Annotated in this window: 37 protein-coding genes, 1 tRNA gene and 2 pseudogenes (1 of these 40 cut by a window edge); 14 read left to right on the forward strand and 26 right to left on the reverse strand. The window is 71.1% G+C overall.

Translation table 11 applies throughout. The annotated features are described in order from the left end of the window. Window positions 1–99: 99 nt before the first annotated feature. Complete coding sequence (locus tag ACFRIC_RS00890; RefSeq protein ID WP_382778330.1) at window positions 100–864, forward strand: SAM-dependent methyltransferase; 765 nt, start codon at window positions 100–102, stop codon at window positions 862–864. Between the two features lie 89 nt (window positions 865–953). Here ACFRIC_RS00890 and ACFRIC_RS00895 read toward each other — a convergent pair whose 3' ends face one another. The 3 genes from ACFRIC_RS00895 to ACFRIC_RS00905 all read right to left on the reverse strand — a co-directional run bounded on the left by ACFRIC_RS00895 (window position 954) and on the right by ACFRIC_RS00905 (window position 3,796). Continuing rightward, window positions 954–2,150 carry an NAD(P)/FAD-dependent oxidoreductase gene (locus tag ACFRIC_RS00895; protein ID WP_382778331.1) on the reverse strand — a complete coding sequence of 399 codons (1,197 nt, stop codon included), beginning with the start codon at window positions 2,148–2,150 and terminating at the stop codon, window positions 954–956. A 112-nt stretch (window positions 2,151–2,262) separates the two neighbouring features. Beyond that, window positions 2,263–3,207 carry an RNA polymerase sigma-70 factor gene (locus ACFRIC_RS00900; protein ID WP_382778332.1) on the reverse strand — a complete coding sequence of 315 codons (945 nt, stop codon included), beginning with the start codon at window positions 3,205–3,207 and terminating at the stop codon, window positions 2,263–2,265. Between the two features lie 10 nt (window positions 3,208–3,217). Beyond that, window positions 3,218–3,796 (reverse strand): putative immunity protein, encoded by a 579-nt coding sequence (locus ACFRIC_RS00905; RefSeq protein ID WP_382778333.1) that lies wholly within the window; start codon window positions 3,794–3,796, stop codon window positions 3,218–3,220. Between the two features lie 214 nt (window positions 3,797–4,010). Here ACFRIC_RS00905 and ACFRIC_RS00910 point away from each other — a divergent pair, with 214 nt between their 5' ends. Next, window positions 4,011–4,691 carry a hypothetical protein gene (locus tag ACFRIC_RS00910; RefSeq protein WP_382778334.1) on the forward strand — a complete coding sequence of 227 codons (681 nt, stop codon included), beginning with the start codon at window positions 4,011–4,013 and terminating at the stop codon, window positions 4,689–4,691. A 5-nt stretch (window positions 4,692–4,696) separates the two neighbouring features. Further along, entirely contained in the window at window positions 4,697–6,055 is a 1,359-nt protein-coding gene (locus ACFRIC_RS00915; RefSeq protein WP_382778335.1) for a tetratricopeptide repeat protein, read from the forward strand. Window positions 6,056–6,114: 59 nt separating this feature from the next. On the opposite strand, the gene ACFRIC_RS00920 is transcribed toward ACFRIC_RS00915, so the two are convergent. From ACFRIC_RS00920 to ACFRIC_RS00945, 6 genes are all read right to left on the reverse strand, one after another. Further along, complete coding sequence (locus ACFRIC_RS00920; protein WP_382778336.1) at window positions 6,115–6,711, reverse strand: VOC family protein; 597 nt, start codon at window positions 6,709–6,711, stop codon at window positions 6,115–6,117. Between the two features lie 216 nt (window positions 6,712–6,927). After that, window positions 6,928–8,088 carry a VWA-like domain-containing protein gene (locus ACFRIC_RS00925; protein ID WP_382778337.1) on the reverse strand — a complete coding sequence of 387 codons (1,161 nt, stop codon included), beginning with the start codon at window positions 8,086–8,088 and terminating at the stop codon, window positions 6,928–6,930. Window positions 8,089–8,129: 41 nt separating this feature from the next. Then, window positions 8,130–9,341 carry a sigma 54-interacting transcriptional regulator gene (locus ACFRIC_RS00930; RefSeq protein ID WP_382778338.1) on the reverse strand — a complete coding sequence of 404 codons (1,212 nt, stop codon included), beginning with the start codon at window positions 9,339–9,341 and terminating at the stop codon, window positions 8,130–8,132. Next, window positions 9,338–11,266, reverse strand: coding sequence for an ankyrin repeat domain-containing protein (locus ACFRIC_RS00935; protein WP_382778339.1), 1,929 nt, complete (start codon window positions 11,264–11,266; stop codon window positions 9,338–9,340). The genes ACFRIC_RS00930 and ACFRIC_RS00935 overlap by 4 nt, the downstream gene beginning before the upstream one ends. Then, window positions 11,263–12,396 carry a gala protein gene (locus ACFRIC_RS00940; protein WP_382778340.1) on the reverse strand — a complete coding sequence of 378 codons (1,134 nt, stop codon included), beginning with the start codon at window positions 12,394–12,396 and terminating at the stop codon, window positions 11,263–11,265. The genes ACFRIC_RS00935 and ACFRIC_RS00940 overlap by 4 nt, the downstream gene beginning before the upstream one ends. A 106-nt stretch (window positions 12,397–12,502) precedes the next feature. Beyond that, window positions 12,503–12,578, reverse strand: a tRNA-Arg gene (locus ACFRIC_RS00945). Between the two features lie 187 nt (window positions 12,579–12,765). Here ACFRIC_RS00945 and ACFRIC_RS00950 point away from each other — a divergent pair. Further along, on the forward strand, window positions 12,766–13,155 hold the full coding sequence (locus ACFRIC_RS00950) for a hypothetical protein (RefSeq protein ID WP_382778341.1): 390 nt from the start codon (window positions 12,766–12,768) through the stop codon (window positions 13,153–13,155). A 55-nt stretch (window positions 13,156–13,210) separates the two neighbouring features. Here ACFRIC_RS00950 and ACFRIC_RS00955 read toward each other — a convergent pair whose 3' ends face one another. From ACFRIC_RS00955 to ACFRIC_RS00975, 5 genes are all read right to left on the reverse strand, one after another. After that, the gene (locus ACFRIC_RS00955) at window positions 13,211–13,990 is read right to left on the reverse strand and encodes an alpha/beta fold hydrolase (protein WP_382778342.1); all 780 of its coding nucleotides are present in this window, start codon (window positions 13,988–13,990) and stop codon (window positions 13,211–13,213) included. A 61-nt stretch (window positions 13,991–14,051) separates the two neighbouring features. Then, window positions 14,052–15,188, reverse strand: coding sequence for an alpha/beta hydrolase (locus ACFRIC_RS00960; protein ID WP_382778343.1), 1,137 nt, complete (start codon window positions 15,186–15,188; stop codon window positions 14,052–14,054). Beyond that, window positions 15,185–17,746 (reverse strand): thioester reductase domain-containing protein, encoded by a 2,562-nt coding sequence (locus tag ACFRIC_RS00965; RefSeq protein WP_382778344.1) that lies wholly within the window; start codon window positions 17,744–17,746, stop codon window positions 15,185–15,187. The genes ACFRIC_RS00960 and ACFRIC_RS00965 overlap by 4 nt, the downstream gene beginning before the upstream one ends. Window positions 17,747–17,812: 66 nt before the next feature. Then, window positions 17,813–32,041, reverse strand: a complete 14,229-nt coding sequence (locus ACFRIC_RS00970) for an SDR family NAD(P)-dependent oxidoreductase (protein WP_382778345.1) — start codon at window positions 32,039–32,041, stop codon at window positions 17,813–17,815. A 245-nt stretch (window positions 32,042–32,286) separates the two neighbouring features. After that, entirely contained in the window at window positions 32,287–34,035 is a 1,749-nt protein-coding gene (locus ACFRIC_RS00975; protein ID WP_382778346.1) for a fatty acyl-AMP ligase, read from the reverse strand. Window positions 34,036–34,641: 606 nt separating this feature from the next. Here ACFRIC_RS00975 and ACFRIC_RS00980 point away from each other — a divergent pair. After that, window positions 34,642–35,049 carry a hypothetical protein gene (locus ACFRIC_RS00980; protein WP_382778347.1) on the forward strand — a complete coding sequence of 136 codons (408 nt, stop codon included), beginning with the start codon at window positions 34,642–34,644 and terminating at the stop codon, window positions 35,047–35,049. 146 nt (window positions 35,050–35,195) lie between these two features. Here ACFRIC_RS00980 and ACFRIC_RS00985 read toward each other — a convergent pair whose 3' ends face one another. The 3 genes from ACFRIC_RS00985 to ACFRIC_RS00995 all read right to left on the reverse strand — a co-directional run bounded on the left by ACFRIC_RS00985 (window position 35,196) and on the right by ACFRIC_RS00995 (window position 38,639). Then, a complete protein-coding gene (locus tag ACFRIC_RS00985) occupies window positions 35,196–36,083 on the reverse strand; it encodes a hypothetical protein (protein ID WP_382778348.1) in 888 nt (295 codons plus the stop codon). A gap of 487 nt (window positions 36,084–36,570) precedes the next feature. Continuing rightward, window positions 36,571–37,719 carry a sialidase family protein gene (locus tag ACFRIC_RS00990; protein WP_382778349.1) on the reverse strand — a complete coding sequence of 383 codons (1,149 nt, stop codon included), beginning with the start codon at window positions 37,717–37,719 and terminating at the stop codon, window positions 36,571–36,573. Next, window positions 37,713–38,639 (reverse strand): RICIN domain-containing protein, encoded by a 927-nt coding sequence (locus ACFRIC_RS00995; protein ID WP_382778350.1) that lies wholly within the window; start codon window positions 38,637–38,639, stop codon window positions 37,713–37,715. The genes ACFRIC_RS00990 and ACFRIC_RS00995 overlap by 7 nt, the downstream gene beginning before the upstream one ends. A 547-nt stretch (window positions 38,640–39,186) precedes the next feature. On the opposite strand from ACFRIC_RS00995, the gene ACFRIC_RS01000 reads away from it, so the two are divergent. Next, window positions 39,187–39,564, forward strand: coding sequence for a hypothetical protein (locus ACFRIC_RS01000; RefSeq protein WP_382778351.1), 378 nt, complete (start codon window positions 39,187–39,189; stop codon window positions 39,562–39,564). A gap of 204 nt (window positions 39,565–39,768) precedes the next feature. After that, window positions 39,769–40,107, forward strand: a complete 339-nt coding sequence (locus tag ACFRIC_RS01005) for a cyclic-phosphate processing receiver domain-containing protein (RefSeq protein ID WP_382778352.1) — start codon at window positions 39,769–39,771, stop codon at window positions 40,105–40,107. Between the two features lie 188 nt (window positions 40,108–40,295). On the opposite strand, the gene ACFRIC_RS01010 is transcribed toward ACFRIC_RS01005, so the two are convergent. After that, window positions 40,296–42,188, reverse strand: a complete 1,893-nt coding sequence (locus ACFRIC_RS01010) for a trypsin-like serine protease (RefSeq protein ID WP_382778353.1) — start codon at window positions 42,186–42,188, stop codon at window positions 40,296–40,298. Between the two features lie 285 nt (window positions 42,189–42,473). Between ACFRIC_RS01010 and ACFRIC_RS01015 the strand changes: the two genes are divergently transcribed. Next, window positions 42,474–43,226 carry a hypothetical protein gene (locus ACFRIC_RS01015; RefSeq protein WP_382778354.1) on the forward strand — a complete coding sequence of 251 codons (753 nt, stop codon included), beginning with the start codon at window positions 42,474–42,476 and terminating at the stop codon, window positions 43,224–43,226. On the opposite strand, the gene ACFRIC_RS01020 is transcribed toward ACFRIC_RS01015, so the two are convergent. After that, complete coding sequence (locus tag ACFRIC_RS01020) at window positions 43,190–44,452, reverse strand: LuxR C-terminal-related transcriptional regulator (protein ID WP_382778355.1); 1,263 nt, start codon at window positions 44,450–44,452, stop codon at window positions 43,190–43,192. The genes ACFRIC_RS01015 and ACFRIC_RS01020 overlap by 37 nt on opposite strands. Window positions 44,453–45,060: 608 nt before the next feature. Here ACFRIC_RS01020 and ACFRIC_RS01025 point away from each other — a divergent pair. Next, complete coding sequence (locus tag ACFRIC_RS01025; protein ID WP_382778356.1) at window positions 45,061–45,726, forward strand: cutinase family protein; 666 nt, start codon at window positions 45,061–45,063, stop codon at window positions 45,724–45,726. 8 nt (window positions 45,727–45,734) lie between these two features. On the opposite strand, the gene ACFRIC_RS01030 is transcribed toward ACFRIC_RS01025, so the two are convergent. The 4 genes from ACFRIC_RS01030 to ACFRIC_RS01045 form a co-directional block, all read right to left on the reverse strand. Further along, window positions 45,735–48,926 (reverse strand): NACHT domain-containing protein, encoded by a 3,192-nt coding sequence (locus tag ACFRIC_RS01030; RefSeq protein ID WP_382778357.1) that lies wholly within the window; start codon window positions 48,924–48,926, stop codon window positions 45,735–45,737. Continuing rightward, a complete protein-coding gene (locus ACFRIC_RS01035) occupies window positions 48,923–49,273 on the reverse strand; it encodes a trypco2 family protein (protein WP_382778358.1) in 351 nt (116 codons plus the stop codon). Before ACFRIC_RS01035 ends, ACFRIC_RS01030 begins: the two co-directional genes overlap by 4 nt. Before the next feature lie 675 nt (window positions 49,274–49,948). Next, on the reverse strand, window positions 49,949–50,293 hold the full coding sequence (locus tag ACFRIC_RS01040; protein WP_382778359.1) for a DUF2750 domain-containing protein: 345 nt from the start codon (window positions 50,291–50,293) through the stop codon (window positions 49,949–49,951). A 124-nt stretch (window positions 50,294–50,417) separates the two neighbouring features. Then, window positions 50,418–52,190: an MOSC domain-containing protein gene (locus tag ACFRIC_RS01045; protein ID WP_382778360.1), complete on the reverse strand. Its 1,773-nt coding sequence runs from the start codon at window positions 52,188–52,190 to the stop codon at window positions 50,418–50,420. 316 nt (window positions 52,191–52,506) lie between these two features. Here ACFRIC_RS01045 and ACFRIC_RS01050 point away from each other — a divergent pair, with 316 nt between their 5' ends. The 3 genes from ACFRIC_RS01050 to ACFRIC_RS01060 all read left to right on the forward strand — a co-directional run bounded on the left by ACFRIC_RS01050 (window position 52,507) and on the right by ACFRIC_RS01060 (window position 54,440). Then, window positions 52,507–52,923, forward strand: coding sequence for an Imm1 family immunity protein (locus tag ACFRIC_RS01050; RefSeq protein ID WP_382778361.1), 417 nt, complete (start codon window positions 52,507–52,509; stop codon window positions 52,921–52,923). A gap of 134 nt (window positions 52,924–53,057) precedes the next feature. Continuing rightward, window positions 53,058–53,504: a hypothetical protein gene (locus ACFRIC_RS01055; RefSeq protein ID WP_382778362.1), complete on the forward strand. Its 447-nt coding sequence runs from the start codon at window positions 53,058–53,060 to the stop codon at window positions 53,502–53,504. Between the two features lie 333 nt (window positions 53,505–53,837). Then, window positions 53,838–54,440, forward strand: coding sequence for a DUF6000 family protein (locus tag ACFRIC_RS01060; RefSeq protein WP_382778363.1), 603 nt, complete (start codon window positions 53,838–53,840; stop codon window positions 54,438–54,440). A 21-nt stretch (window positions 54,441–54,461) separates the two neighbouring features. Here the strand turns inward: ACFRIC_RS01060 and ACFRIC_RS01065 are convergent. Together ACFRIC_RS01065 and ACFRIC_RS01070 are read right to left on the reverse strand one after the other, a co-directional pair. Then, window positions 54,462–54,752, reverse strand: a pseudogene (locus tag ACFRIC_RS01065) (IS5/IS1182 family transposase); the annotation flags it as partial. A 197-nt stretch (window positions 54,753–54,949) separates the two neighbouring features. Further along, window positions 54,950–55,153 carry a hypothetical protein gene (locus tag ACFRIC_RS01070; protein WP_382778364.1) on the reverse strand — a complete coding sequence of 68 codons (204 nt, stop codon included), beginning with the start codon at window positions 55,151–55,153 and terminating at the stop codon, window positions 54,950–54,952. Window positions 55,154–55,397: 244 nt separating this feature from the next. Here ACFRIC_RS01070 and ACFRIC_RS01075 point away from each other — a divergent pair. Beyond that, a pseudogene (locus ACFRIC_RS01075) lies at window positions 55,398–56,182 on the forward strand (IS5 family transposase). A gap of 11 nt (window positions 56,183–56,193) precedes the next feature. Beyond that, window positions 56,194–56,931, forward strand: coding sequence for an SMI1/KNR4 family protein (locus ACFRIC_RS01080; protein ID WP_382778365.1), 738 nt, complete (start codon window positions 56,194–56,196; stop codon window positions 56,929–56,931). Window positions 56,932–56,985: 54 nt separating this feature from the next. On the opposite strand, the gene ACFRIC_RS01085 is transcribed toward ACFRIC_RS01080, so the two are convergent. Beyond that, window positions 56,986–57,671, reverse strand: the 3' portion of a protein-coding gene (locus ACFRIC_RS01085; protein WP_382778858.1) for a hypothetical protein. 421 nt of this gene lie beyond the right edge of the window; only the last 686 of its 1,107 coding nucleotides appear in the window; its start codon lies beyond the right edge, outside the window — the gene reads right to left on this strand; it ends in the stop codon at window positions 56,986–56,988.

Consider the following 57,671-nt stretch of genomic DNA (forward strand, 5'->3'; position numbering starts at 1 on the left):
CTCTTGTTGTTGCAACTCTCTCGCAATAAAGGCGGAGGGTGTCCGGCCCCTGAAAACCCGGTTGCGTCGCGGCGCGCCGATCGGCTTGGGTTCGTGCCCGTGACCGCCCTCAGTGCTCTCTTACGCCCCGACCGCTATCCGCGCTCCTCCCGCTACGACCCCGGCTGGGTGCTCGACCTCGACATGGGGCCCCATCCCTTGTGGCTGCTGGAGGACCTGGCGGAAAACCTTGATCTGCGCCCCGGGATCCGGGTTCTCGACCTCGGCTCCGGGAAGGGCGCCACGTCGGTGTTCCTGGCCCGCGAGTACGGGGTCCAGGTCGTCGCGGCCGACTGGTGGATCGCTCCCGAGGACGCGGCGGCCGTCTTCACGGAAGCGGGTGTCGGCGACCGGGTGACGGCCGTACGGGCCGAGGCGCACGCCCTGCCGTTCGAGGAGGCGAGCTTCGACGCCGTCGTGAGCGTGGACGCGTTCGAGTACTTCGGCACCGCGGACAGCTATCTGCCCTACCTGGTGCGATTCCTGCGGCCCGGCGGTCAACTGGCCATGGCGACGCCCGCCTTGACACGGGAGGTCCGTGAACTCGGCGCGATCCCGCCCCACATCAAGGAAGTGGTCGGCTGGGAGGCGATCGCCTGGCACACCGCGGACTGGTGGCGCTTCCAGTGGGAGATCACCGAACTGGTGGAGGTCACGTCCGCGAAGCTGCAGCAAGACGCCTGGCGGGACTGGCTGTTGTGGGCGCGGGCGGGGGCCGAGCACCATCAGGACGGCCGGAGCGCGAACCAACCCGTCATCGACATGCTGATCGCGGACGGCGGGGAGTTGCTTTCGTTCGCCCTCGTGACCGCCCGAAAGTACTGAGCGGGCTCCACACCCTTGCGGAGGGGCCCGGACCGTCCGGGCCCCAGGTCCGTGGCCTGGGGCTTCGGTCGGTTCGGCCCCGGGTGCGGTCAGGCGGTCGCCTCCGCGCGGGCCGGGTCCTGGGTCTCCTGTCGTACGACGCGCCGGCGCCGGGACGGCAGGCCCACCGTCGGGTTGGCGACGCCCCAGGCCGCGCCCTTGCAGATCAGTTCCTTGTAGCGGGCGGCCGTGCGGCCGGTCAGGGCGCGGTCGACCGCCTGGTCGTCCGCGGTGACGAACTGGATGAGGCCTTCCTTGCGGCCGAGGGAGATGCACTGCTGGAAGTAGCGGATCGAGACATGGGGGATCTTGGTGCCGGCGAGCCGGGCGGCGATAGCGTCGGCGGCCTGCCAGGCCATGGGGACGCCCGAGGCGCAGGACATGCGGAGGGGCTTGTCCTGGGGACCGATGGCGATCGCGGCGTCGCCGACGGCGTAGACGTCCGGGTGGGAGACCGAGCGCATGGTGCTGTCGACCACGATCCGGCCGCGCTCGGTGACCTCCAGGGTGGTGGCCCGGGCGATCGGGTGGACGGCGAAGCCGGTGGTCCAGACGGTGATCGCGGCGGGGACGGTCCGGCCGTCGGCGGTCGTCACGTCATCCGCGCTCACGGACGTGACCGCCGCATGTTCGTGGACCTCGATGCCGAGCCGTTCGGTCACCTTGCGCAGGTGGGCTCGGCCCTTCGTGGAGAGCCAGTCGCCGAGAGCGCCACTGGCGACCAGGGAGACGCTGAGGTCCGGGCGGGCCTCGGCGATCTCGGTCGCGGCCTCGATGCCGGTGAGGCCGCCGCCGACGACGACCACGGGCTCGCCCGCGTCGAGGGCGGCGAGGCGTTCGCGGAGACGGTGGGCGCCCGGTCGGCTCGCCACCTGGTCGGCGTGTTCGGCGACACCGGGGACGCCGCCGTCGTTCCAGCCGCTGCCGAGCGCGTAGACGAGGGTGTCGTACGAGAGCTCGGCCGGGCCGTCGGCGCCGGTGAGGGAGACCGTCCTGCGGTCCACGTCCACGGCGGTCACGCTCGCGAGCCTCAGCTCCACACCCGTACCGGCGAACATCGCGCCGAACGGGCGGGGCTTGAGGTCCTGGCCCGTGGCGAGCTGGTGCATCCGGACGCGCTCGACGAAGTCGGGCTCGGGGTTGACGAGGGTGATGGTGACGTCCTCGCGGTGCAGCCTCTTGGCGAGGCGGCCGGCGGCGATGGCTCCGGTGTATCCGGCTCCGAGGACGACGATGCGGTGCAGCATGTCCGTGCTCCTGTCTGGGCGGGTGCGCCGTTGTCCGGCGTGGTCTCGCCCCTTGAACCGGGTAGCCCGGCGTTTCCTGACAGGATCCGAATGTGACCTGCGCCACATCGCCTCAGAGGGTGTGGAGCGGCCCCTCCGTGTGGTCCATGGCCGCCCACTGGAGGGTCGCGCGGACGAGTTTGTCGGGGTTGACCTGGCTCCGGACGGCCACGATGCCGTCCGCGGTGACCTCCAGGCAGCTGATCCCGACGACCCTGCCGTCCACGACGGCGACGACCGCGGGCCCGCCGTTGGCGGTCGCGGCGTACATGTCCGGTGCACCGCCGATGTACTTCCGCTTGGCGTCGCTGGGCTTGAACAGGCCGCGCAGGAAGGTGGCAACGGCTTGCGCGCCCTCGAACGCCTTCGCGCGGGCCGGGATCTTGCCGCCGCCGTCGCCGACCGACACGGCGTCCTGGGTGAGCAGGCGGACGAGGGGTTCGGTGCGGCCGCTGGTCGCCGCGGCCAGGAATTCCTCCACGATCCGCCGGGCGGCGGCCTCGTCGACCTCGGTGCGCGACCTGCCCTCGGCGACGTGCTTCTTGGCCCGGTGGTAGATCTGCTGGCCGGCCGCCTCGGTGATGTCCAGGATCTCGGCGATCTCCCGGTGCGGGTAGTCGAAGGCCTCCCGCAGCACGTACACCGCCCGTTCCTTGGGCGACAGGCGCTCCAGCAGGACGAGGACGGCGTACGAGACGGACTCGCGCTGCTCGGCGGTGTCGGCCGGGCCGAGCATCGCGTCGCCGGCGAGCAGCGGCTCGGGGAGCCACCGCCCCACGTACGTCTCGCGGCGCGCGCGGGCCGAAGTCAGCTGGTTGAGGGAGTAGTTGGTGAGGACCTTGGTCAGCCAGGCCTCGGGCACCTCGATGCGGTCGATGTCGGCCGCCTGCCAGCGCAGGAACGTCTCCTGCACGGCGTCCTCCGCCTCGCCCGCCGAACCGAGCAACCGGTAGGCGATGGCCTCCAGCCGGGGCCTGGCTGCCTCGAACCGGTCCACGTCACTCATGCTCAGGGCCATGCACGCGATCTTAGGCGCCCTCACGCCGGATCGGCAGGCGGCCCTCGGTGCGGGTGAGGGAACGAAGGCCGGCGTCCAGCATGCGCGTCAGTTCACCGACCCGTCCACCGCGCTCCGGTGCCGCCGGGAAGCGTTCGAGCACCTCCACGACGACAGGTGTCGCACGGCGCAGCGCCTGCCTGACGCTTTCGGCACCCGTGCCCGGCTCGTCGCCGGCGGCGAGTTCGGCCGCCCTGGCGGCGTGCGCGGCCGCTCCGAGAATGTGCTTGACCTGGGTCGCCTCGGCCAGCGGATGCAGATAGGCGGCGCCCGCTGCGGCCATCGCCGCCCGCGCGGCCTCGCACGCGGCCGGGGTGCCCGCGCAGCCCGCGGCTTTGAGGGCCGCCCACGCAGTGTCGCGCAGCCGTTTCCCCCGCTCACCTCCCCGGGCGAAGTCCCACGCGGCACCGATGGCGTCTCGAGGCCGCGCGTCGTCCGGACGATCGGTCTCGAACACCTCCAGCACCACGTCCGCGCACGCGGCGGCGAAGGCGGTGACCTCACGCAGTTCCTGTTTGCTCAGTGCGATCTCGCTCGCGTCCCCTGCCACGCCTCCATCCTCGCCCATCGCTCCGGACCGGCACGGAGCAGGGTTTCCCGGGGCCCGCGAGGCGCCGAGCCATCCGTGTGAACCTGGACCGTGCGCCGGGAGCTGCGGCGTGCCGCGGAGCGCCCCGCAGCGGCTTCCCCCTTAGCTGGAAGCCGTCTCGCGGCCCGGCACCTGCCGACGGGCCGCCCGATCGACGCGACCGGAGGAGCAGACCTTGGGCACCCCACCATCCGCCGTGATCTCCCGTGCCGCGACCGTGCGCCGTATCGACGCACTGTTCCGCGCCATGGAGACCGACTTCCTCCTGCGAGAGCAGTTCATCACCGGTCCGTCCCAGATCCTCACGGACTACCTCGCGGGCCCCACCGTCCCGGAGGAGGAGGCGGCCCTCACCGACCGGCTCATCTACTCGGTGTTCGCCAGCCCGAAGCTGCTCCAGTGGTTCGAGGAGTACGTGCACCGCCACCGGGACGAGGTGCCCACCGGCGGGCAGTTCCTCGCCGACTTCTGCGAGGCGACCGTCAGCAGCGGTTCCCGGGACGTCGTGGCCACCCTGCTGCACGGCTGCTCGGCGGAGGCCGGGATCTACGGGCTCACCGAGGACCTGCTGCACTACTTCGTCAACCTCCATGTCGCGCAGACCATCGCCGAGGAACGGGACGGCCGGCAGGACGAGGAACCGGCGGCGGACCAGGAGAACGTCGGCATCCAGGCACGGGGCACCACCCCGTTCGTCACGAACATCACCTGGACCACGTACGTCCACGTCCAGCAGGAGGACAGCGCCCAGGCGTTCAGCGCGCGGTTCGTGCCCTCGTACGCCGCGGTGACCCTCAACGGTCTGGCGCGCTACGCGGTGGAGCTCCAGGCGCGCGACGTCTTCCGGCTCGGGTGAACCGCGTGGACGCTCCATGGGACGCGGCTTCGGTGGTCGCCCGTACGCGGGCGACCGTCGAAGCCGGCCGTACGGACGAGACGGCGCGCGTTCTCGGCGACGCTCTCCTGGGCGACCCGCAGAACCACCCGGCCCGACGCGAGTTGGCTCTGCTGCTGGTCGCCTCGGGACGCCGGGACGAGGCCCTGACGTTGCTGCGCGACGAACTGCGACAGGGTGACCGCGAGTTGGCGTGGGCGCCGGACGTGCTCAAGGCGGCTCTGGAACACGGCGACTTCCCGCTCGCCGAAGCGTGCGCGTCGCTGTTCGCCCATCTGCGCTGGGGCGCCGGCTCCGACCCGGCCGCGCGCTCGACCATTCCCCTGAGCGTCCCCAAGTTGCGGCACGACATCGACCAGATGCACCACCTCCGACGCCTCGGGCTGCTGGGCCCGGAGTACGGCCCGGTCATCGACAGCTACCAGGCGGTGCGCGACCGGCTGGCGGCCCAGGGCCCCGACGCCCGGGAGCCTCTGGACTCCGATGCCAACCGGTGCATCACCGACACCTACAACCGTCTGCTGCACGTGCGCGACTCGCCACGCGTGGAGCGCGCCCTGTCCCGGCGCTGGGATCCCGCGTGCGTGGAGGAGAGGTACCTCGCGAACGCGCCCGGCGTGGTGTACGTGGACGACTTCCTGACCGAGGAGGCGCTGGACGAGCTGTACCGGTTCTGTCTGGAGTCGACGGTGTGGTTCGGCAACCGCTACGCGCACGGCCGGCTGGGCGCGCTCATGCAGGACGGGTTCATGTCCCCCCTGCTGATGCAGATCGCCGAGGAACTGCGGGCGGCCCTGCCCCGGCTCATCGGTGACCGGTACCCGCTGCGCCAGATGTGGGGCTTCAAGTGCGGCCCCGAGGTGCCCGCCGATGTCACCACGCACGCGGACTTCGCCGCGGTCAACGTCAACTTCTGGGTCACCCCCGACGAGGCCAACGCCGACGACAGCTCCGGCGGCCTGGTCGTGCACGACGTCGACGCACCCATGTCCTGGGGCTTCGACACGTACAACGGCCGCCAGGACGTGATCGGGCCGTTCCTGCGCGGCCGACGGGCCCGCAGCATGATCATCCCCTACCGCCGGAACCGGGCCGTGATCTTCAACTCCGACCTGTTCCACGCCTCGGACGCGGTCCGTTTCCGCCCCGGCTACGAGAACCTCCGCATCAACGTGACCATGCTGTACGGCGATCGCGAGGCGGAAGTCGATCATCCCCGCCTGTCGGGAACCGGGACGTCCGGGCTCAGACCGGCGTGGCGGTCGGCGGCGTTCACACGGACAGGCGCGAGAAGGGCCCGTTCACGGGTCTCGCGCGGAGGGTAGTCAGGGCAGCGCCTGGTCAGGGCGGCGGGTAGTCAGGGCGGCGGGACGGGCGGTCGGAGTCAGTGCGTCACGTGGAACTCGTTCCCACCCGCGTCGAGGAACTCGCCCGATTCCCAGTCGTTCTGGGTGACTTCCAGGCGCAGCCTGTTCCGCCCGGACTTCGGCGCCGCCGGCGGTCCCATCACCAGCGAGACGGTGCTGGAGGGTCTCCGGCGCAGCCGGACGCCCCACTCGTGGTACTCGACGGAGTGCCAGCCCGCCTCGGACTGCCAGAAGGCCGACTGCGCGTAGCGGTCCTTCGCGGCGACGTCGAGGCAGATCCCGACGAGGCCGGAGTCGGCGAGGACACCGGGGTGCCCCGGACGCAGGACGCAGAACTCGTTGCCCTCCGGGTCGGCGAGCACGTCCCAGGGGACGTCTCCCTGGCCGATGTCGATCCGCCGCGCGCCGAGTGCGACCAGGCGTTCCACCTCGGCCTTCCAGTCGGGGCCTCCGGCCAGATCGAGGTGGAGCCGGTTCTTGTGCGACGGCGGCTTGGGCTTCGCGGTCGGCACGAAGCGCAGTTCCAGACCGCCCGTGCGGCCGTTTGTCGCGTCCCGCCAGAAGCGCTCCACGCGTGCGACGTCCAGTGCGTCGATCACGATCCCCGTCAGCATCCCGCTCTCCCCAACCCTCACACCAAGCTGTCGAAACCACGCAGCCGAACCCACGCCGTCGAACCCACATCGTCCAGGAAATGCCGTCGGGATCGCGAAGGAAATACTGTCGGTCCGATTTCCGTCGGACCGAGGACCGCGGAGCGAAGCCCACAGCCCAGAGCCTTCACACCCGTCGGCCGGCAACCGATCCCCGGCTTCGGCCGACCGAACTTGTCAGGTGGTGGGGATGCGTACCGTCTCCACCCAGCTCGGGGGCTCCTGTGTGGCGGAGCCGATCAGGGCCGCGATGATGCGGCAGGGCGGGTTCTCGCCGGGCCAGGGAGTGAGACCGTCGGTGAGGACCACGACGATGTTCGGGCGGTCCGGTGTCGCGAGCGCGGCCTCGATGCCGACGCGCATGTCCGTGCCGCCACCGCCGCCCAGGGTGATCTGTTCGGTGGCCACCACCCGGGACACGGCCTGCACATCGGCGTCGCATGCCAGGACGGTCACGCGATTGCCCCGCACCCCCACCTCACGCAGGACGCCCGTCACCTCCGCGAGGGCGGCGGCCAGTTCGGCGTCGCCCATCGAACCGGAGGTGTCGATGACCACGGCCACTCTCGGCAGGGGCCGGCGCAGGCTCGGCATGACGACACCGCGCAGCGCCGGGGTGCGGCGCGACGGGCGGCGATAGGTGTAGTCGACGGCTCCGCCCGCCCACGCCGCGGCTTCGCGGACGGCGCCCGACAGGGCCTGCCGCCAGTCCACCGTGGGTTCGAGGAGCTCTTCGGCCCAGCGTTGCCAGCCCCCGGGCAGACTGCCCCGGCCGCGCTGGTGGGCGCGCATCGCGTCGGCGGTCTGGCGGCGCAGTGCCTGCGCCTCGATCTCCCCGATCCCCGCGGTCCCGGCCCCTCCCGGCAGTTCCCAGGGCGCGGACCGGCCGTGGGCACCCGATCCGCAGTCCGGCGTACGGACGTGCGGCGGCAGTTGGTCCAGATACACCTCGAACAGTTGGCCCTCGGGCAGGCCGAACAGCCGGGGTTCCATGCGGCCTTCGGGCAGGCGCAGACCGTCCGAGAGCAGATCGTCGTTGATCTCGCAGTCCTGGGCGACGTTGACGCGGTGCCCGTCGCGCTGGGCCGCGGCGGGGAGCCGGTCCGCTCTGCCATGGTGGTCGCGCAGCAGATGGGCCACCTCGTGCACCCACACACCCGCGAGCTCGGGCACCGGGGTCGCGTCGACGAAGGCGGGGGACACATAGCAGCGCCAGTGCCGGTCCACTCCCATCGTGGGCACCTGTGTGCTCGGCACGACCGTCAGCGAGTACAACGCGGCCGCCAGGTACGGCCGGTCGCTCGCCGCCCGGTAGCGGGCGGCGAGCAGTTTGGTCATGTCCAGGGCGCCGCGGGCGTCCCCCGTGGTCCCGGCAGGCGTCACCGGCGGCCGCCGGGCAGCGCCCCCGACATCTGGAGCAGGTCGAGGAACCCGTCGATGCCGGGCGGTACGGGCCAGTCGAGATGGCGCATCATCGCGAGGTCGGTGGCGGCCCGGGCGGCCACGTCCGGGACACCCGCGTCCACGGCCTTCGCCAGGACCACCCAGCCCGCCTCCCAGCGGGGCCGGGTGAGGTCGCTCTGGATGGCGGCGACCACCGCGATGAGGAAGGCCAGTTGGCGGTCTCCGCGGTCGGGCAGGGCGAAGGCCTCGGGGTCGGCCAGGACCCGGTCGGGGTCGGGCAGGTCGAGGTGTTCGAGGTAGGACAGCAGCTCCAGGCCCGCGCCGTCCCCCACGGCACCGGTGAGCGCGGCGGCCAGCGCCTCGCGGCCGGCTCCGGCCGCGTATCCGGTGGCGAGCAGCTTGAGTGCCATCTCCCAGGTGCGGGGAGATGGCCACGACCGGCCGCGGCTCTCGGCGTCGCCGGGGATGTGGTGCACGAGACCGGGCCGGGCCGTGAGGAAGCCGGAGATCGCGCCGCGGGCCCGTGCGACCGCGCCGGGCACCTTGGTGGCGCCGACGACGGGCACGGTGACCTCGGGCCAGGTGCCGGCCATGCCGCGGGCGACGGTCCTGGGGTCGTGGGTCCATTCGAGGTGGACGAACCGGTTGGCGAGCGGGGGGCTGAGGTGCCAGCCGTCGGCCGCGCTGGACGGCGGGTTGGCTGCGGCGACGATCCGTACGGCCTCCGGCAGGACGAGGCTGCCCACCCGCCGTTCGAGCACGACGCGCAGCAGGGCCGCCTGTACGGCGGGCGGCGCGGAGGAGAGCTCGTCGAAGAAGAGCAGGCCCTGACCGGCCTTGGCGAGGCGGACCGCCCAGTCCGGCGGGGCCATGGGGACGCCGGTCGTGGCCGGGTCGTCACCGACGATGGGCAGGCCGGCGAAGTCGGAGGGTTCGTGCACGCTGGCGATGACCGTCTCCAGCGGCAGACCGAGCCCACCGGCGAGCTGTTCCAGGGCGGCCGACTTTCCGATTCCCGGCTCTCCCCACAGCAGCACGGGCTGATTGGCCGTCACGGCCAGTGCCAGGGCTTCCAGTTGGGGGTTCGTGGCGGGTTCGGTGCGGTGCGTGCGCAGACGGCGGTTGAGGTCGTCCGCGGCCGCCAGCGGGCCGGACGGCGTGGCGGGGGCGGTCACGTCGGTGCTCAAAGGGGCAGCCTCTCCTCGTCGTCGGGCTCGAACTCGTCCGTGGGCTCGAACGCGTCGGCGGGCTCGCCCTCGTGCGTGGGCTCGAACGCCTCCAGCGGCGCGTCGGCGGTGAACTCGTCGTCAGGGCCGTCGAGTTCGAACTCGTCCTCGGGCTCGTCGGGCTCGTCGGCGTAGTTCTCCGCCTCCTCCTCCATCCATTCGTCCCACCAGTCGGCGCCGATGCCGGGGTGCTCCGTCTGGACACGCTTCTGGAGGAAGGCCAGGTCGCGCCGCTTGTAACGGCGGACGATCTGGGCGAGCGAGAGCTCGGACTCGTCGACCACGTCGAGCCGTGCCCCGGCGGCGACGAGCGCCTTGACCAGCGCCTTGGAGCCGAGGTCGTTGGCGGCCACGTACAGCGGTGTGCGTTCCCGCTGGTCGCGTGCCTCGATGTCGAGTCCGGCCGCCAGCAGACGCGGCAGCAGCGGCTCGTGGTCGAGGAGGTTCAACAGGTGCAGCAGGGTACGGCCCTTGGGGTCCCGCACGCGCGGGTCGACACCGGCGTCGAGGAGTGCGAGCACACCGGGGGTGTCTCCGTGCTGCGCGCGCAGGAAGAGTTCGTTGCGCTGGATCCGCAGTGCCTTCGGCAGGCGGCCGTCTCCGGAGGTCCAGGTCTGTTCCAGGGCGAAGCATCCCGCGACGGTCCCACCGAAGGCGCGCAGGGCGCGTTCGCGCTGCTGTTCCTCGTCGGTGTGCGGCATGGCCAGCAGGCCCCCGGGGCGGAAGGCCACCTCGTGCCACTCCCCGCGGCATCGGACGCGCACCGGTTCGGGGAGTGTCGGCTCCGGTGGGCCGGCCGGCGTCGCGGGGACGGGGAGGGCGGGGAACAAGGCCTCGCGGACGAGCGGGTGAAGACGCTCCGCCGTGATGCCCCCGGCGCGCAGGAGGTCGAGGTCGGGAAGTCTGCGCCACAGGGCCTCGGCGAGCAGCGGAACGCCCTTGGCCTCCTCCCGGTCGACGGCTCGCATCAGCAGCCCGCCGCCGGCCGCGGGCTCCAGCAGGATGTACGTCCGCCAGTGCGCGGCGATGACGAATCGGTCGCCGACGCCCGCGGCGACCTGCCGGCGGATCTCCGGCTCCAGGCGGGTGTGGTCGAGCGCGATCCCGCCGAGGAGTTCCTCCAGGTCGACCCGGTACCAGCGCGAGTTCTCGACGGGCGTCAGGTCCGCCTCGATACCTGCGGCGGCGAGGGCGGCCCGCGTCTCGCCCTTCTCGTGCAGCAGCGTGGTCCACTCGGCCCGGGACGCCGGATCGCCCGTGCCGGGATCGGCGGTCGGCAGTTCGTGGGTGCCGAGCGGGGTGGCGTCGGCGTGGAAGAACGGTGGCCGGTCCGTGCCGCCGCCGCAGCGTTCGAGCAGTTCGGCGGTGTGCCGCGCGTCCCACAGGTGCCGCGCGTGGCGCCAGTCCTCGGTTCCCGGGCCGAAGACTCCGCCGTCCTTCTCGTCCTCGACCGTGCCGAACCGCAGGGCGATGCGCTGCGGTCCCTCGACCATCGCGGGCGTGGTGATGTGCAAGTACGGTGCGGTCAGCCGGTCCTCGTCGGCCGCCTTCGGACGGTAGCGGGCCAGGACGACCGTCTTGTCCGTGGCGAGGGTGGTCCGCCCGCCGAGGATGCGCGGCAGATGCCAGCGCAGCAGGTCGGGGGCGAGGTGACGGAGGTCGTCTTCCAGGGCCGTGGCGACGTCGTGTCCGCACTGGTCGGCCACTTCGGACAGGGTGAACGCGACGTCGACGTTCGCGGCCGCGCAGGCTGCCCGCCAGTCACCGGCCAGTCGGGCCGCGGCGGCGCGTTCGATCATCCAGCGGGGTACCGCGTATCGGCGGATGCGGCGCCGGCTCGACGCCTCGTCCGCGGGGAAGCAGCGGAGTTCGCCACGGGGGCTCAACGGTAGACGCTCCCTATCGCGCGCAGGTCGGGGTGCGCCCTGCCCACGGGCCGCAGGCGCAGGGTGAAGGACCGCTTCACCCTGCGGGGCAGTCCGGGGCCCAGGCCGACGTATTCGAGGGGCGATGCGTCGGGCACGGCGGCCAGCAGGGTCTTGGCTCCGCGTCCGGTCAGGCCGGTGTGGCACAGCTCGAGGCGGCGCAGCGGGCTTCCGGGCAGGGCGGCGGCCAGCGCGTGGGCGCCTTCGTCGCCGGTGGTGTTGGCGGGGGCGCCGAGGCTGCGCTCCGACAGGGGCCGGCCGAGGTCGAGTGCCTCGATGCCGCCGAGGGAGTCGGCGAGGGCGCGGGCACCGGCGGGGCCGATGCCGTTGCCGCCGAGGCCGAGGCGGACGGGGCGGCTGGAGTGGGCGGCGGCTGCCAGGATCGCGGCGCCCTCGTCTCCGAGGTGGTTGGCGGGGAGGTACAGCTCGCGCACGCCCGCCTCGCGGATCAACGCGGCCAGGAGCGGGGCGGCTTCGGCGGTCAGGCCGTTGCCGCCGAGGAAGAGGCGTTCGACGGGGCTGGGCCGGTCGGCGAGGGTCTCGTACAGGGCGCGCAGACCGTCGGTGGTCAGTCCGGTGTTGACCAGGTCGAGGGTGCGCAGCGTGGTGTTGCGGCGGAGCATGGCGGCGAGTGCGCGGGCGCCGTGGTCGCCCACCGGGTTGCGCTTGAGCCACAGGGCGTGGACGGTGGCGTCCGTCGTCAGCGCGTCGGCGAGTGCGTCGACGCCTTCGGGGCCGATGCGGTTGCAGCCGAGGTAGAGGGTGTGCAGGCCGTGGTCGCCCGCGAGCGCGTCGGCGACCGTGCGGGCTCCCTCGTCGCCGATGGCGTTGGTGCCGAGCAGGACGTGCGCGGCGTGCGGGGAGGCGGCCGCCACGGTCATCAGCCGGGCGGCTCCGGCCGCGCCGAGTCCCTGCTTGCACAGGTCGACCCGGCCGTCCGCGCGTACGGTGCCGAGCGGGAACGTCTCGTCGGCTTCGACCGGCCGGTCGGACCGCAGTCGGGCGAGCAGCGGTTCCAGGGCGGCGGGTTCGCTGATCGGGATGTCGGGGTGCTCGATCGCGGGGCAGCGTACGGGCGTCGGCTGCGTCATCACCACTCCACCGGTTCATCGCCGGTGCCCGGCGCGCGGAGGACGGCACGGCCCTCCGCCCTCCGGGGGTGAACCGACGCCAATCGACATTCCTCCACGAAAAGGGTGGCAAGACCGGCCGGATTCGAACCGACGTCCTCCAGCTCGATGCTTGGGCGCGACGACCTCTGCGCTACAGCCTTGCCACGGTGATCATAACCACTGCCGCACCGGTGTTCGCCACCCAGTTGGCCCAACTCGGCGATCTGACGGCCGGGTGACGGTCCGAGCCGACAAGGAGCTCGGAACACGGACCGGGCCAGCCGGTCTCACCTTGGCAGGGACACCACAGTATGGTGCGGAACTGTCGTCCACCCGGGGGAACATGCCATGCCCGCCATCACCCTTCCCAGAGCTCTTCTCGCCGCCGGCCTGCTGGCCTCGGTCACCGCCTGCGGGGCGTCGGCCGTGCCGGACGCATCGGGGAGCGGCGCGACCACCTCGGCGCCGGCCGCACGCCCGTCGGCACGCCCCCAGCCCGTCGGCGCTGTCATGCCCGACCTCATGGGCGGCAATGCCGGGCGCGCGTATGAGCAGATGAACTCCAAGCTCGACATGGTGTTCAAGGACGCCAGCGGGCAGGGGCGTCCGGTGGACGACCCGGCCGAGTGGAAGATCTGTGGCTCCCAGCCGGGTCCGAACCAGCAGATCACCGATTTCCCGGTGGTCTTCGAAGTGATGCAGGTGTCGGAGAGTTGCGAGAGCGCCACGCCGAAGTGACGCCCCCGCAAGCCCCGTCGGCCACGGTTCGCCGACGGGGTCCGAGGCCACCCGGCTACACCTTCTCCGCCACGAAGCTGTCCAGCGCCGCCGTGAGTTCGGCCGGCTTCTCCACCGGGAGCTCGTGGCCGGCGTCGACGATCCGTACCACCGCGTCCGGGTAGGCCTTGGCCATGCGGAGCATCTGGGAGACGGGCAGTTGGATGTCGTGGTAGCCGTGGATCAGGAGGGTGGGGGTGCGGATCTCGCCGAGCCGGTCGAGGACGTCGAAGGAGCGCATTGCGCCGTAACAGGTCATGACCACCTCGCGGGGCGTGCCCGCCGAGGCGTCGATGTACTCGCGAATCTTCTCGCGCGGGTAGCCGGGCGCGAAGGCCCGCTGGATGTTGGCGGCCACGAACAGCTTGAACGGCACCTTGGTGGAGACCGCCATGAGCAGCCCCCTCCCCCGGCTGTACGTCATCCTGCTGATCGAGTTCACCAGCACCAGCCGCTCGACCCGCTCGGGGTGGGCGAGCGTCAGGGTCTGCGCGATCATCCCGCCCATCGAGTGGCCGACGAGGACGAACCGGTCGAGCTCCAGGTGGTCGAGGACGGCGAGCACGTCGCCGGCCAGCTCCGCCACGGTCCGGCGCCCCGACCCCTCGCTCTCCCCGTGCCCGCGCAGATCCAGTCGTACGACCCGCCGCTTCTGCGCGAAGTGGTCCACCTGGTGGTCCCAGCGGTGCCGGTTGGCCGTCCAGCCGTGGATGAACACCAAGGGCACGCCGTCGCCGTCGCGGGGGCCCTCGTCGTCGTACGTCAGCGCGGCGCCGTCGACTTCGAGCTGCGGCATGGGGCCTCCTGGGTGCGGTCTGGTTACTGGTCGGTACGGTAACGGGCGGCGGGGCCCGCCGTCACCGTCGTTCGCCGAGGAATTCGAGGATGTGGCCGAAGACATCGAGGGCGGCTCCGCGGCCCAGGAACGTGTCGAGGTGGCCGTAGCCGGGGATCTCGGTGTACGACACGTCGAGCTGGGGCTGTCGGTGTGCCAGTACCTCCTGGCAGAGCCGCTGCGAGTCCAGCCACAGTCCGTTCTCGCTTCCCGCGAGCAGCAGGACGGGGGTGTCGATGCGTGCGGCCGCGTCCAGGGCGTTGGGCGGCAGTGCCCGGTAGCGGTGGTCGGTGTCGTGCCAGCGGACGACGCTGCGGGCCAGTTCGATCCGGCGCAGATGCGGCAGGATCCACAGCGGCGCGGGACCGAGGAGTTCGGCCAGCCGGTCGTGGGTCGCCTCGGACAGGTTCTCGTGCAGGAACAGCGAAGCGCCCGAACCCCAGGCCGAGTTGTGGAGGATCTGACAGGTCGGATCAGGGCAGGCCGCGCCGCGGGAGGCCAGCGCGAACAGCGGCGTGTACCGCGAACGGAGGCCCACCCGGCGGAAGTCGACCGGGATGTGGTCGATCCGGCTCTTCAGCAGCTCCCCCGCGAGCGTCATCCGCAGCGAGGTGCGTCCCGCGAGCTTGGGCGTCAGGAACACGCCCTGGGAGACGACCCCCGCGAGCCCCGGCACCAGCCCCGCCGTCATGCTCAGGGACAGGGCGAGGGAGGCGATGCAGTGGGCGACCACGAACAGCGGCCGGTCTCCGATGCGTTCGCGGATACGGGCGACGGCGTCCGGGATGTCGTGGAGGGCGACGTCGTCGTAGGTGTACCTCTGGCCGGTCTCGTTGTAGGGCAGCCGGCAACTGCCCCGCCAGTCCAGCAGCCAGGGCTCGTAGCCGTCGTCGAGCAGGACGTCGACCAGGTTGCGGGTCTCGGGGAGCAGGAACATGTCGGCGGACGCGGTGTGGCCGTGCAGGAGCAGCACGGCGGGCCGGTCCCGCTCCCCGCTGTCGACGCGGGTGAGACCGAGACGTACGCCGTCCCCGGCGCGGAAGGGGATCTCCTCGACGCGTGACGGATCGAGGCGGTGGCGCAGCGGACGCAGGGCCGTGCCGGTCCTGACCTTGCGCATCGCGGGCCTGGTGCGGGAGTTGGCGCTTCTGAGGATCATCGGTGGCGCTCCGAGGGGGTCGGGGTGCGGCGCAGGTCGAGGAGGTCGGCGGTGGCGCGGGCGAAGGGGCCGAGCAGGCCGCGGCCCATCTCCATGCCGAACCAGGCCAGCCAGGTCAGCTTGGCGGCACGCTTCTCCCGCCCGGTCAGCCGCGGGTCGACCTTGATGCCGTCGATCTGGTCACGCACATAGGTGTCCGCGGGTACGACGAGTTCGCCCGCGAGGCACGCCGGTTCGCCCTCGCGGCCGATCTCGACGCTCAGCGCGCGGGTCTGCCGCCAGACGTCACGGCGGGCGCGGGCGTGCTTGTGTCCCTCGAGCCACCAACGGCCTCCGTCGGCGTCGCTCAACCTCATTCGGTAGCGCAGGAGTTGGTGGCGCATCCCGTGTCGCTGCGGAATGCCCTCCTCGGGGCGGACCCAGACGTCGCCGCGTTCCACGAGCAGCGGCGCGGGATGGACCGCGGGGCACACCAGCTCGCCGCTCACGTCCACCCTGCGTTCCTTGACCAGTTGGTACATGCTCGCGATGGAGAGGGTGAGCGCCATCGAGCAGGGGGTGTCGGTGGCGGCGCCGACCGGGCCCACGGCACCCTCGGTCGTCTCGGAGAACCACAGGTAGGGCTGGTCGTCCTTGTGGGGAAGCCGGGCCAGACCGTCCTGGGCGAGCTGTTCGAACGTCCTGAGTTGAGCCTGGGCGTCGTAGCGGGCGGCGGGGCTCAGCCCCAGCGCCTCGACGAGCGCGTCGGTGCGTTCGCCCGTCGCCGCCGGTCCCTTCAGGGTCGCCTCGCACAGCTTGAGGGCGGTGGGGCTTCGCAACACGCGGGTGAGGAAGTCGAGTTCGGGAACCGGGTCGGCCTCCAGGCGGGCCAGCACGTCGGTGCGCCACTCGTCCCAGTCCTGTACGCGCACATGCATCCCGCCGAACGCCATGTCCCGTACGACGTCGTCGAGGGTGTTGGGCACGCCGGTGAGGTTGTAGTCGAACCCCCAGGCGTCGGGTTCGCAGACGACGGCGGCCGCGACCCGGCTCACCCAGTCCACCGGGGCCGCGTTCAGGCGGTGGAAGGCGGGCACGGTGCGGAAGCGTCCGAAGGCCGCGATGAGACCGCTGCTGAGGTCCTGCGGGTTGTGGGCGCCCGTCCGGGTGTGGCCTCCGATGCCTCCCGGGCGCATCGCGGTGACGATCAGGCCGTGGTCGCGGGCCCGGCGCAGCGCGACCTCGGCGGCCCACTTCGTCTGGTCGTAGCCCGCGACGAGGCGGTCGGCGTGGGCGAGCGGATCGTCCTCGCCCATGGAGGTGATGCCGACCTCGTTGAAGACCGCGATCGAGGAGATGTGGTGCAGCGGTTTGGGCGGGCCGGTCGCCGCCAGTTCCGCGAGGGTCAGCGCGCCGACGACGTTGCTCTGCCGCAGCGACTGGTAGCCGCGCAGGAAGTCCACGGCCGCCGCCACACCCACGACGCTGTCCAGTTCGTGGGCGAGCCAGTCCCAGACGTCGTCGGGCAGGCCGAGGCGCGGGCGCCTGATGTCGCCGGGAAGCACGGTCACCCGGCGGCGGATCTCCGCCGACCAGGGCAGCCGGTGGCTCTTCAGCGCCGCGGCGAGGCGGGCCGTGGCGCTCTCCTCGTCGGCCGCGCGCACGAGGCAGTGGACGTGGGCGTCACTGTGCCGGAGCAGGTCGAGCAGCAGATGACTGCCGAGGAAGCCGGTGGCACCGGTGAGCAGGATCCGGCGGGGCGGCGCGGGCTCGGGCGAGCCGGTCCAGGGGAGACGGTCGGCCAGGGAGAGGTCGGCCAGGATTTGGTCGAGGTCTTCGGGCCGGGCCTTGGCGTACGTGGTGTCGCCGCCGATGGTCCGAGTCGTGACCGTGGCCCTGGGCGCGATGCCGACCGCGCTGCCCGGCGGGGCCGGGGCCGGGGTTCGTATGCCTGCCAGGGTCACCGGAGCCGGAATTCGCGCGCTCGCCGAGGCCCGGTCCGGGAGCCGTGCGCCCGCCGAAGCCCGGTCCGCGAGCCGTGGGGTCGCCGAGGCCGGGATGCGTGCGACCGCCGGGGCCGCGGCTCGCGCGATCGCATCGGGTGCCGGAACCAGGGTTCGTGCGCCCGCCGGGGTCACCGGTGGCGCGGGCATGTTCGGGCCCACGTCGGCCGTCGTGGCACCTGAGGCGGCGAGCCAGCGCCGGGCGAGACTGTGCGGCCGGGCGTCGGTGAACACCTCGTCGAGGTCGATCACCATGCCCAGCTCTTCCTCCAGCGCCGCGGCGAGCTCCACGGCGCCCACGGAGGTGCCACCGGCGTCGAAGAAGTCGGTGTCGGGTGACAGCTCCCCGCCGGGGACGAACCGAGCGGCCGCCGCGGCCACGACGAGGGCCAGGCTGTCCGCGTCGGTCCCCGCCTCCGATTCCGTGTCTGGTCCCGTCGCCGTCGGCGCGGGGGCCGGCTGCGCGATCCTGGCCAGCAGGGCCTCCACGCTCAGCCCTCCGTCACCCCGCTCGATCGCCTCGGCGGTCGCCCGCTGTCCGGCGGACGACGACGCGTCCTCGTTCACTTCACGCATGAGTGGCCTTCCCCGTGTGCACTGTCCATGTCCGCACTGCCTCCGCTCGCCGGAGCGCCCGCCCGCTCACCGCCGGCGCCACGAGCGGAAGGCCCGCAGTTGTTCCGGCGTCACCACGGCCTCCAGGTGCCGGTCGTCCTGGTCGCCGCCGCCGAGCGCGGCCAGCAGGCGCCGGGCCGGTACGTTGCGGTCGGTTCGCTCGGCCGTGAGCCGAACCTTCACGCAGCCCAGCCGGTCGGCGTGGTCCGCCAGCCGGCACAACAGCCGTTCCTCTATGCCCCGGCCGAGTGCGCGGCAGCTCAGATTCCAGGCGAGGACGTCGAGTTGATCGCCGTCCGCGCGCACGGCGATCAGGCCGATCTGGCCGTAGTCGCCGAAGCGGTCCCGTGCCGCGGCCGTCCAGACCTCGCCCCGCTCCCGCCACCGCGCCAGATCGCCACCGTCGGCGGAGCGGGGACGGAGGGTGAACTGATTGGTGCGCCGGACGAGTTGTTCGGCCCGCTCGACGTCGGCGTCGGAAAGGTCCCGGATGTCGACCTCCAGCTCCAACCGGGCCAGGAACTCCTCGAATCCGGCCTGCTCGCGTATCGCGTCCCGCTCCCGTTCCTGTGCGTAGAACCCGGCCCGCAGCTCGTCCTCGGCCGTCGCCGCGGCCGGGACGAGCGGCCACAACCGGCGCAGGAAGTCGTCCAGTTCGGCCACCGGAGGGCAGGTCACCGACAGCACCTCGGGCAGCACCGACCGCACTCCCTCGATCTCGACCGGGTTGTCGTCGAGGAACAGGAAACTGTCGAGTCCCAGGTTGAGGGTGCGCGCGGCCTCCGTGAGCCGGTCGGGCTTGGGGCCCCACCCGGCGGACAGGACACTGAAGTGTTCCGCCTTGAGCGTGCTGTCCGGACGGTCCAGAACGGCTCGTACGGTGTCCTCGTCGTTGTTGCTGACGAGGGCCAGCAGCGCGCCCGCGGAACGCCATCGCAGCAGCGTCCGAGCCAACTGGGCGCGCGGGCCCGAGAGTTCCACCGCGTCGGGGCCGATCTCCCCGGCGACGCCGCCCCACAGGGTCTCGTCCCCGTCCACCGCGATGACCTTGGGCGCCGGACGCAGGACCGCTCGTAGCACCTGGGCCAGTCGCAGGGCCACCGCCGCCTGGAACTGCGGGGTGAAGGGGAGATGAGCCATCCGCTCGGTCCGCTCGTCGAAGGGCTGGGCGACGGTGTGGTGGCGTGTCCAGTCGTCCGGGCCGAGCACCGCGATGCCAGGCGCTTCGGCCAGCTCGGCGGCGAGGTCGTACTCCCAGCGCGCGAAGCGGTCGTCGTGCCGCGCCGAGGGCAGGATGCCGACGACCAGTGGCCGGCGGGTCCGCTCGGACAGAGCCCGCAGCGCGGCCGGGTAGGCGGTGAGAAGTTCGGTCAGGACAGCGTCGGTGACCGGGCCGAACCGTTCCAGGTCCACGGCCCGCAGCAGCACCACGCCCGCCGCCGTCGCCGGATCGGCGAAGACACTCGAAGGGTCACGCAGGGCGGCGAGCACCTGGTGGTACGGCGCTTCCGCCACCGTCGGGCCCTCGTTCCGGCCCCGCTCCCCCGCCCTCTCGCGGGCGTCCTCCTCCATCGCCGCCTGGCAGAGCCCCGGGAGATGGCCGAGCGCGAAGGTGGCGGCGAGGGCGAGCGAGCGGCGCGGGCGAGCCTTGGTGTCCGGCTCGGCCGCGGTTGCCGTCGCCCGGACCGCCGCCGTCGGATCGTCGGCCGTCGTCGCCAGCAGTCGCAGGAACTCCTGCGCCAACCCGGTGGTGGTCGCCGTGTCCAGGATGTCGAGGTTGTGGTCGAGGCGGACCCGGGCCGCGTCCGGAGTCATGGTGACCATGAGGTCGAGGTCGGAGTATCCCGTGCCGGCCGGCAGCACCTCCAGCCGGTCGAGACGGGCCGCCGAGGACCGTACGTAGTTGAAGTAGACCTCCACGAGCGGGGCGTTCGCGCGGTGCAGTCCCTGTCGGGCCAGGGTCGCCAGCACGTCCGTGAACATGGCGCCCTTCGCCAGAACCCGGTCCAGGCGCGCGTCCGTGCGCCGCAGCACGTCCTCGATCCGCTCCCCCGCGCCCGCCTGCGCCGGGAACGGCACCGGTACGCCGAAGAAGCCCACCGCGTCGTACGCGTCGGCGTGGATGCGCGTGTCGACGGGCACGGCGAGCACGAAACGCTCCCGTTCCCGCATCCGGGCCAGCAGGACGGTCAGGGTACCGAGGCAGAACGCGGCGGGTGTGACGGCGAGGGCGCTCGCGGCCGCGGACACCCGTGCCATCAGTGCGTCGGGGATCGCTACGGTCACGCTCCCGGCCCGGTACGAACGACTCGCGGGGCGGGGCCGGGCGAGCGTCAGGTCGAGACGCTCGCTGCCGTGGAAGGCCTCGCGCCACTCGGTGCCGGCGCCGCCGGAGCCCCCACCGCTCTGCTGGGCCTCGACGAGCAGGTCGATGTCACGGTTGGTGACCGTGTCCCCGAGAGACGTGCCGGAGAGTTCGGCGTCGATCTCTCCCGCCACGAGCAGCAACGACTGCAGATCGCTCACCGCGTGGTGCGCGCCGAACACCAGGGTCTGTCCTCGCGGGCCGGCGTCGAGCAGTTCGAACCGCCACAAGGACGCGCTCGCCAGGTCGAACGGTGTCTCCAGCAGCCGGGACAGCCGGGCGGCGGCGTCCGGATCGGCGTCGGCGGGCACGTCCGTCCAGCGCAGCAACGCCTCGGCCGGCTCCCGTTCCACGCGGAGCTGTCGGTTCCGTCCGTCACCCCCGTCGATCGCGGTGCGCAGGGCCGCGTGACGCCCGGCAAGCCGGGTGATGATGTCGGTGAGGGTCTCGCGGGTGGTGGGTGCGGTGAGCCGGACGGCCAGGCCGACGGCGTGTGCCGCGTCCGGCATGCCGGGCTGGGCGCTGCGCAGCAGCCGTACGACGTCGCGGGTCGCGGGCCGCAGCTCGCTCTCGGGCACCTCGGAGGCGACGTCGGGCTCCGGCTCCTCCCCTCGGGGAGCGGAGTCGCGTTCGGGCAGCACCTCCGCCAGGGCCCGCGCGAGGCCCCGGATGTCGGAGGCCGAGAAGACGGCGGCGGCCGGGAGTTCGGCGCCCAGCTCCCGGGTGAAGGCGTTGCGCAGCCGGACCAGCATGAGGGAGTCCAGGCCCAGTTCCTTGAGGGCCGTGGTCGCGGAGAGCTCCGCGACACCGCCGGAGACCTGGCCGACCTTGGCCCGAACATACGCTTCGAGCCGTGCGGCTCGGTCCTGGTCCGTCGTCGCCGCGAACACCCGGGTGACGAGGTCGTCCGTGGACGCGGGGCCCGTGGCGACGGTGATCAGGTCGGCCAGGATCGGGCGGGTGCGGGCCGCGTCCGGGTCGAGCTCCAGCGCCGCAAGGTCCAGGGCGAGGGGGGCGAGCTGGCGGCGGGAGGTGGCGAGCACCCGCTCGAACAGGTCGCCGCCTTCCGCCGCGGTGAAGGCGAGCAGGCCGGAACGGCTGGTCTCGGCGGCCCGGGTGCCGGAGCCGGCGACCATGCCGACCTCCGCCCAGGCGCCCCAGTCCAGGCTCAACGCACGACGTCCAGTGCGGGAGAGGTGATGCGCCCAGGCGTCGAGGTAGGCGTTGGCCGCCGCGTACGGGCTCTGGCCGGCCGAGCCGAGGACACCGGCCGCCGAGGCGAAGAGCACGAACCGCTCGGCCTCCGGCGCCAGTTCGGTGAGCAGGGCGGTGCCCAGGACCTTGGGGGCGAGCACGCGCAGGACGCGTTCGTCGGTCAGGTTCGCCACCGTGGCGTCGTCGAGGACGCCCGCCGCGTGGACGACGGTGGCGATCGGTCCGCCCTCGCGTCGCACGGCGTCCAGGGCGGCGCTCAGCGCGGCGCGGTCGGAGACGTCGGCCCGGGGGAGGTGGACGGCGACGCCACGCGCCTGAAGCCCTTCGATCCAGCTCCGCGTGGCCGCGTCGGGTCCGCCCCGGCTCAGCAGGGCGAGCCGGCGGGCACCCCTGCGGACCAGCCGCTCGGCCACCACGCGGCCGAGGCCGCCCAGCCCGCCCGTGATCAGGTGCACGCCGTCGGCGCCGATCCCGCCGTGCGCGCCGCCGGCGCCTGCCTCGGCGTGCGGACCGTCGGCGCTCGCACCCCCGTCGGCGCTCGCACCCCCATGGGTGCCGTCGGCGCTCACGCCGTCGTGACCGCCGTCGTCCGGGCGGGTGCGGGCCAGTCGCGGCACCAGTCGGCCCGATTCCCGCAGTGCGACGAGGCGTTCGTCGTCCGCGTGCCGGAGCTGCGTCCACAGAGCGTCGTCGCCGTCCGTGGTGGGCAGGTCGACCAGCGTGGTCGACAGTTCCGGGTATTCCTGGGCCACCGAGAGTCCGAAGCCCCAGGCGAGGGCTTGCTGAGGGTGGGTCACCTGCGTGCTGTCACCGGCTGCCTGGGTGCCCCGCACGACCACGAACAGGCGTGGGGCGCGGCTGCGCGGCCGGTCGGCGAGCGCCCGTACCAGGTGCAGGGTGCTCAAGGTGCAGCACCGCGCGGCCTCCTCGGCCGTGGCGGCGTCCGCGACGGCCGGCGCGTCGAGTGCCGAGAGCTGGACCACCCGCGTCGGCGGCCCGTCCGGGAACGCCTCGTCGAACAGACGGGTCAACTGCTCGGGATCCGCGAGATCGAGGACATAGCGATCGGGGCTCTCGGCTGCGAACACTGCTCCTGGGCGCGCGATCACATGGGGCACGTCGGCTGCGGCGAGCCGCTCCGCGAGCCCGTCGGCCACTCCGGTCCCGTCGGCGAGGACGAGCCAGCGGCCGTCGGCGGGCCGTTCCCGTGCCACCGGGCGCGGCTGCCAGCGCGTCTCGAAGAGCGCGCCGTCCAGTGGTGAGAGCGCGGAGAGTTCGAACTCCGTCGCCTCCAGGACCAGTTGCTCCCTCTCGTCCCAGAGCCGGATGTCCAGGAGCGCGGTGTCGCCGTCCACGGATCGCAGTCGGCAGGTCGCCCACGCGGGCGCGGAACGCAGACCGGTGTGGCGCAGCCGTCCGACCCCGGCGGGCACGAAGGCACGGCCGGCGGGCGCGTCGGCCGGCAGGGCGGCGACGTGGAAGGCGGCGTCGAGGACGGCGGGGTGCAGCAGATGACCGCCGGCGGGCTGCCGCATGAGTCGGCCGACCGCCGCGGTGTCCGTGCGCCGCCCCTCCTCCAGGAGCCGGAACGCGGGGCCGTACTCGATGCCGAGGCCCGCGAGGCCCGCGTAGACGGCGGGCAGGTCGGCTTCCTCCGCACACCGGTCGCGCAGCACCGCCAGATCCTCGTCGGAGTCGAGCGCGGTGGCCGTCGGCTCGGCGCCGTCGTCGACGACTCGGCCGGTGACGTGCCGCTCCCAGGTCGCGCGCGGCCGACCGGTGGCCGTGGAGGAGATGGTGAACTCCCGCGAGCCGTCGTCCCGGGCGGGCCGCAGGACCAGTTGCAGCCGTACGGGCTGCTGCGCGTCGAGTGCCAGCGGCCGTACGAACCTCACGTCGGCCAGTCGGATCGGTCCACCGTCGCCCAGTTCGGTCGCGGCCTCGAGCGCCAGGTCGAGGAAGGCTGCGCCGGGCATCCAGACCTCGCCGGTGACCCGGTGATCGGTGAGGTAGGCGAAGCGGCTGTCGCGCAGGTCGACGTCGCTCTGGAAGATGTGCCGGCCGGGTGTGTCGCTGGCCTCGACGTGCGTGCCGAGGAGCGGTGATCCAACAGTCGTCCGGGAGGCCAGGACAGGTGCGCGCCAGTGCCGTTCGCGGGTGAAGGCGTACGTGGGCAGGTCGACCCGGCGCCCCTGGGGGAACAGCGCCGGCCAGTCGGGGCTGTGCCCTGCCTCGTACAACTCGCCCAGTCGGCCCAGCAGTACGCCTCGTCCCTCCCGCTCACGGCTCAGGGAGCCGACCGTGACCGCGTCGATCCCCGCCTCGGCCGCCACCGCCTCGATCGACGCGGTGAGCGAGGGGTGCGGGCTGAGCTCGACGAAGGAGCGGAAGCCGTCGTCCAGCATCCGCCGGATCGTGTCGGCGAAACGGACCGGCCGTGCCAGGTTCGCGTACCAGTGATCGGCGTCCAACCGGTCGCCGGAAACCGGTTCGGCCGTCACCGTCGAGTAGAGCGGGGTCGGCGCCGCTGTCCCCCGGATCCCGGCCAGGCGGTCGAGCAGTTCCGCGCGCGCCGGTTCCATCAAGGGGGTGTGGGAGGCGAACGGGGTCGACAACCGTCGGACGGAGATGTCCCGCGCCTCGAGGTGCGCGCGCAGTTCGGCCAGTGCCTCGGTGTCGCCGGAGACGGCCGTGGAACGGGCGCTGTTCACCGCCGCCACGAACAGCCGGCCTGAGTAGGGCGCGAGCACCTTCTCGACGTCCGCGCACGGCAGTTCGAGGGACAGCATGCCGCCCTGTCCGACGAGCGGGGCGACCGCTCGGGCCCGCCCGGTCACCACCGACACGGCGTCGTCGAGGCTCAGGGAGCCCGCGCTGTACGCGGCGGCGATCTCGCCGAGGCTGTGCCCGGTCACGGCGTCCGGGCGGACGCCGAGCGCACGCCAGGCGGCGGACAGGGCCGCGTTGACCGCGAACAGGACGGGTTGCAGGTACTCGGTGCGGTCCAGAGGGGCGAACTCCTCCGGAGCGCGCAGCACGTCGAGGACCGACCAGCCGACCTGACGGCGCACCGCGTCGTCGATCCGGGCCAGCTCCTCGCGGAACGCCGGTGATCCGGCGGCCAACTCCATTCCCATGCCGGGCCGTTGCCCACCGTGTCCGGCGTAGACGAAGGCGACCTTGCCCGACTGCTCCGGGCGGGGCGGGGTCAGCGGTGTCCGACCTGTCGCCAACGCGTCGAGCCGGGCGCGCAGTTCGTCCTGGTCTCCGGCCACGATCGCCGCCCGGTCTTCGAAGTGACTGCGGTGACGGGCCAGGGTGTGGGCGATGTCGGTCAGGTCGACGGGCTCGTCCAGGTGCCGGGCGAGTCGTGCGGCCTGTCCTCGCACGGCGGCCTCGCCGCGCCCGGACAGGACGAACAGCCGTGGACCCGGGGCGTTTTCCCTCTCCGCCCGTACGACGGCGGGCCCGGCCTCCTCCACGATCAGGTGCGCGTTGGTTCCGCTGATCCCGAAGGCGCTCACGCCCGCCCGCCGCACGTGTCCGTCCGATGCGGGCCAGGTGACCGTCTCCCGCAGCAGGTGCAACCCGCTGTCGTCCCAGTCGACATGGCGACTGGGCGTGCCGGCGTGCAAGGTGCGCGGCAGGGACTCGTGGCGCAGGGATTGCACGACCTTGATGAGACCGGCCACACCCGAGGCGGCCTGCGCGTGGCCGATGTTGGACTTGAGCGAGCCGAGATGGAGCGGGCGCCCGTCGGGGCGGGTCGCGCCGAAGACCTCGGCGAGGGCGTTCGCCTCGATCGGGTCGCCGAGGGTGGTGCCGGTCCCGTGCGCCTCGACGTAGTCGATGTCGGCGGGGTCGAGACCGGACAGCTCCAGGGCCCGGCGGATCACCTGTTCCTGGGCCGGGCCGTTCGGCGCCGAGAGGCCCTGGCTGCGGCCGTCCTGGTTCACGGCCGTACCGCGCAGCACGGCCAGGACCTCGTCGCCGTCGCGCCGGGCGTCGGAGAGGCGTTTGAGTACGACGATGCCGGCGCCCTCGGCCCAGATGGCACCGTCGGCGTCGTCGGAGAAGGAGCGGCACCGCCCGGTCGGGGACAGCCCCCGCAGCCGGCTGAACTCGACGAAGGTCCCCGGCGTCACCATCAGCGTCACCCCGCCGGCGAGCGCCAGGTCGCATTCGCCCGACCGCAGCGCCTGCGCGGCGAGATGGACGGCGACCAAGGAGGACGAGCACGCGGTGTCCACCGTGAGCGCCGGTCCGTTCAGGCCCAGCGTGTACGCGAGCCTGCCCGAGGCCACGCTCGCCGCCGACCCCGTGCCGACGTAGCCGTCGAGTTCGTCGAGCCGGGTGCCCGCGAGGTAGTCGCTGCCGAACATGCCCACGTACACACCGGTGCTGGTGCCGGCGAGCTCGGCCGGAACGATTCCGGCGCGCTCCAGTGCCTCCCACGCGGTCTCCAGCAGCATGCGCTGCTGCGGGTCCATCGCCGCCGCCTCCTTCGGCGTGATGCCGAAGAATCCCGCGTCGAACGACTCCAGGTCGTCGAGGAAGCCGCCCTCCCGAGCGTAGGACGTGCCCAGGGCGTCCGGGTCGGGGTCGTACAACGACTGCGTGTCCCAGCGGTCCGCCGGGAACGGACCCACCGCGTCGCGGCCCTCGGCGACGAGGCGCCAGAGTCCCTCGGGGTCGTTCACGCCGCCGGGCAGACGGCAGGCCATGGCCACCAGGGCCAGGGGCTCGTCCGACGTCGCCGACGTGGTGCGGTGGGACCGCGGCTCGGGGGCCCCGGGTCGCGTGGTGCCGCCGTCCGTGTGGAGTGCGGTGGTCAGCAGGTGGGCGGAGAGGCGGGCCGCGGTCGGGTGGTCGAAGAGGAGGGTCGCGGGGAGCCGGGCACCGATCCTGGTGCCGATGCGGTTGCGGAGCTCGACCGCCGTCACCGAGTCCATGCCGAGTTCGCGCAGGGGCTGATCGGGGCGGACCGACTCCGGCGAGGGCAGGCCGAGCGCCCGGGACGCCTCCTCACGGACGAGGGCCAGGACGCGTGCGGCGCGGTCGGCCTCCGGGAGGCGGGAGAGGCGTTCCGCCAGACCGACGCCGCCCTCCTGACCGGTGCGGCGCGCGGGCAGCAGGGAGCGCCACAGGGCGACCGAAGCGTCGTCCATGGCGGCGGTGGTCGTGCGCAGGCGGGGCAGATCCAGGGCCGAGGCGATGAGATGCGGTGCGCCCCGGCGCAGCGCGAGTTCGACGAGTTCGCGGCCCTGGTCGGGGGTGAGGGCGCGGTGGCCCAGCCGGGCCATGCGGTCGAGGTCGGCGTTCTCCGCGGCGAGTCCTTCGCCGGCCCAGGCGCCGAAGGAGACCGAGACGGCGGGGAGGCCCAACCCCCGCCGGTGGTATGCCAGTTGGTCGAGGAAGACGTTGGCGGCCGCGTAGTTCCCCTGGCCCGGGTTGCCGAGTACGCCGGCGGCGGAGGAGACCAGCAGGAACAGGTCGAGCGGGGTGTCCGCGATGAGCCGGTGGAGGTGGGCGGCGCCGTCCACCTTGGGACGCATTACTCGTGCGAGGCGTTCGGGTGTCAGGTCGGCGATCACTCCGTCGTCGAGGATTCCGGCGCAGTGCACGACACCGCGCAGCGCCGACGCGTCACCGATCCGGGCGAGTACCCCGGCCAGGGCGTCCGCGTCCGCGACGTCGCACTCCTCGATCTCGACGTCGGCTCCGAGCGAGGCCAGTTCGGCGGTGATCTCGGCGGCGCGGGGGTCCGACGGTCCTCGACGCGAGGTCAGGACCAGCCTCTGCACGCCTCGTTCGGCGAGGAGCCGGGCGATGTGCAGGCCGACGGCCCCCAGTCCGCCGGTGATCAGCACGGTTCCGTCGGTGGGCGTCAGGACGTCCCGGCCGTCGTGGGCGCCGCTCCGCGGGGCGACGGACGGGCGTGCCCGCACGAGCCTCGGGGCCAGCAAGGAGCCTTCCCTGAAGGCGAGTTCCGGCTCGCCGATGTGGCTGACGGCTGCCGTCACGGCGTCCGCGGCGTCGGCGTCGCCGAGGCCGGGGTCCAGGTCGAGGAGGGTCAGCCCGAGATGGGGGTGTTCGGCGCGGGCGCTGCGGGCGAGGCCCCACAGCACCGACTGGGCCAGTCCCGGCACGGTGTCCCCGGCACCGGCCGCGACCGCGCCCCGGGTCACCCAGAAGGTCCGGGCGGGCAGCCGGTCCTCCGGGAGAGCGATCAGGTCACGCAGTTCGGCCAACGCGTCGGCCGCCAACTCGCGCGCGGCGAGAGCCGGTTCGGCTTCCTCCCCCGGGCGCGGCCAGAATCGTACGACGATGTCCGCGCCCGTTTCGCGCACCTGGGCGCCTGCCGCCGCCAGGCCTCTCAAGGTGGCCTCGACGTCCGGGTCCGAGGAGTCGCCCTGGACGGACCAGGCCGTGCTCTGTTCCGTCCGGGACGGTTCGGTGGGGGCCGTCCACGCCACTTCGTACAGGTGACGGCCGTTCTCGGAGGCGCCGTCGAGGTCCGCCCGGTCGGCGGCCCGCAGTCGTACGTCCTCCAGGCGGCCGGCCGGAAGGCCGTCGGCGTCCCACAGGGTCACGTCGAGGGTGCGGTCCGTCGCCGAGCCACCCCTCCGCCGTACCAGCGCCGTGAGGTCGCTCGCGCCGCCGGGCGGCAGGACGCAGCGGCCCACTGCGACCGGCAGCAGCACCCGCTCGTCGGACGTGTCCAGCGCGGCGGCCACGTGCAGTGCGGCATCGAGCAGCGCCGGGTGGACGGGGTAGGGATCGGAGGTCCCACGGGCCACGGCGGGCAGCGACAGCCGGGCCAGCACTTCGCCGTCGGCGGTGGTCGTGACCGCCGACCGCACGCCCTGGAAGGCGGGGCCGTAAGCGAGACCGAGTGCGGCCAGCCGGTCGTACGTCCCCTCGCTCCAGACGGACTCGGCGTCCTCCGGCCACACCGGTGGCCCCTCCCCCGTCACCGGCGCGGGGGCGGAGGCCGAGGCGGTGGCGTGCAGAGTCCAGCCCGGGGCGTCCCCGCCGCGCGGGCGGCTGTACACGGTGACCTCCGGTGCGGCGCCCGCGGTGCCCGCGGTGACGACTTCGACGGAGACCTCGACCGTGCCGGTCCGGGGCAGTACGAGGGGCGCGAGCAGGAGCAGATCCGTGACGTCGCCGGGCTCGTCGGGGCGGGCCACGGCGAGCGCGGCGCGGCACAGTTCCATCATGGTCGTGCCCGACACCACGGTCCGGCCGAAGACGGTGTGGTCGGGCAGCCAGTCGGCCGTGGCCGGGCACCATTCGTTGCGGAAGGTCCAGCGGGTCTCGTCCGCCGACTGGAGGTGGACGCCCAGCAACGGGTGCGCGGCCCGGTCGAGCAGGCCGGAGGACGCGGCGCCGGACCCGGGTGCGGACTCGCTCCAATACGACTGGAGATCCCAGGCGTACGTGGGCAGTTCGACCAGGTTGGCGTCGGGGGTGACCCGGCGCCAGTCGATGTGCCGTCCGTGGACGTGGAGTTCGGCGGCGGCCCGGTCCAGGCAGGCGGGCCCGTCCTCGTCACGGCGCAGTGAGCCGACGACGACCAGGTCCTCGTGGCCGAGTTCCTCGGCGACCGTGCGTACGGCGGTGACGAGGGCGGGGTGGGGGCTGAGTTCGACGAAGTGGCGGTAACCGTCGGCCGCCATGCGTTCCACGGTGGGCGCGAAGCGCACGGGTTCCCGCAGGTTCGTGAACCAGTAGTCGGCCTCCAGCTCCTGGGTGACCGGCTCGCCGGTGACCGTGGAATACCAGGCGACGGTGGTCGGGGAGGTGGTCACTCCGTCGAGTTCGTCGAGGATCGTCGCGCGCAGCGGCTCGACCCGCGGGCTGTGGGAGGCGTAGTCGACGTCGAGGCGGCGGACGAACACCTGCTCCCGGTCGAGGTCGGCGAGCAGGGCGTCGAGGGGTTCCACGTCACCGGCGATCACCGTCGAGCGGCCGCTGTTCACGGCGGCCACGGTGACCCGGCCACCGAGCTCGGCGAGGCGGGCCTCGACCTCGCCGTGCGGCAGGGCGACGACGGCCATGGTGCCGGTGCCGGACACCTCCCGCAGTGCTTGGCTGCGCAGGGCGACCACCGCGGCGGCGTCGTTGAGGCTCAGCGCCCCGGCGACGCAGGCCGCGGCGACCTCGCCCTGGCTGTGTCCGATCACCGCGTCCGGGCGGACGCCGCGGGCCCGCCACACCGCGGCCAGGGAGACCATCACCGCGAAGAGGACGGGCTGGACGACGTCCACGCGTTCCAGGGAGGGAGCGCCCGCGTCGCCGCGCAGGACGGCGGCCGCCGACCAGGTGGTGAACGGGCGCAGTGCGGCGTCGCAGCGGTCGAGTTCGTCGGCGAACACCAGTGAGCGGTCGAGGAGTTCGCGGGCCATGCCGGGCCATTGGGCACCCTGGCCCGGGAAGACGAACGCCAGCTTGCCCGGTGGCAGGGTCTCTTGCGGGCCGACGACGAGGTCGGGGTCCGGAGTCCCCTCGGCGAGGCCCCGAAGCGCCCTGAGCAGTTCGTCGTGGTCGCCCGCCTGGAGGACGGCACGGTGCTCGAAGTGGGTGCGGTGGTGGGTCAGGGTTGCGGCCACGTCGGGCAGCGCGGGCCGCGGTTGCGCGGCGAGCGCGTCGAGCAGGCGGGCCGCCTGACCCCTGAGGGCCGGAAGAGTGCGGGCGGACAGAGGGAAGAGGGTGGGGTCTATGGCCGGGGCCTGGGTGTTGGTCGACGTTGGGGCCTGTGTGACCGTGGGCATCGGCTCCACGGTCGGCGTCGGTGCCTGTGTGACGGCGGGCGTCGATGCCTGTGTGACCGACGGAGTCGGCTCCATGGCCGGTGTCGATGCCGGAGTGACGGTCGGCACCGGGGCCTCAGGGGCGGTCGGCGTCGGCTCCACGGCGGGTGTCGATGCCGGAGTGACGGTCGGCACCGGGGTCTCAGTGGCGGTCGGCGTCGGCTCCACGGCGGGCGTCGGGCCGGTGGCCGGGGTCGGCTGCGGCGTCGGTCGGGCCAGGTCCTCCGGGGATTCCTCCAGCACCACATGGGCGTTGGTGCCGCTGATCCCGAACGCGCTCACCCCGGCCCGCCGTACGCGGTCGGTGCGCCGCGGCCATGCCTCGGCACGGCTGTGCACACGCAGCCCGCTGCCCGCCCAGTCGACGTACTCGGTCGGGGTCTCCGCGTTCAGTGACGCCGGTATGCGGTCGTGGCCGAGGGCCAGGACCGTCTTGATGACGCCGCCGATACCCGCGGCGGCCTGAGTGTGACCGATGTTGGACTTCAGGGAGCCGACCGTCAGCGGCCGGTCGGCAGCGCGTCCCGGTCCGAAGACCGCTGCCAGCGCCTGTCCTTCGATGGGATCGCCGAGCCGCGTGCCCGTGCCGTGCGCCTCGACGTAGTCCAGGTCCTCCGGCCGGAGCCCGGCGTCGTCGAGGGCGGCGCGCAGCACCCGTTCCTGCGCGGGACCGCTGGGCGCGCTCAGGCCCTGGCTGCGGCCGTCCTGGTTGATCGCCGAGCCCTTGACGATCGCGAGGACCCGGTCGCCGTCCCGGCGCGCGTCCGCGAGGCGCTTCAGGAGCACCAGCCCGCAGCCTTCGGCCCACACCACACCGTCCGCGTCGGCGGAGAAGGGGCTGCACGTCCCGGACGGCGACAGCCCGCGCAGCCTGCTGAACTCGACGTGCCCGCGCGGTGTCACGAGAAGCGTCGCGCCGCCGGCCAGCGCGAGGTCGCACTCGCCGCGGGCCAGTGCACGGGCCGCGAGGTGAAGGGACACGAGAGAGGAGGAGCAGGCGGTGTCGACCGTGACGGCCGGACCCTGGAGTCCGAGGCTGTACGCGATGCGCCCGGACGCCACGCTGGCCGCCGAGCCCGTGCCGACGTGCCCGTCGAGGCGGTCCAGCGGGGCCGAGGCGAGGTATCCGCTGTCGTACAGGCCGACGTAGACGCCCGTGCGGCTGCCGTTCAGTGTCTCCGGGACGATTCCGGCGCGCTCGATCGCCTCCCAGCCGGTCTGCAGCAGCAGTCGTTGCTGCGGGTCCATGGCCGCGGCCTCGCGCGGCGAGATCCCGAAGAAGGCCGCGTCGAAACGGTCGATGCCGGTCAGGAAGCCGCCGCGCAGGGTGTACGCCTTGCCGGCGGCGTCCGGGTCGGGGTCGTGGAGCCCATGGGTGTCCCAACGGCCGGCGGGCACCTCCTCGATGGTGTCCTCGCCCGCCTCGAGGAGCCGCCACAGGGCCTCCGGGTCGTCGGCTCCGCCGGGGAACCGGCAGGCCATGGAGATGATCGCGATGTCGTCGCCGCTCCGCACGGACGCCTCGGCCGACACCGCCAGCACGGAGGCCGACGCCGGACCCGGCTCGGCCGTACCCGGGGGCCGTTCGTCGAGGACGGCCTCGGCGATCCCCGCGATCGTCGGGTGGTTGAAGACGACGGACGGATCGAGGGGCCGCCCGGTCCACTCGGACAGACCGGCGACCAGCCTCACCAACTGGACGGACCCCAGACCGAATTCGGCGATCGGGCGCTCCGGTGCGACGGCCGCCGGGGCGAGCCCGGCCGCCTCCGCGACAGCGGACGTCAACCAGGCTCGCACGTCCTCGGAGGTCGTCGGGGACATCTCGGGGTGGCGGTTCGGGGACTCGTTCGCAGGCATCTGGGCTGGTGTCCTCGTGAACTTGGGCACAGGTGGATTCGGTACGGCTGACACGGCGGGCGCGCGGACAGCCACGTACGACTGATGGCGCCGACGCACGGCACGCGGCGTACGGCGGAGACGTGGGCGGACGGCAGGCCCGGTGGGCATCGAGCGGACGGCGGATGACGGATGTCCGGGGAACTGACCGGCCGATCGCTCCTCGGGCCTCCGGCGGCGTGCGGGCACGCCGCCGGAGGGGGAGGTCAACTCGCCGCGGGCTCGCCGACCAGGGAGAGCGTGCCGTCGAGATACGCCGCCCGGGAGGCGTGGCGCTGGATCTTCCCGCTCGACGTCTTGGGGATGGTGCCGGGGTGGACGAGCACGACGTCGTGCACCGGCAGGCCGTGTGCCTCGCTGATCGCGCCGCGGATCAGATCGATGATCTTCTCGGACTCGCCCACCGCCTCCGGCGCCGTCTCGGCGACCACGACCGGCCGCTCGCCTTCTCCCCCGGTGTCGACGGAGAAGGCGGCGGTACAGCCGGGCCGGAGCCCCCAGTGGGACATCTCGGCGGAGAGTTCCAAGTCCTGCGGGTAGTGGTTGCGTCCCTCGACGACGATCAGATCCTTGAGCCGACCGGTGACGAAGAGTTCGCCGTCGCGCAGGAATCCGAGGTCGCCGGTGCGCAGGAACCGGCCCTCCCGGCCTTCGAGCGTGGCCCGGAAGGTCTGCCGGGTGGCGAGCGCGTTGCGCCAGTAGCCCTTGGCGACACTCGCGCCCGACACCCAGATCTCGCCGACCTCGCCCTCGGGCAGTTCCTCCTGCCGTTCGGGATCGGCGATCACCAGGGTGGTGCCGGGCCCGGGACGGCCCGAGCCGACCGCGGCCGCGTCCGTCGACCTGGATTCCGGGGCTGCGCCGCCTGGCCCGGACTCGTCGATGGCGGTGGCGGTGGCGAGGGTGGGAGGCGCCTGCACCGAGCTGCCGGTGACGATCAGCGTGGCCTCGGCAAGGCCGTAGCACGGGTACAGGGCCTCACGGCGGAAGCCCGCGGCGCCGAAGGTCTCGGTGAACCGTCGCAGGGTCGCGGCCCGCACCGGTTCCGCGCCGTTGAACGCGACCCTCCACCGGCTCAGGTCGAGGCCCTCGACGAGATCCGGCGTGGCGTGCTTCAGGCACAGCTCGTAGGCGAAGTTGGGGCCGCCGCTGGTGTGCGGACGGTACCGGCTGACGGCGGTCAGCCAGCGCTCGGGCCGCTGCAGGAAGTGCAGCGGGGAGAACAGTGTGGCGGTCACGCCGAGGTAGGCCGCGTTCAGGACCGGGCCGATGAGGCCCATGTCGTGGTAGACGGGGAGCCAGCTCACGAAGAGTTCATGGTCGTACTCCTCGATCACGTCGGGAGTGTGGCCCATGCGCTCGGTGATGACGCGCTCGTTGTCGAGGAGATTCCCGTGGGTCACCATCACCCCGCGCGGGGCGGAGGTGGATCCGGAGGTGTACTGGAGGAAGGCGACCGAATCGGCGGTGAGGTCGGGTTCACGCCAGGAGCCGGCCGCCTCGTCGGGGATGTCCTCGGTGGCGACGCAGGTGATCTCGGCGAGTTCGGGCAGGTGTTCCGCCATGGTGGCGAGGGCCGCGATGACTTCGCGGCCGCCCAGGATCACCTTGGCGTCCGCGTCGGCGATCAGGCGCTTCATCCGGAGCAGGGCGCGGTGGTTCTGCGAACGCCCGTGCGGCGGCAGGCCGGGTACCGCGACGACCCCGGCCGAAAGGCAGCCGAGATAGCCGGAGATGAACTCGATGCCGGGCGGATACAGCAGCATGGCGCGGGAACCGGCCAGGCCGCGCTCCTGGAGCCAGGCGCCGATGGCGCGGGACCGTTCGGCGAGCCGCCCATAGGAGATGTCCTGGATCTCTCCGTCGCAGTCGCCCGTGACGAGGTAGCGGTACGCGGTCCGGTCGGGTTGGCGGGAAGCGTGCAGGGTTAACAGATCGACCAGGGAACGAGCCATAAGAGGAGTCTCACCTGTTCGGATGAGTGAGCGAGAAGACTGGAGTTCGAAGGCCGCGTGATACCTACGCGCAGATGCCGCGTCCGCCTGGCCCCCTTGCCAGAACGTCCGTCTCGGCCGAATCCGCCCGGGAAAAGCCGGCGAAACGCGCCGATTCCCCGAAGCCCCCTACGGATTGCTACCAACGAGTAACACCCTAGCAAGCTCGACCGGTCCCCCAGATGTAACTCCCGGTACTAATTACGCAATTGCACGATCTGACGGTCGGTCACCGGACATGAACCGAGCGAAGTGGCTGGTACGCGGGATACGCCGCCGGACCATGTGTGCCGCATCACGCGCTCCGAACACCGTTCGGGGACCTCTCCGTTCGGGGCCCTCACCGTTCCGGGGCCTCAACGACTCTCCGGATGAGCAGGGGAGCCCGCCACCACCTTTCATGGCCGTCGCGTGGGAATCCGCGACGGCGTCGGGCTCGTCGGCGCACGACCGCCTCGATTCACCCGGCCATCGAAACCGGCGCGCAAATCACCCGCCTATACACCGATACCCCACCCGAACAGACCGGCATTCACCGTACCTTCACCAGGGCGTCATACTCTGCCCATGAGCACACCAGCCAGACCGCAGGTCTCCACGCAGCCGTCCACCCCACCGTCGCCGTACGCGACCGCATCCCTCCCCGCCGAACCGGCGAAGCCCCGGGGGAAGTGGTGGATCGCTCCCCTGACCGGTGCGCTGGTGGCGCTGCCGCTTCAGCTCGTCGCCGCGTTCCTGCTGCTCATGTCGCCGATGGCCTTGGACTCGTGCACGGCCGCCAACCCCTGCGGACGCACGGAGGCCGCGATCGGCGCGACTGCGGTGCTGCTCCTGCTGGCGCTGCTCTCCTTGGGCGTGCCCTGGTACCTCGCGAAGCGGAAGAGCGTCGGCGTGGGCATCGGGGTCAGCCTGATCCCGCTGGGCCTGACGCTGGCGTCCATCGGCACACTTCTCCTCGGAATCGGCCTCGGCTGACACGAAGGGCTGACGAAAAGGCCGGTTGAAGGAGCCGACGAAAACGGAACGGCTCCGCCCGTGGGCCGACGCCGGTGAGCGTCGACGCCGTACGGGCGGAGCCGTCGGAGTGTCCTAGGGTGCGCAGGTCACCCGGGACACCTGCGTCAGGAGCGACGTGCGCGGCGGGACATGACCACGGCACCGGCTCCGGCGACGATCACCAGGGCCGCACCTCCCGCGATCGGGCCGATCGGACCGCTCGCACCGGTCTCGGCCAGCGGCGGCGTGCTGTCACTGGGCGAGGGAGCCGGGGTGGCCGGCGGCGTCGACGTCAGCGGCGGCACGTCCGGCGTGGTGGAGGGCGTGCTGGACGGCTTGGGGGTGGTCGCGGGCTCCGTCGTCTCGTCGGCGGGCGGCTCACTGGACGAGGGGGTCGCGGGCGTGGCCGGCGTGGACGGCGACGGGCTGGGCGAGTCCGGCGTCGCGGGGGTGCAGGCCTTGTCGCCGCCGTTCCAGGCGGCTATGAGGTGGAACGGGGTCGCGACGTTGTCGGGCTGGTACGGCAGGGGGCCGTGGCCCTCGCCGGTCTTGCCGTCGTATGAGACGTCGTCGCCGTACAGGTCGATCTGGCCGAAGCAGTCGGGCGTACGCACCTCGAGCTTCTGCCAGGTCTGCTTCGCGTCGGCCGAGTCGGCGACGTCCGCGGAGGTGAGGTAGACGGTGGCCTTGTCGACCAGGCTCTGGTGGCCGGAGGTGAACCAGTTCGGTCCCTCGGTGGTGTATTCGGCGAGGGAGACGGGGTACTTGCAGCCGTCGCCGACGCTCTGGCCCGGGGCCAGCCGGACCTCAACGGTTCCGGGGACGCTGTCCCACTGGTGGAACCCGCCCTGGGACGACCAGTCCGCGCCCACGGGCTTTCCGTCCGCGTCGACGATGCGGTACTGGACCGTGGCGGACTGGCAGTCGCCGGACGTGGCGGCGCTCGCGGTTCCCGCGCCGACGAGCGGAACCACGGCAGCGGCGAAGGCGGTCGCGGCGAGGGCCGTGAGCATTCTTGTTTGTTGCGAACGCGACAAGATGAGCCTCTGTGAAGGTCAGGGTGTGGGAGGTGGCGGGGGTGCGAGGGGTCGACTCGGGCGGGTGCCATGAGACATGGCCGACGAAAGACATGGCCGCCTGCGTCACTCGCGTCGCTTCGCTCTCGTGGGACACGGCGAAGCGAGCCGTATTCTTGTCGCCTTTCACAACTCCCGTCAATTCTGCACGGGTTGAGCACAGGGACTATCTCAACAGGCAGCTTCACCTCGGCGTTCGAATGGGCAAGGCCGCCCCGATTCCACCCGGAATGGCGCCTTCCCCCGCCGCCGTTCGCGGGTCCTTCGCGGCGCCGGCCTCGGGTCGGCCCGGGTGGTCGCGGGTGCACGTACCCATCACGACCCGATCCCGTCGGCGCACACCGGCGGGATCGGGTCGTAGGTGCGAACTCCGGCGAAGTCGGGTCGTAGGAGCGGACGCGAGCGTGTCAGGACGCGTCAGAGATCAGGGCGTGTCGGAGATGTCGAGTCTGTTCGTCTTGATGCGGGTGGTGTCGAATTCCCAGACGACCCAGAACTTGCCCGGGGCGTACTCGTCGGCCATCGGGTAGTTGTCCCAGCCCTTGCCGTCCGGTTGGTCGGTGTTGTCGCTCGCCGGGCCGTTGGCGAAGAGCTTGGGGGTGCTCCAGGACCCGCCGGGACGCCTCGTTCTGTAGTTGAGGATGTCGCGATTGCTCGCGTCCGTACCGGCGTTGTAGACGTACAGGTACTGGCCGGTGCTGTCCGAGGTGAAGAAGGCCCGGGCGATGTTGTAGCTCGGCAGACTGGTGTCCGTCTCGAAGGCCGTCCAGGTCTCGCCGCCGTCGGTGCTCATGGACGTGGCCGCACCGGCCGACTTGTCGCGGGCGACCATGAACAGCGAGTTCCTCGGGTGGGCCTGGTCCGCGGGCACCTGCGCGTAGGCGATCTGGTTCTCCCCCGCCGTCAGCGCGTTCCCGTCGACGTGGCCGCCCAGCGTCCAGGTCTGCAGGTCGCGGGAGATCAGTGTGCCGTTCTCCCGCCCGGACGACCAGTACGGCATGACGTACGCGCCGTCGTCGCGCTGGAGCGGGTGACCGGACAGGACGAGGTTGGCCTTGTCCGGCACGGTGAGGGGGGCGTCCTGCCAGGTGTGGCCCTGGTCGGTGCTGCGCTTGAGGAAAGTGCCGTCGATCGGGAGGCCGTTGTTGTTGATCCCGTCACCGTCGGCCTCGGTCGAGTCCGCGATGGTCGTGCGCCCCAGGTAGGCGTAGAGGGTGCTGCCGGACCGGTAGAGGATGACGTAGTGCCAGGCGTATCTGTCGGTCTCCTGGGCCAGCGTCTGGGGGCGGCTCCAGGTGGTTCCGCCGTCGGTCGTGTACGCGTACCGCATGTAGCCCATGTCCACGTTCCCGGGCCGGAGTCCCTCCCGCCACACCACGACCGCGTTGTTCGCGCTGGTGCTGACGATGTCGGGCGTACGGGTGCCGTCGCCCTTGCTCGCGAGGTTCGTGTAGACGATCGACTCGCCCGAGGTGCCCGTGGCGGAGGCGGGGCGGGGCATCAGCAGGCCGATCAGTACGGCCAGGACCACCGCGGTCAGCAGAACGGGCCATGCCCGTCGGTGCGTCACCACAGCCACTGCTCGTTCGGATTGTCCGTGCAGGTCCACTGGATCGCCTCCGTACCGGTGTTCGGGCTGCTGCTGGGGATGGCGAGGCAGTAGTCGCTCTGCACGTTCCGCAGCCGGTCCCAACTGTCGTGGATCCAGACCTGGTCGCCGCCGTCGCCGCACGGCTGCTGGAGTACCTTCGCGCCGAGGGCCGTACCGGTCGCGGGGGTGAGACATTTGCCGCTCGCCTTGTTGATCACCCGGTAACCGCCGGTCACGGCCTGAAGGGTCCAGTAGTTGCTGTCGCTGTTGCTGCACGACCACTGGATCATCGCGGCGCCGTTGGCCGTGTCCGCGTTGGCGTCGGCGAGGCAGAAGCCGGTGGCCATGTTGTAGAGGCGGGCGGAGACCGCCTCGTGGTCGTACCAGGTCCACCGCTGGTCGAAGCTGTCCGAGCAGGTCCATTGGACGGCTTCGGCGCCGTTGTCGGTACTGGAGCCGGGGATCCCGAGACACCTGTCACTGTGCAGGTTGCGCAGGCGGTTCCAACTGTCGTAGATCCAGACCTGTTCGTCGCCGGTGCCGCAGGGCCACTGAACGGCCTGGGTGCCGTTGGCCACGCTGGCGCCGGGCATGGCGAGGCACAACAGGCTGTGGCGGTTGCGGATCTGGTAGCGGTCTCCGTTGCCGCCCGCCACCTTGACCAGCGTCCAGTCCTGGTCCGCGTTGTCGCTGCAGGTCCACTGGATCAGACCCGTGCCGTTGGCCGTACTGGAGCCCGGTACGGCGAGGCAGCGGCCGGAGTTGAGGTTGTCGAGGTTCCGCCAGTCGTCCTCCGCGCTCGCGGGCGTGGAGAACACGAGCGTCCACACCACCGTCGCGGCGAGGACGCACATCGCCATGGCGGCGGCCATGAACAGATTCCTCGGTTTCTTCAGGGGCATGACATCAGGCACCCTCTCTGTGTCCGTCGACTGACCCCTCGCCGGCCGCTTGCTCGCGGGACACCGCGCCAAGTTGGCGAGCGGGAGGTCCGGTGCTTGCGCCACGGCCGCACGGGCGCCAAGGGGAAAGATCATGTGGGCGGGATGACGACACCGGAAATGAGTGGCCACGGACATGTGGCACGGCGGCGAACCTTTGCCGCCCCGTCCCAAGGCCACAACGGCGGCGGGTGGGTCACAGATTGAACACTGTGATCCGAGGCGGGCGAAGCACCCACGATGATGCCTTCCTCGGCTCGCACGACCAGGGGGGACCATGCGCAGGAGCACCCGTACCGCCGCTGTCGCCGTCGCACTACTGCTGACCGCGGCCACGGGATGCGCCGGAGGCGATGAGGCCGCGAAGCCGACGACGAGATCCGGCACGCCACGGGCTGCCGAGAGGAGCACGCCGACGACGCCCAGCCCGGACCGGGACCCGGACGCGAAGGGGCCTCGCGTGTTCGGCCGCCCCTTCACCTATACGACGGACGGAGCGACGATGGCGATGACCGTACTCCGTTACGAGCAGGGGAAGTTCGACTTCCGACGGTCCGCCGACGAGGAGTCCGGAGCGACTGGATACACGTGGGCCGCCGTCGAGATCAAAGCGTGCCTGAAGAACGGCTTCGCCGTCGTTACCCGCAACTCATGGGTTCTCGCATACGCGGACGGAGAACGCATCAAGCCGGTCGGCGTGACGTACGACGACTTCCCGAGGCCGGAGTATCCCCGCATGGCGACCGTGAAGGCCGGCACGTGCGTTCGCGGGACGACGGTGTTCGCGGTGCCGGCAAAACGACGGCCGCTACGGGTGCTGTACACCTCGAAGACCCCGGAGACACCGGCGGAGTGGACGGTGCCGAAGGCCCGGCCGGTGACGTGATGGGCGGAGGCTCGTCGCTTCCGGTTCGCGTTGATGGTCAGTTCCGGTCCGCTTTGGTGGCCGCTTTCCGGTCCGCGTTGTTGGTCGCACCCGGTCCGCGTTGTTGGTCGCATCCGGTCCGCCTTGATGGGGAAAGGAATCCGGACGGCTCGTGGACTTCAATGCCGCGCGCGTGCCCCACTCACCTGCTGTGACAATGGCCCGATGAGCGAAGCCCCCACCGCGTCGACACCCGTCATCCTCGGGATAGACGACCTACGACCGCTCCCCCGGTGCACGAGGATCGCCCGCACCAGCGGTGAAGGCGTCCGGCTTCTGGAAGAGCATCGCGACAGCTACGTCGACGAGCTGTGGCTCGACCACGATCTGGGCGGCGACGACACCATCATGCCGGTGGTCACCCTCCTGGAAGAAGCCGCCTTCAACGGACGGCCCTTCGCGATCGGAACGATCTTCGTCCACAGCGCCAACCCCATCGGGGCCGAAACCGTCATCCGGTCACTCGCACACTGGAGCTACCGCGTGCAGCGGGCCACGGCGTAGGCGGCTCCCGCACTCCGCCGGAGAAGGCTGCCCGGCAGCCGGGTGACCGTGCCGAACAGTGGAAAGGCGGCGGCGAGGGCCGCCGTGAACGCGCTGTGCACCTCGAAAGATCCACTCACGTTCGGGCGAGTCGTACGCACGCACGACCCTCACCGCCCCGTTCCGGAACCGATTCCTGCCTGCGGACCTCAGCCCCAGACGTCGTACCACTGGAAGCCGTTGCCGACCGAGACCCGGGTGGCGAAGATCTCGCTGGTGGCCTTCGCGGTGCCCTTGTAGAGGTAGAGCGTGCCGCCGGGGGTACGGGCCAGGAAGTCGGCGATGCCGTCGCCGGTGATGTCACCGACCGCGTCGAAGGCGTTGTAGCCGGTCCAGGCACTGCGCACCTTGATCCGGGAGGAGAACGCCTCGGAACCGGTCTTGCCGGTGCCCTTGTACAGGTACAGGTCGTCGCTGCCCGACTGGCGGGCGAGCAGGTCGGCCTTGCCGTCGCCGGTGAAGTCACCGTGACCGCGTACCGATTTGTACTGGTTCCAGCCGGTGCGGACCGAGTAGCGGGTGCCGAAGGTGCCGTTGCCCTTGCCCGGGTAGACCCACATGGTGCCGCCGGAGTCGACGGACAGGAGGTCGGGCAGGTAGTCGCCGTTGACGTCGCCCGGCGTGATGATCCGGGTGCGGGTCTTCCAGTTGGTGGCGATCTTCGTGTCGGTCCAGGAGCCGTTCGTACGAGCGCTGTTGAGCACGAAGTGCTCCCAGTACACGTCACCGCTGGAGCTGACCCGGTAGATCAGGTCCTGGAAGCCGTCCCGGTTCAGGTCCGTCTGGGCGACCATGTTGACGCCGCCCCAGTTGCCCCAGGAGGCGCGGGCGCCGAAGCCGGTACCGGTGCCGTTGGAGTCCTTCTCGTAGCCCGTCTTCGTGGAGGCTTCGCGGACGAAGAGGTCGGCCTTGCCGTCGGGCTTCTTGTTGAAGATGCTCAGGCTCACGTCGTCGACATGGGCGTAGGCGGAACCGACGTAGTAAACGGCAAGCTTCGTGAAGACGCTGGAGTAGCCCTTCGCCACGCAGTCCTTGACGCCCCAGGAGACGATTCCGGCGAGCCGGCCGCCCACCACGAGCGGGCCACCGGAGTCGCCGTTGCACGCCGCGGTGGTACCGGTGTCGCTGCCACTCTGGGTGCCGGCGCAGACCATCTGCTTCGGGGCGAACAACGTGTCGTAGAGGCCCGAGCAGGTGCTGTCGGCGTGGAGGGTCAGCGAAGCCGTCCGCAGGGTCTGGGAGAGGTCCTGGATGGTGGAGCTGGTACGGCCCCACCCGTAGACCTTGGCCTTCGTGCCGACGGCGTACGAGGCGGTGTCGCCGGCCTCGACCATGCGGATCGGTGTGGCCTTGACCGGCGCGTCAAGAGTGAGCACACCGAGGTCACCGGCGTTCTCCGCCACCTCCTTGTCCATGGGGGCGTACTCGGAGTGCTTCCACTGGCGCAGCACGGCCGTGACCTGGCCACCGTGCAGGTCCGTGGTGCCGGCGGAGGTGGTCGGCAGTTGGTCGGTACCGGTGACGACGGCACCGTGGGCCGGCCAGTCGTACATCTGGTTGTCTTCGTTCATGAGGCAGTGGGCTGCCGTCAGGATCTTCGTCGGTGCCACCACGCTGCCACCGCAGAAGAAGCTCACGTCGTCGGCACTGGTGTCGGTGGTGCCCCGGTCGTCGTGGTACCAGAGCTGCGCCATCCAAGGAGCGGTGGTGATGGTCGTCGTGGTTCCGCCGATGACCTTGGGGTCGACGCCCGAGGTGACAGTGCCGCCGCTCAGCGACGACTTCGCGGTCGCACGGTCCTTGGCGCCGTCGTCGGCCATGGCGCCCGCGACGCGCTTCTCCAAGGTGGAGTGCGAGGTCGAACCGATGGCCGGCGCGACCGTCGGGGTGGGCAGGGCGGTGGCCGCGCCAGCGGACGAGGTCATCACCGCGGCGGCGAGTGCCGTGGCGACGCCTACGGCGGCGACGGGCAGGGCAAGGCGTATCCGACGACGGTGACTACCGCCGGACCGTTTCGTGATCAAGAGAATTCCCTGGGACATGGTTCGGAGGGGGCACGAGCTGTGCCCCCTCCACTCAGCGCCGAGGGGCGATTTTGCGTCACCGGAAGTTCACCGGCCATCCACAGGATGGACACCTCGACCTCGATCCCCGCCCCTCCCGGGCCACCACGGCGCCCTGAATCTTGACGCGTCTTTCAACACCGTCTTGAGGCAGTGGCAAAGGACACCGGGCGGATGCACCAGGGCCCGCGTCGCGGCAGCACCGACCAGCGCCGCGCTCGAACCGCCTCACGCGGAACTTGCGAGGCTTGCCATACTTCCCCGATGGAGATGCAAGCCGTGGAGGCTGCGCGGCGTTGGCTGGCTGATCAGGGCGTCAGCGAAGTGCGCGACGGGTGGGTGAGCGACGAGGAGCCTGACGTGCTGCTCACAGCCAACCAGGTGGCGCATTCCTGGGCTGCCGACGTGTTCTCCGAAGACCTGACTGCGGGCGACCAGGTGCGGCTGGCCTTGGGGCTGCTGGACCTCCTCGACGACTACTGGGTGACGTGCGAAATCCGGTTCGCGAACGACAGTGCGGAGGGTCCCCTGCCGGCCGACGTCCTGTGGGACGGCTACCGACGGCGTTTGGAGGCTGACAGGGACGCCGAGGCCGTCACCTACTCGCTGTGGGTGGACTGGTTCGAGGACCACACCACGTCCGCGACGGCGTTCGCCGAGGTCCTCGGCGACGACATCGACCGCGTGGTGGCCGAGCGATCGGAAGCCCTGCTTCGCCGGGCCCGTCGGGTGCTGGAGTGCTCGGGCCCTGTGCCCTGGACGGCGAAGGAATCGACGTACAGCACCGCCCTGAGGCTTCCCACCCTGCACTCAGCCGTCTTTCTCGGTCTTCGGGCGAGCTTCCACGACGTCTACGGCGACCTGGAACCGGCCGCCGCGCTGGACCTGCTCGACCAACTCGATCTCCCCTCGAACACCCGACACCTGGCCGAGCTGCGCCACGTACTCGCCGCGGGACACAAGAACCACTACCGCAGTCCCTACGCCTGGGAGGACGCGGTCCGCTCGTCCTCATGAGTCGTGGGCCCGGCAGACCGCGCACGCTCGTGGGGTCCATCGACGCGATCCAGGTCGAGGTGTCGGGCCAGGGCCGTCCTGGAGCGGACTCCGAGCTGGGTGAAGATGTTGCGCAGGTGGTACTCGACCGTGCGGGTGCTGATCGACAACTGGCGTGCCACCTCGCGGTTGGTGGCGCCCTGGGCCACCGACCGGGCGATGCGCCGCTGCTGCGGGGTGAGCTCGGTCAGCGGGCCCGTCTCGGATCGGGGCGAGGTCACGGCGGTGGGCGTCTCGCCGGCCGCCCTGAGCTCGGCGTCGGCCTGCTCGGTCCATACAGCGGCACCGCACTGGTCGAACCCCATGACGGCGCTGCGTAGTTGGGTACGTGCCTCCACCGGACGGCGTCGTCGTCGCAGCCACATCCCGTACGCGAGGTGCGTCCGGGCGTGCTCGTAGGGGCTGTCGACCGTCCCGTGTCGGGCCAGGGCCGCGATGAAGAGGTCTTCGGTCCGCTCGTCGTCGGCCACCAGCGCCCGGCAGCGCAGCACCACCGCCGGGGCCTGCGGGTCCGCTCCCCGCGCGGCCCACTGGGCGTACTGGTCGATCAGGCGCTCCACGTCCGCGTCCATGTCGTGGCCTGCGAGGACCGCGGACTCGACGTAGCAGGGGACCGCCATCATCCACAGACCGAAATGCCCCTGGCGCGGTCCCGCGTGAACGAGCGGCGCCAGTCGCGCGGCGGCGTGTTCGGCGTTGCCGTGGCCCAGGTCCGCGCGGGCCCGGGCCCACTCGGCGAGCGTCCTGGTCTGACCGAGCCCGTGGGCGTGGGCGATGCGCAGAGCCGACTGCGCGTGCGCGGCGACCACGGCCGGGTCGCCCGCGATGGAGGCGGCCAGGGCCAGAACCGCGGAGAGCCCCGCCGTCACATTGCTCTGCGGGTGCTCGGCAGCGGCCTCCAGCCCGGCCTCCGCGTGCACACGGGCCTGGTGGTGTCTGCCCTCACGCAGTTCGGCGTAGGCGAGGTGCTCCAGGATGCGGGGAAGGAACGTCGGCGTCGTCTCGGAGCGGGCGGTGGCCAGTGCGAGGCCGAGGACCTGTCGCGCCGTCGCGAGGTCACCCAGCATGAGCGCGATCGTGCCCGCGGAGAGGAGCCGAGAAGCCTCCTGTTGTGCCTTCAGTACGTTCAATACGGGGCCGAGCAGCGCATGGGCGCCTTCGAAGTCGCCGTGGAGGGCACGGTGCATGCCGTCGCGGTACGCACGCCAGAACACCTCGACCGGATCGCGGCCGGCAGCCTCGGCGAGAGGTTCCCCGTCGGGAGGCCCGGCTGGAGGGCCGTCCGGAGGGCACAGCTCATCGAGCGCCGCGAGGTATCCGTCGCGATCGCCAGCGGACCAGGCTGCCAGAGAGGCCTGGACACCCGCCTCGCGTGAGCGGGCCGCGTCGGTCGTTCGCAGGGTTCTGGCGGCCAGGAGCAGAAGGTTGTGGGCGTCGGAGACGGGACCGTCGCGCAAGAGACGAAGACCGAGTGTCATCTCCGCGTGTTCGGACGGCAGTTGCTCGGCTCGCGCAGGATGAGCGTCCGGTCGGTCGGGATCCGTGCCAGTCGTCCCATGGCCCACGCGCACCACCGTTCTCTGCGGTCTTGCTGTGCCCGATGGTAACGAGCTGCCGACAGCCGCGGGCCCGGTTCCCCGGCATTGCGGACCGTCCACCCGACAGGGGTGCACCGGTGGTCGACTGGTGATTCCACCGATACGTACGAGGCGTAGGGCTTCCTACGGTGCTTGTGTGCTCGGAGAACGACCCATGTCTCGAGCACTCGTACCACCGCTCGAGAAAGAGGAACCCCATGTCCCGTCATGCGTCACGGCGTCGTCTCACTCTCGTATCCCTCGCCGGCGTCGGCGCTCTCAGCGCGGCCGGCCTCACCCTGCTGCCCTCCATGGCGTCCGCCGCCCCGTGCTCCGACGTCGAGGTCGTCTTCGCCCGGGGCACCGGAGAAGCCCCCGGGCTCGGCATCACCGGAACCCCCCTGGTGAGGAACATCAAGAACGCCCTGCCGGGCCGGACCGTGTCGTCGTACGCCGTCGACTACGCGGCGAACTTCTCCCAGACGAGTGCGGGGCCCGGCGCCACCGACATGACGAACCGGGTCAAGGCCACGGCGGCCAACTGCCCCAACACGTCGTTCGTGCTGGGCGGTTACTCCCAGGGCGCCAGCGTCACCGACATCGCCCTGGGAATCTCCACACGGCTGGGCAGCGGCCGCACCATTCCCGCGGGACTCGCCGGTCGCGTCAAGGCCGTCGTCGTCTTCGGCAACCCCCTGCGTCTCTCGGGCCGCACCATCGCCTCGGCCAGCGACGTGTTCGGCGCCAGGGCCAAGGAGTTCTGCAACACCGGCGACCCGGTCTGCGGCAACGGCCGCAACAGCGCCGCGCACCTGACGTACCACCTCAACGGCAGCGTCGAGCAGGGCGCGCGGTTCGCCGCCGAGCGGGTCGGGCTGGGTTGAGTGGTCAGCTACTGGTTGCTGAGCTGGATCCGGTCTCCGAACCTTTCCGTGCCCAGGATGGCGGAGCGCCCCGGGAGCACGCCCCATACGTAGAGCTCCAGGTCCGGCAGCCTCTGCAAGTCCGTCAGATCGAGTACCTCGGGACCACCACCGTCCAGCCCCAGGTCCAGAGTCGTCAGGTGGGGAAAGGCCCTACGTAACTCTGGAATGCGGGTGTGGTTGCGCAGACCGCTGATCTTCAGGCTCTGGACACGAGGATTCGGGTCGAGGGAGGTCAAGTCGTCGAGGGAGCCGACTCTCAGCTCGATCCGCGTGAGCCTGGCCGCGCCGAGCGCGGCCCGGAGAATCTCCGGTACGTTCCGGTCGCCCCAGAGGGTCAGGTGTTCCAGGTACGTCCAGGACTTCAGGTCCGTGAGCCCATGGCCGTATTCGGCCCCGAGTATCAGTTCGCGGACACCTGGATGCGGCGGGAGGACCGCCGCGCCCGAACTCAGCCTGAGATAGGACAGATTGAGTTCAAGCAGGGCCGAGAGGTCGCTGAGTGACTGGCAGTCCCAAACCTCGAGCCGTGTCAGGCCCACGCGGCCTCGGAGGAAGTCGAGGTTTCTGACCAGGCCGTTTCCCCGCAGCGCGAGGGACTTCAGGTCCACCGGCAGACAAGCGTCCAGATCGACCCCCGGATACGAACCGCTCACCGAGATTTCGGCGATGGCCTCGAAGACGCTCAGCCGCTTGAGCTTCTCCGGCTGGTCGACAGCCAGAAAGGGCACGCGCATCCCTACCAGTACCTCATTCGCGTACGCCTCCAGAGGATGGGCATCCCACACCCTGGCGACTTCATTGCGAATCTGCGGATCGGGATGGGTCGCGTATCTCCGAAGCTTCTGTCTCGCCTTGTCGCTGCGCACGAGTGCGAGCAGCCGCACCGTGGACCGGGTCACCGAACCAACGGGACCGTCCGAGTCCGGCTGCACCTCCACGGCCCAGTCGCCCAGCGCCGCCATGTCCTCAACTTCCGTGTCCAGGGGCGGCATCAGCGCTCCCACACGGCTCTTCAACGCCCATGTCAGTCCGGAGCTCAGCTGTCGCAGACTGACAGCGCAGCGGGCCGCCAGGACGTACAAAGAGCACCGCTGCTCCCGGCTCACTGCTTGGTCACCGAAAGCGATGAGGTGCTCGATGAGCCTTTCGGCGTCCCAGCGTGAGGCGTGGCCGACGCCCAGCACCAGCACGTCCTGCCAGGCTTCGTCGAGGGCGTGGTGCAGGAGTTCGGGGAGATATCCGCTTTCGTGGAACTCCTTGGCCGCCAGGAAGTCCTGGAACGTGCGGTGGATGAACTGGATCGCGTTGTCCCCGCGTTCCTGGAGCAGTCCGCTGCGGTCGAGAAGGAAGCGGAGGATGCGCTCGGGGGTGCCCTGTTCCTGTACCTGCGGCATGTCACCCACCAGCAGGCCGAGTTGGTGAACGGCATCGCCCTGAGTCATCTGCTGCTGTCCGGTCCGCACCAGCCAGATGGCGAGCCGCTGCAGAAGCGTGTGCTGGTCGTCCGGTTCCAGGGCGATGTGATCGATGTGCCGAACGCCCCGCCCTGCGTCGCGCCCGCCGAGAAGCATGGACAGGGCAGCCCGGTACAGCGACCAGCGGGTGGTGGGCATCAGTCCCCGACGGCGGCGGTGCAGGGCACAGATCACGGCACACAACAAGGGGGTTCGGGCGAGGTCACCCAGCGCGGTGTTCCGCTTCAACTGGTGCAGCAGATCTCCTTCGAGGAAGGTGAGGAGCTGCTGTTCCTCCCCGCGGCGCCCGGCGTCGTAGAAGTGATCGCATTCGAGGCGGGCCGCGTTGTGCCAAGCCCGGACGAAGGCACGGATGTCGTCGTCGCTCATGGGCAGCAGCGTCAGCTCGGCGAAGCGGTCCTGCTCAAGCCACTGTTCTTCGACCGCGTTGGGTCGGACGGTCGCCACACATCGGGTATTGGGGTAACGATCGAGGAGGTCCGAAAGCCAGCGTCGGGCCTCCTCCCGCTGCGGCGCGGACACCTCGTCCAGGCCGTCCACCAGGAGCAGTGCCCGGCCCGCCGTGAGAACCCGGGCGGCCCAGCCGTCCGGCGGGCCGCCCGTGATCGTCTGACTCGGGGAGAGAAGTTGCGCCACCGAGGGGAAACCGCCGCGCGCGTGTACTTCACGCAAGGGGATCACGAACGGAACAAGCCCGTTCAGCTCGGTCAGCTGCTCGCCGAGAGTGCCGCTCGCGGCATGGGCGGCGAGCCACCACACGAGCGTCGTCTTCCCGGCCCCCGCTTCGCCCCGGAGCAGCACGCGGGGCCGCCTGGCGAGCAGTTCCTCGATGCGCCTCGTGACGCCCCAGTCCGGTTCGGCCCACGGCCTCTCCGCGTGCGAGCTGGATTCGGCCCGCAGGCTCAAGTAGGCGGTGTCCAGGTCCCAGCGGGCCTCGCTCCGGCCGAGTTCTTCGATGCCGAAGATCTCCGTCCGGCGGTACTGAGAGCTCAGATCCCTGGCGTACTCCGCCTCGAAGTGCTCGTCCTGGGGGTGGACCTGGGTGACCTTCTCCGGGCGCGAGTTGCGCGAGAACGGTCCGTCGCTCACGTCAGCGGCGGACCTGATCGGTGCCCCTTCGATCCTGAGGTGGTCGCGGCCCTGCGGCACCTGGGTCACCACACCGAGCAGCACAGGACCCGCGAAGACCGGGGCTCCAGACAGCCCGGCAAGAGGGGTGGTTCCGTCCCCTCGGTCCTCGGCCGCCGACCGGTCCAGTTCGCAGACGAGCCTTCCCCTCATCCGTCCGGCCATCGGCAGCACCGTCGCCCTGTACTGGTCGTACTCCAGATCCTCACACCGATCCCCGTAGCGCTGAACCTCAGGGAAGCCGACGATCTGGCAGTTCGGCAGAGGGGAGTCGGTGGCGGCTTCGCCGTACCTCAGACGGCCCATCGGCGCGGCGCGTGCGGCACTGATCACATCCCTGTCGGCGAGCAGCACCGCGATGTCGTGTTCCTTGTCCGCCCAGCCGACCGTGCACATCACCGGTACGCTCGACGTGGGATGAAACACCTCGACGCGCCGGCTGTCCGCGACGACGTGCCACGCGGTGAGCACCTGCCTCCGGTCGAGCAGCACCCCACTCCCCTGGCCGTCGCCCCACACCACGACGACGCGGTCCAGGACGCTCCCCCCGTTCACCGCCCGTCCTCAGCACCGCCGAACTTCCCTACGCTTCCCCGTTTCTCGTTCCGCACCTTCCACGGGCGCCCGGTCCGCGAGTCCAGCGCCTTGAGTGTGACCGCGACACGATGAGTACGCGTGCGGCTGCCGCCCCCATCCACCCCCGCTTCGACGACCCACGCCTTCACCTTGACGCCGCCCTGTATCTGCTTCTGCAGTTCGACATTGAACTCCAGCTCGATGTCGCCCACTTCGAAGACAACGTCCTGCCCAGACGCCCGTGACGCCGCGAGGATCAGTTGATCCCGTACGACTTGAACGGCGTCGGCCAACTCGATGCGACTGTCGGTGTGTTCATCAGCCATGCGTCCCCCTTGACGGCCGTTCGGCAGAGCCACGCTAATGGTGCGCCCGACGGCTCGTCAGGACTTCACCGGAACGGGGGCCGGAGAAGACATACAGTCAAGTGTCCGGACTTGACCTTGACGGAATTGACCGAATCCAAGTCGAGAAAGCCACCACGGCCAGCCGACGTGCGGATGTTCACAACCCCTTCGCCCTGGTGGCGATCACACCGAAAATGGCGATGCCATGAGGACTACTCCTGGTCCGAGGAGGCCAAGCCGTATACGAACCGCAGGGCTCCGAACGAGGCAGCAACCAGCTCTTCGACGGAGACCTCTGCAGGGCCGCGGCGGGTGCCGAGCGAGAGTCCCTCTCGGACCTTGGAACGCACGTACTCGGATAGCTCGTCTTGGATCAGCGAGCGGACCAAATGAAGCCCCCTCACGCGTACCGTCGGTCGCGCAGGTCCGCCGTCGCGTACGGGCGGCGCCATTCCTTGAGCCGTACTCGACGACCGGGGCCCCCGCTGTTACCCGGTCCGGACCTTCCACACGGTCGGGGCGATCGCGTGGCGATGATTCCTCCGCCGCCGACCCGTCTCGGCGTCCGCCCCGGCACGACGGCTCCCCTCGCGGCCTCTGCACGTCGGTCGACGGCACGGCGGAACCACGATCTGATGATCGGCAGACATCGGTCTAGCCGGCCGCCGCCAGTCGGTTGAGGACCTCCTGCGGGGTGAAGTCCCAGCCGGTCAGGCGTGACCCGCTCCAGTTGATGCCGATCTTGAGGCCATCCCTGGCGTAGTCGGGCATTTCGCGATCGCGCCAGGTGTCCAGCGACAGGGATTCGACGCGTAGGCCGTTCCCCCAGATCTTCGCTGCCCTCTCGGCGCGGGCCGAGGTCGACCAGAAGGGAAGACTGCGTGTGCCGTCCGCGGCGAGGTGAGTCGGCATTCCGTCGTCGTCCCGGACGAACCAGACCACCCCGCTTCGGCTGACGTCTCGGAAGAATGCCGCCGCTTGCGAACCGCTGTGACTCATGACCGGAGAGCCTATGGGTTCGCCTCCGCTCATTCGCTGTGAGGTCCCGAACGACCCCGGTTCGCGGTGTCGAGCACGTACGCGTGGACGACCCGACGAATGGGGTTCACGTGGCCACCCCTGGTCAGAGATCGAGGATCACGTCCTGGTGGGGCCGCGAGCAGCAGATGAGAACGTTGCCGTCGGCCGGGGCGTCGATGGGGTCGGGTGAATAGTCGACCCGGCCGGAGACGAGGGCGGTCTCACAGGTGTGGCAGACCCCGCTGCGGCAGGACCACCGGACGGGAACGTCGCAGGCTTCGGCCAGATCGAGGAGAGTGCCGTAGCCGGCGTCCCAGGGCACGGTGAGGCCGCTGCGGGCGAACGAGACGGAGGGCCCGGTGCCCGGCCCGGGCGGGGAGGCGGGCGCGTGGGGTGCGCGGGCGTCGGTGGGCAGCACGCCGGGCGTGATCGCGGAGACCGTCCCGAACATCTCGGTATGGATCCGCGACGGCTCCAGCCCGCAGCCCACCAGAGCCGCGGTCATGTCATCCATGAACGCGGTCGGCCCACAGACGTACGCGCGCGCCTCCGGCGGCAGGTCCAGGCCGGTCAGGACCGCGCCGGACAGCCTGCCGACACCGTCGTAGTCCTCGCCGAGGCGGTCGTCGTCACGTGGACGGCTGTAGGCGACGTAGCGATGCCCGGCGGGCAGGCGCGACAGCAAGCCGCCGACCTCCGGAGCAAACGCATGTTCGACTCCGTCGCGTGCGCCGTGGATCCACCACACCTGGCGAGGGTGCTTCATGGCGACCAGGCTGTGCAGCATGGCCAGGACGGGAGTGGCCCCTACCCCCGCCGAGATCAGCACCACGGGCGCCGAGGTCTCACCGAGGACGAAGGTCCCTCGGGGCGCCGCCACGTCCAGGGTGTCGTGCACGGCGACGTGCCGCCGCAGGTAGACGCTGCCGACGCCGTGCGGTTCCTGCTTGACGCTGATCCGGTACGACGGGTCACCGGGCTGCCCCGACAGGGAGTAGCTACGGATGACGGAAGGACCCTGCGGGTCCGGCTGCATGCGGACCGTGACGAACTGGCCGGGCAGGGCGGAGGGGAGCGGTTCATCGTCCGGGGCGCCGAGGAGGAGCGAGAAGACGTCGGAGCTCTCCGGGACGATCGCGGTGACCGTGAGAGGCCTGAATCCCTGCCAGGCGGGTGGTGGAACCGCCGCCGCGCCGGTCAGCCCGGCGTTGCCGGTGGACGCCCCGGTGCCGTGCGCCTCGTCGAGGAGCGACTGCATGGATGTCCGCCAGCCGGGGCTCAACGCGGGGATGCGCAGGGCCCGTTCGAGATGCTCCTGGGGGTGGTCGGCCTTGTACAGGAGGGCGTCGATGTCCGCCACGGTCATGCCCTCCGGACCGTCGGCGATCTTGACGATGTCGTCGCCCGCCCGCACGAGTCCTTCGGCCAGCACCTTCAGATAGAAGCCGGGACGGCCATGGGCCACGAGCAGAGCGGGCATCCGGGGTTCGTTCATGCGCAGGCCCACGCGGTAGCACGTCACACGGGGCTGTGTGACCTCGAACAGGGCGTCCCCGATGCGGTACCGGTCCCCGATGCAGACCTCGTCGTCCGGCAGGCCGTCGACCGTGAAGTTCTCCCCGAACTGACCGTGGACGAAGTCGTCCCGCCCCAGATGCTCCTGCCAGTATCGGTAGGAGTCCAGTTGGTAGACCAGGACGGCACGGAAGGGGCCGCCGTGACCGCCCAGGTCACCCTGCCCGTCGCCGTCGATGTTGAGCCGCCGGACCATGCGCGGTCCTTCGACCGGTCGCTTCCAGATGCCCGTGCGGGTGGTGCGGCCCTTCCAGGGCACATCCTGGGGCAGCCCCACGTTCACCGCGATGAGTGTCGCCATGCGCGGCCGTCTCCCGTCGAGTGGTGTTCCTTCTCGCGCCGGTACCCCGAGTCTCCACGGCAACGCGGCGCCGCGCATCCTCGGCCGACAGCGGGGCACGGGTCCGCCTTGTCCTGAACAGCCTGGGGGCGGCAGCAGGGGCTCTATGCGCTGCCCTCCCAGGGCGTGTCCGTCGAATCGACTCGACCTGCCACAAGATCAATTAACAGAGCAGGTCGCCGCGACTAAGGTTCCGGGCCGGGACAGTAGTGTGCGTCGCCCCGGCATGGCACGGGGATCACCAGAACGACGGGGGCGCGGGATGTTGCGGGGCGCGGTGGCAGTCTTCAAGGAGGAGCACCGGGATGCACCGTTGCTGCTCGATTCGGAGCACGCGATCGACGCGATGGTGGACGCGTTGATCGTCGCCGGCCCGCTTCACAAAGGGGCCCAATTGGAGTCCCTGGACCGCCAAATGCTGTCGTCGGGCCTGCCGGACCACATCTTCCTGGTCGGGGTCAGCGCCGATGGGCGTTTCGGCATCCTCTCCTACAGCACGGGTGAGGAGGGCGCGTTGATCCCCGCCGGCAAGGCCACCGTGCCCGTCGCGACCTACATGTTCAACACCTACCCCCGAGAGTTCCTGGAGCCGCCGGAAGTCCCTGTCGACGTCGTGCGCCGGGCCGTGAAGGAGTTCGTCCTGTCCGGCGGTCAAAGGCCCACGTGCCTCGAGTGGCGGGAAGAACCGTACTGACCCCCGGCACAGAGCCGAGGCAGCAGGTGGCGAGCGGGGTGTGCGCAATGCAGCCCAGCAGGTCGTTCGCGGCGGCCGGACCTGCTGCTCCCCCGCTTTGGGATTCGGGTTTCGGCTGCTGGCAGGATGGCCGGATGGACGACGACACCGCCCCCACCCGGGTCGACGAGGTCAGCCTTCGTGCCACCAGTTCGCCGGCGGTGAGCGAGGCGCTCATGCGGCTCGCCGCAGCAACCCGTCACGACACCGCAGAGTTCGAGCAGGCTCTCTTCGGCCTGGCGCTGGTGTGCGCGGAGGCACCTGTTGAGGCCCTGGAACTCCTCGTCGCGGCTACGGCGGCACAAGATGCGCTCGTTCGGCGCGCAGGGATCGAGGGTCTCGGCATCTTCGGCCCCGACGCCGTGACGCACGCGCCGATCATCGCGGCCGCGCTCCGTGACCCGGATCCCGATGTACGGGCGGCAGCGCATGTTTCTCTCAAGTCCGTACTCAGGCGGAACGAGCCTGACGAGGAACTTCGCACTGCCGTTCGCCGGGCAGTCGAGCAGGTCGAGCAACGGCCGCCGGGAGACGATAGGTGATCATCGGGCTGGTTCGCGGAGCCGGAGATAGTGGTCCCCAAAGTAGTAGCTCTGGGCTTAAATCCGTTGCTCCGGGTCACTCACCAACAGCCTCTATCTTGCCCCCAGTCAGTGGGAGTGCCCGGCCCTCCACAACCACCACTACCCAAGGGAATGGGCAGACGGTCCAAGACGGCCGACCGGCATCGGAGGTGTCCGCGTACGACGCGTGGGAGCGAGTCCTACGCGCGTGTCCGGCCCGCTCCTGATATCAGCCACCGAGGTGGCGCCCTCGGGTGGACTTGCGTTCCGTCCCCGCCCTCAACTGCGTGGTTGTCGCGAGAGGATGGAGTCGTGATCCGCCACGACTCTGAGATACGGGACCTGTTCCAGCGCTATTGCGCCCCCGAGCGACGCTATATGAAGCTCGGCGGAGCGGTCCTTCGTATGCCGCCCGAGAAGTACGAGCCGTTCGTTCATGCCCTGGCCGCTGATGCGAAGGCTGTTTCCGACGCCGAGCTCACCATTCTCCTCGAAGGCAGTTGGCGGGAGCGGCGCACCGCGGCATGGCTCGCCGCCGTCTCGCGTCGTGACCACTTCCGCGAGCGTCTGGGAGCGCTGCTGCTGGAGAGCGAGCTCTGCTGCGCGGGTGGGGCCTACTGCCTTGCGCTGGCGAGTTTCGGCACCGCGCGCGACGCCGACCTGCTCGCCGCATACCTGGATCGGTACCTGCGTCGGCCCGACCTCGCCTACGACCAGCCAACGGCCATGGGCGCCCTGGCGTACACCGACTCCGTCCTGCAAGGCGACCGGGCCGGCCGCCTCCTCCAGAAAGGCGGCCTGTGGAGCCAGTGGTTCCAGGACGCGCCCCACGTGCGCGGCGATGCCGACATCTCCGACTACGTGGGTGGTATCCGCCGCGCCTGTGCCGTCGTCGACGAGTGCGCCGACGCCTGACCCATTGGCGTTACTAGCTGATCATTTCAGAAACCGTATGCGGGGTTGCCGAAGGCAGATGATGGTGTGGGCGAGTTCGAGAAGTCCCTGGTGGACGTCGGCTCGTTGCTCACGGCGGGCACCGAGTCGTTTGAACTGATGGAGCCAGGCGGAGGCCCGCTCGGCGACACAGCGGGTGCGGCCGAGGCCGGAGCCGTGGGCGACGCCGCGTCGGGTGATCAGGGGTCTGATGCCGCGTTTCCGTAGCAGATAGCGGTACTTGTCGTAGTCATACCGTCGGTCGACGAAGAGCCGCTTGGGTCGGTTGCCCGGTTCCGATGCCCACCGGTGCAGCCCGGTCCGGCACCGGCAGTTGTCCGGGCTGGCGGTGACGTCGAGGCGGCCGCTCTGGCAGCAGTGGAGCGATTCACTCCCACAGGTCGTCGGAGACAAGATCGATAGACCCCAGCCGGACCCTGCCCAGAAGGACTTTCAGCCGCCAGCCGATACGCCACTCTCGCCCGAAGTGCTCATCGGCCCTCTTCCGGCGCTGACCGCCGGTCGGCGAGGCGCTCCTGGTCGGGGGCGACACCGGCACGAGCCTCGGTTCGGTGACCCCGTGCCAGGTAGTCCCGGACGATCAACTCGACAGCGTCCTGCGGGCTCCTGGTGCCGGCCAGCAGCATGACTTCGATGGCCAAATCGCTGTCCAGGCTGATGGTGACCTTCGACATGACACCTCCTGAAGGGTTCCCGCGGAGCCTATCCAAGCGGCTGACGGTCGGCGATGGGGAGGTTGCCGTACCTGGAAGGGAGGGGCGGATCGGGAAGCCCGGCCGGTCACGGGCGTCTCATTCTGCGACGAGCACTTACCGATCGCTTCAGAATGAGTTGAGCTCAATTCTTGCACTCGGCGATCTTGATCGGCAGGGTGGGCGGGTGCGCGCTGATCTTGTTCCTGACGACTTGTAGGAGCGAGTGGCTCCGCTGCAGCCACCCGCCCCCGAACGACGCCACTGCTACCCCCGGCGACTTCGCGTTCCGGACTGGGCCGCCCCCGCTGGCATTCTGTACGTGCTTCGGACCGGCTTTGCCTGGCGCGACGTCCCGGTCGAGACCGTAGGCTGCTCCGGAGTTACGGCCTGGCGTCGACTGCGGGACTGGACGGCGGCCGGCATCTGGCCGCGCCTGCATTCCGCCCTGCTGACCGAACTCCGCCACGCGAACGCGCTGGAACTGGACAACTGCGCCGTGGACGGCTCGCACGTCCGGGCTCTCAAAGCGGAGATCACGTCGGCCCCTCGCCCGTCGACCGTGCTCGTCCAGGCTCCAAGCACCATCTGATCGTCGATTGTCACGAAACCCCGATCGCCGTCACGCTCACCAGCGGCAACCGTCACGACGTCACCCAGCTACTGCCCCTGCTCGACGCCGTCCCGCCAACCCGAGGTCTGCGGGACGGCCCCGCCGCAAGCCTCGCCGCGTGCACGCCGACCGTGGCTACGAACGACTTCGACAAATACCGCCGCCTGGCTGCGGAAGCGCGGTATCAAGCCGACGATCGCCAGCGTGGCATCGCCCACGGATCTGGGCTGGGCAAGGTGCGCTGGGTCGTCGAGCGCGCGTTCGCCTGGCTGCACCAATTCAAACGTCTCCGCGTCCGCTACGAGCGCCGCGCCGACCTTCATCAAGGCCTGCTCGAACTGGCCTGCTCAGTCATCTGCCTGCGGCGTCTTCGCAAGGCTGTCCGACCCCGGCAGTAGGCTCCTGGGGCATGACCTCCGCTGGGCGAACCGGTTCCTCCCTCCAGACTGCAACAGATCATGCCGTTCCGGACGAGCATCATGGGCCCGACGACGCGCTGATCGAGAAGCTGCGTGTCCGAGCCTGGGATCCGGGCCTGCGGTTCGACACCGCCGAGGTCCCACTCGCCTGGATCAGAAAGCACTTTGGTGGAGAAGAGTTTGAGCACCTCAGGGGTCCGCGCAGTCCCAGGACGGTCACACTCGACGCGCAGGCCCCGGAAGTAGCAGGCTACTTTGCAGATGCCCCGCGCGGGCCACTGTTCCCGCCGATCACGCAGCAGGAGATCGAGGCTGCGGAAAGCGCCATCGGGTACCCCTTGCCGGAACTGCTCCGCCGGATCTACACGGAGGTCGGCAACGGTGGCTTCGGACCCGAAGCCGGCATCGCATCGCTGACCCCAGGCCAGCGCGCCCCGGGGCACATGACCGACTGGCCCTCCTCAGTCCGCGAGCACGAGCGCAGCCGCACTTTCGGCATGCCGACTTCCTGGCTGTTTCTTGCGCCAGGCGGCTGCTCGATGGAGTGGTACGTCTCGTTGCTCGCAGCCGACAACCCCGTGCTCTTCTTCGACGCGGACGAGTGGGACCCAGACGAAGGCCAAAACCCCCACGACGGTCTCTGCCACACAACCGCGTCACTCAGACAGTGGCTGCGGACCTGGGCAGATGGCGGCGGTGTCCAGGCTGAGGTACTCCGTCGCCCATAAGTCACCGCCCTACCCTGCCCACGTCCATCAGGCCTTTCATTCTGCAACGAGCCCTTAGTAGATCCCCGCGCGCATGTGCTGCGTGCGATCGTCAAGGATCTCGCGCAGCCATCGGCCGCGGACGGCCAGCAGCCGGACCAGGGTGTGCTCGAAGATGCTCGGGTCGAAGCGGAACAGGCGATGAGGGCGCGGCGCGGGCGGATCGTCGCGTAGAACGCCGTCTGGCATGGTGCCCGCGGCGGGGAGTGGGAGGTGCGGCTCGGGGGATGCCAGCCACTTCCACACCCCGAACGGCAGCGGCACGGGGTAGGCCGATGCCACTGGGCCGGTCGGGCCCCAGAGCTCTCCTGTCTGGGGGTGGGTGGGTAGGAGGAGTATGTCGGCGTCCGTGTCGGGGGCGGGCAGTCCTGGTCCGGCGAGGACGGCTCGGCGTGGCTGCGGGCCCGCAGGCAGCAATACGTCGAGGGCACGTTGGAAGACTTCCGCGATGAGGCCCTGCGGGACCGTCACGGGCCGACCGTCCGAGGCCGCCAGCAGGTGTGCGAGCGCCCGACTGGCCGCTGCCTCCCACTGCGGGTTCCATGACCACCAGTGGTCCAGCTCGTGCAGCGAACCCCATCGGGCGAGCGGTGCGACCGGGAGCGTGCCCTTCTCCCTCGCCAGCGCTTCCGCCCAGGAGAGCGGCGCGGTTTCGGCGTCGCCGACGTGGACACGGCGCACGGCGTCCGGCACGAGCCAGA

The sequence above is a fragment of the Streptomyces sp. NPDC056738 genome, assembly GCF_042790435.1.
Lineage (GTDB): Bacteria > Actinomycetota > Actinomycetes > Streptomycetales > Streptomycetaceae > Streptomyces.

Coding starts and splice junctions, on each gene's coding strand:
- ACFRIC_RS00895 (WP_382778331.1), bottom strand. CDS start 2,150: ATGCTGCACCGCATCGTCGTCCTCGGAGCCGGATACACCGGAGCCATC.
- ACFRIC_RS00900 (WP_382778332.1), bottom strand. CDS start 3,207: ATGGCCCTGAGCATGAGTGACGTGGACCGGTTCGAGGCAGCCAGGCCC.
- ACFRIC_RS00920 (WP_382778336.1), bottom strand. CDS start 6,711: ATGCTGACGGGGATCGTGATCGACGCACTGGACGTCGCACGCGTGGAG.
- ACFRIC_RS00925 (WP_382778337.1), bottom strand. CDS start 8,088: ATGACCAAACTGCTCGCCGCCCGCTACCGGGCGGCGAGCGACCGGCCG.
- ACFRIC_RS00940 (WP_382778340.1), bottom strand. CDS start 12,396: ATGACGCAGCCGACGCCCGTACGCTGCCCCGCGATCGAGCACCCCGAC.
- ACFRIC_RS00950 (WP_382778341.1), top strand. CDS start 12,766: ATGCCCGCCATCACCCTTCCCAGAGCTCTTCTCGCCGCCGGCCTGCTG.
- ACFRIC_RS00955 (WP_382778342.1), bottom strand. CDS start 13,990: ATGCCGCAGCTCGAAGTCGACGGCGCCGCGCTGACGTACGACGACGAG.
- ACFRIC_RS00960 (WP_382778343.1), bottom strand. CDS start 15,188: ATGATCCTCAGAAGCGCCAACTCCCGCACCAGGCCCGCGATGCGCAAG.
- ACFRIC_RS00965 (WP_382778344.1), bottom strand. CDS start 17,746: ATGCGTGAAGTGAACGAGGACGCGTCGTCGTCCGCCGGACAGCGGGCG.
- ACFRIC_RS00970 (WP_382778345.1), bottom strand. CDS start 32,041: ATGCCTGCGAACGAGTCCCCGAACCGCCACCCCGAGATGTCCCCGACG.
- ACFRIC_RS00975 (WP_382778346.1), bottom strand. CDS start 34,035: ATGGCTCGTTCCCTGGTCGATCTGTTAACCCTGCACGCTTCCCGCCAA.
- ACFRIC_RS00980 (WP_382778347.1), top strand. CDS start 34,642: ATGAGCACACCAGCCAGACCGCAGGTCTCCACGCAGCCGTCCACCCCA.
- ACFRIC_RS00985 (WP_382778348.1), bottom strand. CDS start 36,083: ATGCTCACGGCCCTCGCCGCGACCGCCTTCGCCGCTGCCGTGGTTCCG.
- ACFRIC_RS00995 (WP_382778350.1), bottom strand. CDS start 38,639: ATGCCCCTGAAGAAACCGAGGAATCTGTTCATGGCCGCCGCCATGGCG.
- ACFRIC_RS01000 (WP_382778351.1), top strand. CDS start 39,187: ATGACCGTACTCCGTTACGAGCAGGGGAAGTTCGACTTCCGACGGTCC.
- ACFRIC_RS01005 (WP_382778352.1), top strand. CDS start 39,769: ATGAGCGAAGCCCCCACCGCGTCGACACCCGTCATCCTCGGGATAGAC.
- ACFRIC_RS01010 (WP_382778353.1), bottom strand. CDS start 42,188: ATGTCCCAGGGAATTCTCTTGATCACGAAACGGTCCGGCGGTAGTCAC.
- ACFRIC_RS01015 (WP_382778354.1), top strand. CDS start 42,474: ATGGAGATGCAAGCCGTGGAGGCTGCGCGGCGTTGGCTGGCTGATCAG.
- ACFRIC_RS01020 (WP_382778355.1), bottom strand. CDS start 44,452: ATGCACCGTGCCCTCCACGGCGACTTCGAAGGCGCCCATGCGCTGCTC.
- ACFRIC_RS01025 (WP_382778356.1), top strand. CDS start 45,061: ATGTCCCGTCATGCGTCACGGCGTCGTCTCACTCTCGTATCCCTCGCC.
- ACFRIC_RS01035 (WP_382778358.1), bottom strand. CDS start 49,273: ATGGCTGATGAACACACCGACAGTCGCATCGAGTTGGCCGACGCCGTT.
- ACFRIC_RS01040 (WP_382778359.1), bottom strand. CDS start 50,293: ATGAGTCACAGCGGTTCGCAAGCGGCGGCATTCTTCCGAGACGTCAGC.
- ACFRIC_RS01045 (WP_382778360.1), bottom strand. CDS start 52,190: ATGGCGACACTCATCGCGGTGAACGTGGGGCTGCCCCAGGATGTGCCC.
- ACFRIC_RS01055 (WP_382778362.1), top strand. CDS start 53,058: ATGGACGACGACACCGCCCCCACCCGGGTCGACGAGGTCAGCCTTCGT.
- ACFRIC_RS01070 (WP_382778364.1), bottom strand. CDS start 55,153: ATGTCGAAGGTCACCATCAGCCTGGACAGCGATTTGGCCATCGAAGTC.
- ACFRIC_RS01080 (WP_382778365.1), top strand. CDS start 56,194: ATGACCTCCGCTGGGCGAACCGGTTCCTCCCTCCAGACTGCAACAGAT.